The organism is Exiguobacterium sp. s160, from assembly GCF_018617575.1.
In the GTDB taxonomy this organism is placed as follows: Bacteria; Bacillota; Bacilli; order Exiguobacteriales; family Exiguobacteriaceae; genus Exiguobacterium; species Exiguobacterium aestuarii_A.
In genome coordinates this window covers 57,672-115,342 of the sequence record NZ_JACSKK010000005.1, presented here as the reverse complement: position 1 = coordinate 115,342, position 57,671 = coordinate 57,672, and the positions used below count along the sequence as shown (strand labels likewise).

Sequence of the window (57,671 nt, the reverse complement as noted above, 5' to 3'; positions counted from 1 at the left end):
CGTCATGGCCGTCCTCGTCTGTACGTTATTGATGTATCTCTTTTACTACGTCTGGCAAGTGAGTCAATCGATGTCCGTTCCCCGTGCAATCGGCTTGTTGCTCATGCAAGGGGTCATGTGGGCGACATTGATCAGTGGATTAGGGTGGTCGATTCTGCGACTGTTTAACTCTGTCGGAGACATCATCTTATGAGAGAGAAATTTGAGCCGACGTTTGATGAAATAGAAGCGTGGTGTCAGACGTTTGTTCCAAAAGAAACGTTGTACTGGATCGATTCTACTTTCTTTGATGATTTGCCGAGTAGTGCCCTCATTTTACCGAGAGAAGAGTTTTCTCGTCACCCAGCTTATAAAAATCCGCATCTTTCGAATGCCTATCTGACATGGATGATGGGGGAAGGCGTCACACATGTTGTCAATGCCCCTTCAAACGCGGTTGATGGTTTACGTCAGGACGTCAAGTCGCGTCTTCTTGAATATCAGGTGACGACGAATCGTGGGCTTGTGTTATCTCTTACGGTTGAGCAGCGGAATGAGGTATCCGATGACGCGATTGTGGAGAAGGACGGGGAAACTTTCATCGTCTTAGACGAGTCGAACTGGAAAAAGCTTTCGACAGAAACCCGTCATTCGCTTATCTATCGCTATGCGAAAGAATGGGATACGTGGGAAGGGGAACGATGTGATGAACGGACACCAGCACATCTCGTTACATATGCGAACACATTTCCGATATATGAAGGGAGTAACTGTCTGGCAGCGACGTTATTCGCAGCTACACAACATGAGTGGATGATTCACCAGTGGATTCATCCGGAGACGTTTCTACAAACGATTCAGCAGGGCGGTTTTGAAACGGTGACGGATGCTGTTCCGGAATCTGGTGACGTCCTTACTTTTTGGAACGAACAAGAGCAACTCGTTCACGCCAGCTACTGTGTTCGTGAAAACCTATATTTCAACAAGCACGGTCAAGTTCGGTTCAACCCATGGAAACTGATTGATTATGAGGAATTACTGAAGCATTGGCGAAGCTATCGCATGCGAATCGAACGCAGCGTGTAAGGCATCAAAAAAAGAGTCAGCTGATGAAAATCGGCTGACTCTTTTTGGTTAATGTGCCTTTGTCCAGATAATTGCCGGGTAAGCACGGTTAGCGAGTTCGGGGAACGGACGTGGCGTGTCGGCCCCGAGCCAAATCGCGGTGATCGTTTGATCTGTAAGTCCGACGTACCACATATCTTTATTGTCATTCGTTGTCCCTGTCTTTCCTCCGAGATATTCGTAATCACCTTTCACCTGATTGGCATAACGTCCCGTTCCGTAAGTCGTGACGGTCGTTAAAGCCTTCTTCATCACATTCATGGTATCGGGAGACCAGACTGCCTCTTCGGTCAGGATAGGCGTCAATGCGGGTTCATTCGTTTTAAATGTGATTTGTTTGATCGTATGACCGGATGTATAGACGCCTTTGTTTAAGAATGGTGTGTAGGCGGCCGCAAGTTCTTTCGGAGAGACCCCTTGTGTGAGACCACCGAGCGCGCTCGCTAAGTTCTCGTCCTGTTCATCCCATTGACTGAACATCATATCGGCCCTCTCATAGGCTCGTGGCTGATCAACGACAGAGAAAGCAGCCAAAGCTGGCGTGTTGTAGGAATAGGCGACTGCATCTTTCAATAACACATCTCCTAACACGCGGTCATGGCTATTACCCGGACAATAGGAACCGTAGCAAGCTGGTCGTCCATCGAGAACCGTATCAAGCGTCGCTCCCGTCTCTTCGATGAATGGGGCGAACACGAGAATCGGTTTGATTGCGGAACCCGGTTGACGGTAGGCTTGGGTTGCGCGGTTGAACTCACCGACTTGCGTCATTTCTGAATCGACCATCGCCACGATTCGTCCTTGTGGTGTCAGTTCCGTATATCCTCCGTTTAACCCGGATGGCAACTGACTCATCACTTGCTTCGCTTTCGTCTGTTTGGCCGTCGACAGATACGTCTCGATTGTCGCTTCGTGCGTCGATAAATAGTCTCTTGCTTCGGCATCATCCAAGTCATACCGTGAACGTACTAACTGAATCGCTTCGCGTACGACCGTATCCATATAGTCTGGATATTGAATCGTTTGACTTCGGTATGCGGCTTGAAGTTTCACACCATGATATTGATCATAGGCGCTTTTTGAGATGACGCCCGCTTCGAATAGTTGTGTCAAAATCCGATCTTTTCGCTCGAAATAAGCATCTGACGGATTGAGCGGATCATAGAGTGACGGGTTGTTCGGTACCGTCAACAAATAGGCGAGTTGGTTCCAGTTTAAATCGGCGAGCGGTCTCGAAAAGTATGTATCGGCCGCAGATTGAATGCCATATACATTATGTCCGAAGAAAATGACATTGCTATATGCAGTTAAAATTTCTTTCTTGCTATAATTTTCTTCTAATGCTCGTGCAATCAATAATTCTTTCACTTTTCGTTCATATGTCCGTTCGTGAGTTAAGTAAACATTTCGCGCGAGCTGTTGGGTGATCGTGCTTCCACCTTGCACAGATGTCTCGTTCGCGTTATTAATAAATGCCCGGGCAATCCCGCTTAAATCATAGCCGGGATGGGCGTTGAATTTTCGGTCTTCAATGATCATGATGGCTTCTTGAATGTGTTCAGGTAATGCTTTTGGGGAGACATCATTACGGCGACCTGCCAAGTAAATCTGCTGTTCGCCACCATTGTACGCGAGCGTGATCGCATGCTTCGACGAGAGTGGTTGTTCTGATACCAGCTCTTGTCCCCAAGATAAAATTTCATCTGTCTTTTCGATTTCTTCTTTCAATGCATTCGCGAGCGTCAAAGAAGTCGCTAATAGTCCTGCAAAAAACAAGATTCCAATCCAAGCTCTCATCGTTTCACCTCTTTCTACTCATTATATCGTCCAATTTACAAAAAAATAAAAATGTAAACGTTATCATATAATAATTCGAGAAGGAATACTTTAGGAAAGAGCGAAAAAGGGTAAAAGAGGTTGTATATTACGATTTTTGAGGAGGCTTATTATTTATGAAGCAAGAAATGGTTGCGATGCTCCTTGCGGGAGGAGAAGGAAAACGATTGGGGCCTCTCACGCGAAAAACGGCGAAGCCTGCCGTTCATTTTGGCGGAAAGTACCGAATCATCGATTTCCCATTATCAAACTGCACGAACTCGGGAATTACAACAGTCGGGGTGTTGACACAATACGAGCCACTTGAATTGAATCGTTACTTAGGAATTGGGACGGCATGGGATTTAGATCGTCGTAACGGGGGCTTAGCCATTCTCCCACCTTACCAAGCACAGTCGGGGAAAAATTGGTACGAAGGGACAGCGAACGCGATCTATCGTAACTTGAGCTACATCGATGATTACGATCCGGATTACGTTTTGATCCTATCAGGAGACCACATCTACAAGATGGACTACGAGAAGATGCTCGAAGCCCACAAAGAAAAACAAGCCGATGTGACGATTTCCGTCATGGAAGTGCCGTGGGACGAAGCGTCACGTTTCGGGATCTTGAACACGGCGGATGACCTTCGCATCAATGAGTTTGAAGAGAAACCTGAAGATCCAAAGAGTAACTTGGCGTCGATGGGGATTTATATCTTCAACTGGAGCATCTTGCGCGAGCATTTGATTAAAGATGCGGAAGACGAAACATCAAGCTTTGACTTCGGAAAGAACATCATTCCAAACACGCTTCTCCAAGGGCTAGATGTTTTTGCCTATAAGTTCAAAGGTTACTGGAAAGATGTTGGAACGATTCAATCGCTTTGGGAAGCGAATATGGATCTTCTTGAGGAAGAACCACCATTCGATTTGTACGATCCAAACTGGAAAATCTATTCGGTCAATCCGAATCAGACGCCGCAATATATCGGTAAAGATGCCTGCGTCGAACAGTCTGTGATCAATGAAGGGTGTCATATCGAAGGGGAAGTACAACATTCGGTTCTATTCTATGACGTTCGTGTCGGCGAAGGATCGCTCGTGAAAGACTCGGTCATCATGCCGGGGGCTAGAATCGGGAAGGATGTAACAATTCACAGAGCCATTGTCGCAAGCTGTGCAGTCATTGAAAACGGCGCGACAGTCGGTGAGCCGGGTGGTGAAATCGTTGTTATTGAACCACACGAAAACATTGAAAGCGGCACCGTCTTCAAACAACGAGTTTGATTCGAGTAAAGAGACACGCAAGGAGGCGTTACTGTTGACGAACGATTTATTAGGGGTCATTAACTTAGGCACGGAGCAAGGTCTATTTCCAGAATTTACAGGTCATCGTAATTTGGCATCAGTCCCATTCTCGGGACGTTATCGTCTAATTGATTTCACGTTGACGAATATGATTACACAAAACATCAGTCAAGTGGGGATCTTCACGTTAGACAAGTACCGCTCGTTGATGGACCATCTCGGATCAGGAAAAGAATGGGACTTGGACCGTTCACAGGGAGGGCTGCACATTTTCCCACCTGCCTTAAAACCTGACGGGGAAGCGTATCTCGGTGACTTAGCTAACTTCTCGATGCACCGTGAACATTTCATTCGCAGCAAACAGCCGTACGTCGTCATTACGGGATCGAATGTGTTGACGACAATCGATTACAACGACATGCTCGAACACCACAAGTCGATGGGAGCAGACATCACACTTGCCTATACAACGCATGAACAGAAGTGTGGCTACTGTCGCCCGATTCGCCTTGGTGAGAATGATCGCGTCGTCGGTGTTTCAGAACGTGGTTTTTCACCGGATGATGAATATGCGTTCACAGAAACAATCATCATGTCGAAAAATCTATTCATGCGCCTTGTCGACGAAGCGACGTCTAAAGGAGAATATGACTTGTTAGACGGTGTCATCCGTCCACAGCTCCATCGGTTGCATGTGCACGGATACCATTATGTCGGTAAAATGCAGGCTATTCATTCCGTACTTTCGTACTATAACGAGAGCATGCGACTGCTTCGTGGAGAAGGAATCATCTATGACTTCCCACACATCTATACGAAGATCAAGCATGAACCACCGACTCGCTATTTGAAAGGGTCGAAAGTGAACGAAGCGCTCGTTGCGAACGGGTGTAAGATTCATGGTGAAGTTCAAAACAGTATTCTCTTCCGTGGTGTTCAAGTGAGTAAGCACGCACGCGTGAAAAACTCAATCATTTCGTCGAAGTCGATTATTGAAGAAGGCGCTGTCGTCGAAAATGCGATTCTTGATAAAGAAGTCGTCGTAAAACGGGGGCAAGTCATCCGAGGTACAATCGACGAACCGATTGTCATCGCGAAACGAACAGTGGTGTGAGGAGGATTTTATGAAAATTTGGTATGTTGCTTCAGAAGCGGCACCGTTCATGAAAACGGGGGGGCTCGCCGACGTTGTCGGTTCGCTCCCTCAAGCGGTGGCGGATTTAGGAGAAGAAGTGAGTGTCGTCATGCCGAAATATGGCTCGATTGCTGCTGAATATGTGGAAGAGATGGAGTATTTATTCGACCTCATCGTTCCGGTCGGTTGGCGGAAGCAATTCGGCGCGGTCTTGAAATTAGAGCGAGATGGCATCACGTATTACTTCATCGATAACGAATACTACTTTAAACGTGACGGTGTCTTATACGGACACTTTGATGATGCGGAACGATTCGCATTCTTCTCACGGGCAGTCCTTGAGATGATTGGGAAAATGGAAGAAGTGCCTGATGTTCTTCATTGTCACGACTGGCAGACCGGCATTTTACCGGCCTTTCTACGAATTCACTATCAACATATTGAAGCGTATCAACACATTCGTACGGTTTATACCATCCATAACCTGCAGTACCAAGGGATTTTCCCGGAAGAGATTCTTGGAGAACTATTACAATTCGGTCATGAGCATTTTACGGCCGAAGGGATTCAACATAACGGTCTCGTCAACTATATGAAAGCTGGAATTGTGCATTCCGATCAAATCACGACCGTCAGCCCATCTTATCGGGACGAAATCATGGAACCGTATTATGGGGAAGGCTTAGACGGGGCATTACGTCATCGCGCGGTTGACGTTCGAGGGATTTTAAACGGAATCGATTTGGCGACGAACGATCCAAACACAGATGCGCGAATCGAACAGACGTATAACCTCGATACGTATAAAGAAGGAAAGCTTGCGAATAAACGAGCGTTACAAGAACGACTTGGTCTAGAAGTCCGAGATGATGTCATGCTCATCGGGTTCGTCAGCCGTCTCGTTGACCAAAAAGGGCTCGATTTAATTAATGGTGTATTTGAAGAACTCGGCCAACTGCCATGCCAATTTGCATTCCTTGGTTCAGGACAACCAGAATATGAAGGAATCGTTCACGAAATGACAGCAGCACATCCAGGAAAAGTGGGCTCTTATATCGGTTTTGACATCGAACTCGCTCACTTGATTTATGCTGGATCGGATGCTTTTTTAATGCCGTCACGTTTTGAGCCTTGTGGACTCAGTCAATTGATTTCCATGCGCTACGGAACATTGCCGATTGTCCGTGAGACAGGTGGACTTCGTGACACGGTGAAGCCGTATAACGAATTCACGCAAGAAGGGACCGGATTCGGGTTCATGAACTACAATGCCCATGAGATGCTGGCAACGATTGAAAAAGCGATTCGTGTCTTCTATGAGAAAGAAAATTGGCATGCCCTCGTCCATCAGGCGATGACCGCGGACTTTAGCTGGAAACAATCCGCCAAGCAATATCGTGAGTTATATCATTTATTCGCATGAGTGGAAGGAGCTAACTTGATTTATGTTCACAGATAAACAGAGCTTTGTCGACGCATTTAAAGAACGATTCATCGCATTAAATGGGAAGTCGATCGAGGATGGGACAGAGCAGGAAGTGTATCAAACCTTGGCAACGATGGTGCGCGAACAAGCCATGCCAAAATGGATTCACACGCGAGACCGTCAAGAAGAAAAACATAGTAAACAAGTCATCTATTTCTCGCTTGAATTTCTATTAGGTCGTTTCCTGTACAACAACTTGTTGAGTCTCGACGTGTTAGAGCTCGTCAAAGAAGGGCTCGAGGATCTTGGATACGACTTCACGGACATCACGGAGATCGAGCCAGAACCGGGACTTGGGAACGGGGGACTTGGCCGCTTAGCAGCCTGCTTCCTCGATTCATTGGCCGCGCTCAGTTTACCTGGACACGGAAACGGGATCCGTTACCGCTATGGTCTCTTCAAACAAAAAATTGTCGATGGGTACCAAGTCGAGTTACCGGACAACTGGCTCCGTGACGGCAATATGTGGGAGACGAGACGTCAGGATAAAGCGGTCGATATCAACTTCGGCGGCTGGATTGAGATGAAGCAAATCGGAGACCGGTTACGTGTCGTCCATCATCCGGATGAAGTCGTAAGAGCGGTACCTTACGATATGCCGATCATCGGCTATCAAAATGACGTCGTGAATACGTTACGTCTTTGGAACGCGGAGTCGCCGCTTGATGATGAGGCGTATTTAGAGAAAACGAAAGGGACGTACAAAGACTTGTTGCGATACAAACAGTCGATTGCGACCATTTCGGAATTTTTATATCCAGATGACACGACGTATGAAGGAAAAGTACTGCGTTTGAAACAACAGTATTTCTTTGTGTCGGCGGGGATTCAATCGATGCTTGCCTCCTATTTGAAGCGCAATAAGTCGCTCAAACAATTAGGCGATCATTATGCGATTCATATTAACGACACACACCCGGTTGTTGCGATTCCTGAATTGATGCGAATCTTGATGGATGAGCATGGGTACGGTTGGGACGAGGCGTGGCGCATCACGAAGAGCGTCATGTCGTTCACGAACCATACGTTACTCGCCGAAGCGCTTGAGAAATGGCCGGTCGAGATGTATCAACGGCTACTACCTCGCGTGTATCAAATTATCGAGGAAATCAATCGACGTTTCTGTCGGGACGTATTGGTCAACTATCCTCATCTGGAATCACATATGGGGGAAATCGCAATCGTATCGAATGAGCACATCAACATGGCCAACTTGGCTGTCGTCGGCTCTCATTCGACGAACGGGGTTGCCCAGATCCATACCGATATTTTAAAACAGCGCGAGATGCGTTACTTATATGAGATGTTCCCGCTACGCTTCAACAACAAAACGAACGGGATCACACATCGACGTTGGCTCTTGAAATCGAATCCGCGACTGTCTGACGCGATCACGGAAGCGATTGGACCGTCATGGATCGAGCATCCGAACGACTTGGAAAAGTTGATGGGCGTCTCGAAAGATAAGAGCTTCCAAGAAACCGTGATGGATGTGAAACAACAAAACAAACTGGATTTGGCTACTTATATTCAGGAGGAGACGGGAGAAACGATTGACCCGCATTCCATTTTTGACGTTCAAGTCAAGCGTCTCCACGCCTATAAGCGTCAGCTTCTAAACGCACTTCATATCCATGCGCTTTACTTGAAGATTCAAGCGGATCCGACGTTTACGATGGTCCCTCGTACGTTCATTTTCGGAGCCAAGGCGGCACCAGGGTACTATTACGCGAAAGAAATCATTCGCTACATCAATGCACTCGCCACATTAATCAATAAAGATAAGCGGGCGAGCCAATTCATTAAAGTCATCTTCCTTGAGAACTATCGTGTCTCGATGGCAGAACGTATTTTCCCAGGCTCTGACTTGAGCGAACAAATCTCGACAGCGAGCTATGAGGCATCGGGTACCGGAAACATGAAGTTCATGATGAACGGTGCGTTGACAATCGGTACGTTAGACGGTGCCAATATCGAGATTCGTGACGCGGTCGGAGACGATCATATCTTTATTTTTGGATTATCCCCACAAGAAGTCATGAACTATAAAAAGTTCGGAGGATACCACGCGGCGGAAATTTATCATGCCCACCAGGAAATTAAAGATGTGGTCGATGGTCTCGTCAACGGTACATTCGATAAGGTCGGCGAATATCAGTTCCAGTCGATTTTTGACTCACTCCTCGTCTATAACGATGATTTCCTCGTCTTGAAAGACTTCATCTCCTATATGCGAGCGCAGCGACGTGTCGACGAAGTCTTCAGCGACCGCTCGCGTTGGGCAGAGAGCTCAATCGTCAACACGGCAAAATCGGGGATCTTCTCGAGTGACCGTACGATTACGGAATATGCAAACGCAGTCTGGAACATTAAACCGACGAGCGTCAAATAAAGATTATTTTGGAATAGTATTAACTTCGGTGTAAAATAAAAACGATCCACCCGTTACGGGTGGACCTCGTGTTCTGGATAGCTGATCCAGTCAGAATAGGATCCGGGATAAAGTCGAACATCGTCTTTCCCAAGAGCGTGCAGCGCCAAAATGTTGACGCAGGCGGTCACGCCGCTACCACAATAAAAGATTGGATTTTCCACGGTAAGGACGTCTTTATAAAGTTCTTTTAAATCGTGAAAGTCTTCTAGTGTACCGAGCTCGGTGATGGCCTCGGCATAAGAACAGAGCAATGCGTTCGGGATATGGCCTGCCTTTTGGTCAATCGGTTCATGTGTCCCGTTAAAGCGATCTTCTGTTCGCGAATCATAGAGTGAACCGCTCGTAGCGGCTTTCACTTCTTCGAGTGTCGCGATCATATCATCTTGAAAATCTGGGGCATAGTCACTCGCTGGGTAGTTCGGCACGTCGGTCGTGGTCTCACCGCAATAAGTGATGCCGGATTGGATACCGCCTTCTAGGACGACGACCCGTTCGTGACCGGCCCACTTGAAGAGCCACCACGCACGAGCTGCGAATGGGAAGCCGTCATCATAAATGACGACCAAATCTTCTTTGTTCAAGCCGATGCGACGGAGTGTTGCCGTCCACGCCTCTTTTGAAGGAAGTGGGTGACGTCCGCCATGTTCGCCGAGCGGACCGGACAAGTCTTCCATCAAATCGAGAAAGACAGCGTTCGGAAGATGTCCCTTTCGGTAGACATATTTACCATAGGACGCGTCGTTTAGCGAATATCGGCAATCGATGAAACGAATCGAGTTCGTATGCACGATTTGTTTTAATTCTTGGGCACGCATTGTTGGAAACATTAATATCACCTCGAGGTTTCGTTACTCTCATCGTATACAAGATGGAAGCAATTGGCGAGTACTTCGATTGAATTTTTTGAGGGTGAAAGGGGAATGAATCATGACATGGCAACAAACGTATGACCGTTGGAATCAATTTGAAGGACTTGAGCCGCATTTACGAGCGGAACTTGAGGAACTCGCAAAAGATGAGACAACGTTAGAAGACGCATTCTATAAGACGCTTGAGTTCGGGACAGGCGGGATGCGCGGAGAAATCGGACCGGGTGCGAACCGAATGAACGTATACACGATTCGAAAAGCGTCACAAGGCTTTGCTGACTTTATCGCAGCTTCGGGAGAAGAAGCAAAACGTCACGGCGTCGTGATCGCCCATGATTCGCGTCATTTTTCACCAGAGTTTGCATTAGAGGCGGCACGGACGCTTGCGTCAAACGGGATCAAGACTTACTTGTTCCCAAGTTTGCGCGCCACACCGGAACTCTCGTTTGCCGTACGTCATTTGAATGCGTTCGGTGGCATTGTCATCACGGCGAGTCACAACCCGCCTGAATACAACGGGTTCAAAGTGTATGGGGCAGATGGTGGACAACTTCCGCCAGCAGAAGCGGATGAACTCGTCAGTTACGTCAATGCGATTGAAGATGAGTTGAAGATTGATATCGAAGATGAGGCGGCGCTTCGTCAAACAGGACTACTCGTTACAGTGGACCCGTCCGTCGATGAGGCTTATATGGAAGCACTCCAGTCGATTCGGATTCATCGTGACGTACAGGACAGCCCCCTTCAAATCGTGTATTCGCCGCTTCACGGGACCGGACGCCGTCCGGTCATGGAAGGGTTGAAAGCGTATGGGTTTGACCATGTGACGATTGTAGAAGAGCAAGCAGAACCAGATGGTGCTTTCCCGACCGTCAGTTATCCGAACCCAGAAGAAAAAGCTGCGTTTAAACTGGCGATGGAATACGGGGATCGCGTCGGGGCTGATTTGCTCATGGCGACGGACCCGGATGCGGACCGTGTCGGCTTGACAGTACGCGGACGTGACGGGGAATGGTTCGTCTTGACCGGTAACCAGACAGGTGCGCTCCTGATGGAATATATTTTGTCACAAAAGAGTGAGACGGGAACACTTCCATCGAATGGTTTCGTCGCCAAGACAATCGTCACGTCAGAACTCGGGGCTGCGATTGCGAAAGCATACGGCGTGCATCTTGAGAACACGTTGACAGGATTCAAGTTCATCGGGGAGAAAATCAAACAATACGAGGAATCAGGTGAATATGAATTCCTCTTTGGCTATGAAGAAAGCTACGGCTATTTGATTGGTGACTTCTGCCGTGACAAAGATGCGGTTCAGGCTTGTCTACTCGCAGCGGAAATGGCGGCATACCATAAACAGCACGGTCGGACGCTTTATGATGCGTTGCAGTCGATTTATGAGAAGTACGGATTCTACGAAGAGTCATTACAGTCGATGACGCTAAAAGGGAAAGCTGGCCTCGAGCAAATTGGTCGTATGATGGAAGCATTCCGTGCCAATCCGCCGAAAGAAGTTGGGGGATACGAAGTCGTTCGTTTCGAAGATTATAAGAAACAAGTGGCGACTGACTTACGGACGAACACGTCTGAAGCGATTGAATTGCCATCATCGAACGTCTTGAAATTTGTCTTTGCGGACGGGTCTTGGTTCTGCCTTCGCCCATCTGGCACAGAGCCGAAAATCAAGTTTTACTTTAGTGTACATGCGGATCGCGCCGAGAAGACGACAGCGAAACGTGAAGCAATTGAAGCGGACGTCATGAAGCAGGCGAAAGCCATCGATTGATGGGGGACATCACTCTAGCGATAGGGTGATGTTTTTTGTTTGACATGAAGACATCACGCCAGTATGATGAGGTTATTGTTTAAAACCGTGTAATCATATAAGGATTATAGGAAAGGCGGAATCATCATGAAAAAGACATTAACAAGCGTACTCGCGATCGGAGCTTCAGTAGGGCTTCTCGCAGCTTGCGGTAACGAAACAGACAGTGGAGCGGACGAAGCAGTCATCACTGTCGGTACAGAGGCGACATATCCACCGTTCACATACAAAGATAAAGGTGAATTGATGGGATATGATATCGACGTCTTGAACGAAGCGGCAGAACGTGCCGGTTATAAAGTAGAGTATGAGGCAATGGACTTCAAAGGACTCGTTCCAGCACTTGATGCAGAACGCATCGACATGATTGCCAACCAAATGAGCATCACACCTGAGCGTGAAGAGAAATATGCGTTCTCTGACCCGTATGCGGTATCAGGAGCTCAAGTCATCGTTGGTTCGGATAACAACGATATCCAAGGCGTAGACGACCTTGACGGCAAATTAGTCGGATCGACGCAAGGTTCAGTCTATGCGCAAATGGCGGAAGAAGCTGGCGCAGAAGTGAAATATTACAAAGGGGCGAACCAAGTCCTTCAAGACCTCGAAGTCGGTCGTCTTGATGCGGCATTGAACGACCGTCTCTTCATCTTGACAGAGCTTGAAAAAACAGGCTATGACGTCAAAGCAGTCGGTGACATCTTCAACACAAGTGAAGCTGGATTCATGACACGTCAAGATAGCGACGTTCTTGAGAAATTGAACGATGCACTTGCGGAAATGAAAGAAGACGGTACGATGCAGGAAATCGGTGAGAAGTACTTCGGTGAGGATATCAGTCAATGAATGAACTGATCACGACCGTCATAGATAACCGTTCGGTCTATCTTGAAGCCGTCCAGCTCACGTTGATCGCCAGTGTCCTGTCGATTCTTCTCGCCTTGGCGCTCGGTCTGATCATCGCTTTACTTCATAGTAGCCCGATTAAAATCGTACGGTTGTTCACGCGGACGTACATTTCGTTCTTCCGTGGGACACCGCTCTTGCTTCAATTATTGATTTTGTATGTCGGTCTCACTGGGTTCGTGCAACTCAGTGGGATGCAGGCGCTGATTTTCGGACTCGGATTCCACTTTGCGGCCTATATCTCGGAAGCGTTCCGGGCAGCCATCAACTCTGTCGACAAAGGACAGGTTGAGGCGAGTGTCGCGCTAGGTATCCCGAAAGTGAAGCGTTTCAAAGACATCATTTTCCCACAGGCGCTCTCTCGCGCCATCCCACCTGTCTCGAACTCGGTCATCGACATCATCAAGTCGACGTCACTCGGTTCGGTCATCGCGGTCCAGGAGTTGACGTACGTGTCGGACCAAATTGCCGCAACGACATATTTGGTCATGCCGTTACTCTTGTTCTCGGCTTCGATTTATTGGATCTTATCGACCTTGATTCAAGCCGGTCAACACAAACTCGAACAGCGTTACGCGATTCGATAAGAAAAAGCCTCGATTCAGACGAATCGAGGCTTTTTGTATGGCTTAACGGATCACTTGTTCAGTTTCACCGTCGAAGAAGTGAGCTTTTGTCATATCGAGTGCGAGTTCGACATCGTCACCCATGTGGATGTTCGAGCGGCCGTCAACGCGTGCTGTGAACTGGTGTCCACCAAGTTCAGCGTAGAGGTAAGACTCAGAACCCATGAGCTCAGCGACGTCGATGTGCGCTTTGAACGTGTGTGTCGTTGGTGAGTCGATGTAGATTGGCTCATCATGGATTGATTCTGGACGAATCCCGAGGACGAGTTCTTTTCCGACATAGCCACGGTCACGGAGCGTTTTCATTTTTCCTTCTGGAACGTTGACTTCTTCACCGTTTGTGATGAATTTACCTTCAGCGAGTGTACCGCGGAAGAAGTTCATCGAAGGTGAACCGATGAAACCAGCGACGAAGATGTTGTCTGGGTTGTCGTATACTTCTTTCGGCGAACCGACTTGTTGGATGAGACCATCTTTTAGGATGACGATGCGCGTTGCGAGTGTCATCGCTTCTGTTTGGTCGTGGGTAACGTAGATTGTCGTTGTGTCCAAACGGTTGTGGAGTTGGATAATCTCTTTACGCATTTGTACACGAAGTTTTGCATCCAAGTTCGAGAGAGGCTCATCCATCAAGAAGACTTTTGCGTCACGGACGATAGCACGACCGATAGCGACACGCTGACGTTGTCCACCTGAGAGCGCTTTTGGTTTACGCTCAAGGTACTCTTCCAAACCGAGAATACGAGCAGCGTCTTTTACGCGACGGTCAATCTCGTCTTTCGGGAACTTACGAAGCTTCAAGCCGAACGCCATGTTGTCATAGACACTCATGTGCGGATAGAGCGCGTAGTTTTGGAAGACCATAGCGATATCACGGTCTTTAGGAGCGACGTCGTTCATTCGTTTCCCGTCAATGATAAAGTCACCGTTTGAAATCTCTTCAAGACCTGCGATCATACGAAGTGTCGTTGATTTACCGCAACCAGACGGTCCGACGAAGACGATGAACTCACGGTCTTTAATGTGTAAGTTGAAATCGCTGACGGCTTTGACGCCACCATCGTAAATTTTATCAATATGTTCTAAACGAATTTCTGCCATGTCGTTAGCCTCCTAAAGAATCTGTGTGTTTATAATAGCGCTTACAAGAACGATTATATGATGAAACCGCTTGCATTGAATATAGACAAGTTGCACAAAAACCGTCAATCGGATTTGTGCAACGTGACCATTAGTTGAAGAAGGCTCGCGTCATAGAACTTCCGTGCATCATAACCCGTCGTCTCGAACAGGCGATCGAGTCGGTAATTCAGCGTGTTTCGGTGCATGAAGAGCGCTTTGGCCGTGTGGGAGACGTTCAATGAATGACTGAACAACGCTTCGAGCAGTTCAATCGTCGATAAATCAAGCATCTCCATGAGTGAGGCCGTGATATGGTTCCGCTCTTTTAAGTCCTGCTCTTGTAGTAAATAATGGTATAATAATTGACTAGCAGGGTAAGTTTTAGTAGATAGACGAGCGTATGGCATGAGCAGTTGATGTTGACGATATACACGGGCAAGAGGACCTTGAGAACGTTCGCTATAGACAGCGTGTGCTTCGATGAAGCAATCGCTCGCGATGGCACGCAAGACGTCCTCGAACTCCTGAAGGTCGACAAACGTGTCTCGTTCGATGAGTTCGATATGTTTGGTTGTGATCAACACGATTTCAGCATGTGGCATGAAGTCGTGGATGATGCTGATGAATGATTCGAACGCTTCCTCTTCTGCTTCTTGGAGGGAAAGAGAGATGAGCCGGAATGATTGTTCAAGACGGTACGTCTCATCTTGAAGGCGTTCTTGCCATTTTCGCTGATGTGGGTCGGACTGAAGGAACGGGGTCGCCCACATGCGGAGCAATTGCTGTTCACGTTCGGTCAATTCGAACGTCGGGAGCCCAAATATGGTACCATCTTGCGTCTCGAACCAGTCAAGGTCCCCAGATGCATCTTCCGACCGATGGACAGCAGTCGGAAAAATCGATTTAATACGATCAAACGTATTCAATACTATCACCTCATCAACAATGTATCATATTTCAGATCGGAGGCTTGCAGTTTGGACGGGTTATTAAAGATTTTACTCATGATTGTGATTGGAGCGACGATTGGTGGCGTGACCAACTTTCTCGCCATCAAGATGTTGTTCCGGCCACATGAACCGAAATATATCGGTTCATTCCGGATTCCTTTTACACCAGGTCTCATTCCGAAACGTCGGGATGAATTGGCATCTAGCTTAGGAAAAACGGTCGTCAAACATTTATTGACGCCGGAAGGCATGCGAAAACGTTTACTAGATGACCAAGTGACGACGCATATTACGCACTTTGCGCAACAAGAAGTTCAGGCGATGCTACGCTCGGATAAAACCGTTCGAGAACTCGTAGAACCCCTCTACCCGAACGCAGAGGCACGCATCCTTACGTCGGCGGATGAAAAGTTACGTGACGAGCTAACGAGCGTCATGTCCGATGTGAAAGAACGGAAGTTGTTTGAATTGCTTGGAGAAGAAGGAATGGACCGCGTACGGGCAGTCATTCCTGAAATTGTTGAGGCACTTCTCGTCAAATCGGAAGAGTATTTTTATTCTCCTGAAGGTGAGGCGCAACTTCGCCATATGGTCGATTCGTTCGTTCAACGTCGACTTGGGTTTATCGCAGGATTTATTCAAAATATGAATTTTGTCGAGATGGTTCGACCAGAAATCGTCAATATTTTACGAGGTCAGTCGACTCGTGACGGCATGACGACGATGATTACGCGTGAGTTCGAACGATTCAGTGAGAAGATGGTCGATACATTGATAGATGAACGTTTAGAAGCCCGACTCATCGACGGGATCACCGAGCAAGTCGTCACACGTTTGCCAATCGGGCAATTGTTGGATCGACCAGTCTCATCGTATACCGAGTCCATCGAATCCCGTGTCGTCGATGAACTCGTGCCTCAAGGGGTCACCCTTGTCATTGAGCGCTTCACGAATCAAATGGAGACGATCATGGACCGCTTAAAAATCGATCAAATCGTACAGCAACAAGTCCAGTCGCTCGACACCTCGTACCTCGAAGAGATCGTGTTATCAATCTCGAAACGAGAGTTCCGGGCAATAACATGGCTTGGAGCGCTGTTAGGTGGTATGATTGGGTTGATTCAAGGGTTGATTGCCATCTTATGATGAGCTTGACCCTAATAGCATTTAGGAGGACGTTACATGTCACAAACAAACTTGTACGACCAAGCTTACCAATTGGAGAAAGCACTTCGCGATTCTGAAGAGTTCACAACACTCTCTTCTTTATACGATCGTGTCAATGCGGATGCGGAAGCGAACCAGTTGTTCGCTGACTTCCGTAACATCCAAATGACGCTTCAACAAAAGCAAATGCAAGGAGAAGAAATCTCTGAGCAGGAAATGATGGATGCGCAAACGAAAATGATGAGCGTTCAACAGAACGAATTGATCATGGAGCTCATGCAAGAAGAGCAACGCATGCACCAGCTCGTTACAGAAGTAACGAAAATCATCATGAAACCACTTGAAGAGCTTTACGCGCCGATGGTGAATGAAAACGAAGTTCAATAAGATGTGAGAAGCGGATGGCGATTGAGCCATCCGTTTTTTTGTTGATGAGATTGTCACAAGATTGAAGTAAGCGTTTTCATAGAGGGTTTATAATGAAAGTAGAATGATGGGGAAAGGGTGAACTGGCATGTGGACCGTGCTCATTCTATTCGGAATGATTCTCTTTTTCATAACAGGTTGGCTCCGAGCAGACTTGGTCGCATTGATCGGTCTTTTAAGTCTCGTTCTAACCAATCAATTGACGCCGGGTGAGGCGATGGCGGGATTCTCAAATTCAGTCGTCTTGATGATTGCTGGACTATTCATCGTCGGAGCAGGGTTGTTTCATTCCGGTTTAGCGGAACGATTGGCATCTGCACTCATTCCGTACGCGAACGGAAGTGAGACACGACTCTTTTATTTGTTCATGTTGACCGTCGCCTTGCTTTCAAGCGTCATGTCGAACACAGGGACGGTCGCATTGCTCATTCCTGTCGTCATGGCGATGTCCCGACAAATCAAACGATCCGCAAAGACGTATCTGATGCCGCTTGCTTTCTTCTCGAGCATCGGAGGGACGATGACATTGATTGGGACACCGCCGAACCTTGTCGCAGCTGAATCGCTACGAGGTCTGATTGATGTGCCGATCGGCTTCTTTTCTTTGTTCCCAATCGGCGCGGTCGTGATGATTGTCGGCTTGTTCTATTTTCGCCTCGTCGGAAATCGCTTGCTCGAAGATAATCGTTCAAGGGAATGGGATGGAGGCGGTGCAACCGAGACGATCAACCCGAACGTGTATGTCCTGTCGATTGACGAGGTACATCCGTTGATTGGCAAACGACTAAGTGAATTGAAATGGTCGCGTGACGGGATCATCGTATTAAAGGAACGAGTGAAAGGAATAGGGCGGCATTACGAAACTGCTCGCGCTGACACCGTATTGCGTGCCGGGTCGATCCTCGTCAGTGGGGATGAGCAGCGAGTCCGTTCTCTCTCGGAACAACAACACATTCCGTTTCAGCAGGTTGAGGCAACAAACGTCTATGACAAGACCGGTGGCATCGTCATGTTCACGATTCCAGGGTCGAGTCAACTTGTAGGGAGATGTCTTCATGAGAGCCAGTTACGGAATGAGTTTCATGTGAACGTTTTGCGTGTCATCCGCCCACAAGAAGAAATTGCACAAGTACACCTGAAAGATACGCCGCTAAAACAAGGGGACTTGTTGATGGTACAAGGGAAGTGGGACGATTTAGAGCGAGTTGAACAAGAGGCACGACTGCTCCTCTCGAACGAGCGGGTGACGGATGTAGCGAATCGGACGGTGTCGAGTCATCATCAACTTGCGGCAGGTGTGATCATGGTTATGATGATGACGTTGTTCGTGTTTGAATGGGTTGATCCGACCGTTGCGGTTTGGCTGGCGGCACTTGCGATGGTGATGAGCGGAGCCGTGCGCCACCTAGATATTGCGTATCAATCGATTCAATGGTCTTCACTCGTCTTGATTGCCGCGATGATCCCGATAGGAACGGCGCTTGAGAAGGCGGAGATCATGGCGTGGCTTGTCGACTGGATTGGGCGGTCGTTCGCGGGCTTTGGGCCAGCCTGGGTCCTCGTCGTTTTATTTCTTGCGACGATGGTCCTCAGTCAAATCATCTCGAACACCGCGACCGCTATCTTGTTCATTCCGCTAGCCATCGCTCTATCGGAATCCATGGCGGTCAGTCCAGTTCCGTTCGTCATCGCTGTCGCCATTTCAGCATCCCTTGCTTTCATGACACCGTTCGGTTCTCCGACAAACGCGATGGTGTTTAGTGTAGGAGGCTATCGATTCATAGATTTCGTCAAAGTCGGTGTGCCGTTGCAACTACTCACCGGCATCGTCGGAATCCTGATGATTCTGTTTCTCTTTCCATTTTAAGCAGGATTTAGGGGGAGGATAACGAAAGTAAAGTGATCAGGAAATGAAAGGATGGACGACGATGAAAAAATGGATGTTGGTTTTCCTCTGCTTGTTTCTAGTAGCCTGTGGGAAAGAAGAGAAGGCCGAACCAAAACCTGAGATGACGGAGAACGGGCGGGTGGCTGAACAGTATCTTGAGAAACAACAGTACCCAATCGTCTCATATGAAGGCGAGTATATGAGTACGTTAACCTTAGATGAGTTGAAGGAAGATCGTGCACAGAACACTTGGGGAGTACAATCCGTGTCACCGGATGAATACGTTGGAAAGACCATATACTATGAAAACTTTACGGTAAAAGATCATCCGATTGGTGAACAATCTCCCGCCGGTCAGACTGCTGTCTCGGTAATGGTCGTGGATGGAGAGGTAATCGGGGGAACGTCATTCCCTGTGACAGACGGATCGGGTTTAGGGAGCGGATATAGTTTGAGCGGGGAATCGTTCGAGGACATTCACCCTGATATTCAGGAATGGCAGAAAGCATGGAATGAGAAATATGGAAATTAAAAAGTAGACCGAGAACAAGAATCTCGGTCTACTTTCATTATGATGCCGTTCCTTTTAATTTCCCCGGTAATTTGCAACGTTCGAAATAGATGAGTTGTCCCCGGCGAACGATGCGTGCTCCTTTATGTTCATGCCCTGCTGCTCGAAGCATGTCGAGCCCTTGCTGTTTGGCTGACTGATCATCGCTTGCTTCGAACATTTCATTCAACACGAGTGTGCCATCATTTTCAAATCCTGTCACCGTATATGTCTCCATTCACACGACCCCCTTTTTCTCTATTTTAATGAATGGTCATTCATTCTTCAAGAGAAGGTTTTGTCAGTTCGTCAAATGTCAGTTGACGTGTGGATTCAGTTCGAGGAATCAAGTCGGATACGGTCAGCCCAATCAAGCGAACGGGCTCGGTGACATTCATCTCATCGAAGAGGCGTCTCGCCAGTCGTCGAATTTCGTTATGGTCATGCGTCGGATGATTCAATTTGATTTGATGACTTCTAGCCTGAAACTCGCTCGTCTTTAATTTGATCGTGACGGTTTGGCAACTCAGTTCACGGCGGTCGAGCTGACGCAACACGTCTTCCATTTCGGGAATGACCCGTTCGAATACTTCCTCGGGGTCGTCGATGTCAAACGCAAACGTCGTTTCCGACCCGATTGACTTACGCTCACGCGTGGCGACGACAGGACGCGTATCTCGTCCATGTGCCAATTCATACAGTTGTTGTCCGCGATCATGTCCAAAGATGGCCTTCAGTTGTTCGGGACGAGCTTGTTGAAGGTCACCGATTGTATGATAGCCACTTTTGTAAAGCGTTTGGGCGGTCACTTTTCCGACACCGTGCATCGCTTCGATGGAAAGGGGAGAGAGAAAATCAGCGACTTTCTCAGACGAGACGACGGTAAGGCCGCTGGGCTTATCAAAGCCGGACGCAATTTTTGCGACAAACTTTGAAGGCGCGACGCCAGCGGATGCCGTAAGACCGGTACGGCGTTTAATCTCTCCTAGAATATAACGGGCAATATACGGACTCGATGTGCTCAACAGCGTATTTTCGGTCACGTCCAAATAGGCTTCGTCAAGGGATAACGGTTCGACGAGAGGAGTGACCGACTTAAAGATGTCCATGACCTGCGCGCTGACTTGTCGATAGGCTTGGAATCGTGGTTTGACAAACGTGGCGTGTGGACACAAGGCAAAAGCGCGACGTGATGACATCGCGCTGTGTACACCGTACTTCCTCGCTTCATATGAACAAGTGGCAACGACTCCACGACTGTGAGGTGGTCCACCGACGATGACCGGTTTCCCACGTAAATTTGGACGATCCCGTTGTTCGACGGAGGCATAAAAGGCATCCATGTCCACATGAATGATGAGTCGTTCCATAACATCACCTTTCCTGTGCAAATCTCTTTTCTTTATTATAACGAACTTTTGTTCGTTTTTTTAGGATTTTGTTTTACTTTATTCTTAGATGAAGTGGTTTGATTCGGGAATTGTAACAACGATCCAATCCAATTCTTCCGTTTCAACCATACTTGAATGATAAGAGTGAAGAATAGAATCATCAACCAGGCGAACGCGTAACCGAACGGCCAATCCAGTTCAGGCATCTCTTTAAAGTTCATTCCCCATACGGCACCGAACGCGACGACAGGGGTGGTGAGTGCCGTGAAGACGGTGAGTGCCTTCATGATTTCATTTCCCCGAAAGTTAGAAAGTGTCGAGGCGAGGTCTGTCATCGCGATAACGTCCCCTTGATAGTGGTTGATTAACGTCAATAGTCGACTGACTCGATAATCCGCGAGTTGATAAGGTCTCAACGTTTGTAGGTCGATATCGAGAAAGGCCTCACGTCCTGCCATGACGAGTTCTTTATAAGGAGTGACCGTATCGGACCACCGTTCGATTTCACTCCGAAGACCAAAGATTTCATTCATGAACGTGGCAGGGACTTGTCCTGCCATTTCTCGCTGTGCCACGAGAAGTCGTTCTTCGAATTCATCGATTCCGTGAAAGTAATTGTTCATTCGTTCGGCGAGCAACTCATAGAACGCTTCAATCGGTGAGTTGCAGTCTTTCGCAAGGACCGACTCGTGATGCAAATCGTCAAATCCAATCGTCCATAAAAAATCAGGGCCGATAAAATAGTGTCCGATTTTCTGAGGCTCGCGTTCTAACTGCTCGTAGTCGAGTGTGAGTGACCCGTACATATAACCATCCTCGACCACGATTTTTGTGACGCTTGCGGTCGTCAACTGCTCGAGCCAATACGTATAGGCCAGTGCATATCGAGAATCTACTTTCACATAATCCTCGGGGCGCGTGTACCAATCCCATTCCATCGTCTATTCCTCCAATTCGCTATAGTAGTAGTATTCCCAAATTGTCAGGAATGTTGGCATCTGTCGCAAAGTTTCGATAAGATGAAGGTACTGAACAAGAGAGAGGTGCTTTCATTGACGACAAAAATCGGTCAGCTCAAAGTGGGCGACACGCTAGACCAATATGTCATGATCAAACAATCGTATAAGGGACTTGCCGGGAACGGAAAGCCTTATTTAACATTAATCCTGTGCGACGAGAGTGGAGAAATTGAAACAAAGTTATGGGATAGTTCGGATACCGAAAAGTATGCGACGAAAAAAATCGTCCATGCGGCAGGTGAAGTGATGGACTATCGTGGACGGACGCAATTGAAGTTAAAGCAAATTTCAATCATCGAGCAAGAAGTCGATATCGCCCCGTACGTTCGGTCGGCGCCGATTCCGAAGTCGGAACTTGAAACGACCATCCGTGAGTTCATCACGTCACTGCAACACGATGACATTCGTCGTCTCGTTGAAGAAATCGTCAATCGTCACGAAGAGGCATACTTCACGTATCCAGCTGCTGTGCGACATCATCACGCGGTCTATTCAGGACTCGCATTCCACGTCATGTCGATGCTGAAGCTTGCGGACACGATGTGTGACCTGTATCCATCGTTGAACCGAGACCTGTTGATTGCCGGCGTGATCTTGCATGATTTGGCGAAAGTCATCGAGTTATCGGATGCGATCACACCAGAATACACGCTTGAAGGCAAGTTGCTCGGTCATCTCTCACTCATGGCATCTGAAATTGAAGTCGTGTCACGTGAGCTCGGGACGGACCGAGAAGTGACGACGTTGTTGCAACATCTCGTCTTAAGCCATCATGGGAAACCGGAGTGGGGATCGGCGAATACGCCACAACTCCCTGAAGCGGAGATGCTGTTCTTCATCGACAACATCGACGCGCGGATGAACATGTTCGAAAAAGCGTATGAAGGCGTCGAGCCGGGTACGTTTACGGAGCGTGTCATGGCACTCGATAACCGTGCCTTCTATCGTCCAAAGTTATAATATGTCCATAAAAAAATGGCGCTCCATTGCGGAGTGCCATTTTTGTCTTATTGTTCAGTCGATTCTTCAGAAGACTCGTCTGCGTTTTTGATTGCTTCTTTGACAGCGTCAAATTGTTGCTCTGCTTTTGCATCTTTTACGTCAACGTTGTATTTTTCAATCAACTCCGCGTAAATTTTGTTTGCATCGACAGAAGCTGATTTTTCTGTTGCCAACTCTTCACGAATACGGTCTTTCTCGTCTTCGAGTTTCAAGTCTTTCTCTTTACGGTCTGTTACTTTAATGACGTGGAAACCGAATTGCGATTGGATTGGCTCAGAGACTTTTCCGACGACGTCCTCTTTGAATGCATATTCTTCGAATTCAGGTACCATCGTGCCTGTAGAGAAGTAACCGAGTTCTCCACCTTGCTCACCAGAACCTGTATCTGTTGATTTTTCTTTCGCGAGTTCAGCGAAGTCTGCACCGTCATTCAACTGTTTGATGATGTCCTGTGCTTCTTCTTCTGATTCGACGAGGATGTGGCTAGCTTCCACTTCCACGTTTTCTTTAGCGAACTGTGCTTCGACTTCTTCATCTGTCACGTCGACAAGTTCAGATTTAGCTGCGTCGACAAGCATTTGTCCGCGAAGCGCTTCTTTGAATTCTTCGGTTCCGCTCATGCCGGCTTGTTGAATCGCTTGTTCGAATTCTTCTTTTGAGTTGAATTGTTCTTCTGTCTTGCTGAACTCTTCATCTACTTTTTCTTGCTCGACTTGGTCACCGTACTCTTTTTCAAGAAGTGCATTCATCGTCTCTTGGAATGCGAGTTGTGGCACCATGCGGTCGTAACTCATGTCCGCGATTTCACCGCGTGTGATTTCGCCGCCTTTATATGTGACGACTGCTGAATTATCTGATTCTCCGCCGCCTGCGCTTGTTGCTGCGTATGTGCCGCCAGCACCGATGATCAGTGCAAGTGCAGATGCACCGATGAGAGCGCCGGTTGAGAATTTTTTATCTTGCTTTTTTGGTTCGTTAGTCATTCCGTTTGACATGTATTCCACCCCTAATAATTCTTTAAAGTTTCTAAGTCCGACTATATCACATTTTCCTAATCATGACAGCTGTTCTCTTGTCTGTACAGTATCATAGCACACAATCCTGTCGTATAATGATGTAATAGAATGTGAAATGATGGGGTGATGGTAGTGTCACTAGAAGAGAAGGTCGAGCATTTATCATATCAGATGAAGATCTTACTCGAGATTGTCGATTGGACGGACCGTCCGTTTGAATATGAAGTGATTCGAGCGAACTTGACAAAGCAGGACGTAGAGGCGTTTTATCAGTTGCTTGATGATATTCGGGCACGACAAAACGAGCAAATGCGCTATGGGTTTACGTCCATAGAGCCGTTGCTCGTCCACTTTGTGGGTATGTTGGATTCAAGGCTCGACGTAAAAACGATTCTTGGGGCATGCGTCCGTCAAGGAATCGAGTTAGACGTCACAGAGCCACTCTATCGGCAGGTTAGGCTTCTTGACTGAGTTCATCCTCATCAGGACGTCTGCCTGCCTCTTCTGTGATCATTTTTGATGTTTCAGCAAAGATATCCATGAAGTTGTCGCCATATAAACGACGCACGATGGCCGTCATGTCTGTTAAGTCAGGGAACTTGCCATAAAGTTCTTGGAGCGGAAGTGAAGCGCGGAATACGCCGTTTCCTTCTGGATCAAACGCGTGAATCGTTTCAAGCAACAACGATTCTCCTTCAGGTGTCAATTGGACATACGTGTTTCGCTTGTCCGTCTCTTTTTTCGAAAACGTAAGTAATCCACGATCTTCTAACTTCTTCGAGAAGTTGAAAGCGGTCGAGACGTGCATGACGCCATATTTTGCAATTTCAGAGATCGATGCGCCGCCTAACGCGTGGGCAATCCATAAGATGTGGTGCTCATTGATGTTTAAATCAAATGGTTTAATCCAGTTTTGCCAATCTTTTTCGACGGTTTTCCACAAAGCCTTACTCAATTGAATGATTTTGTGGCTATAGAGCATGGCCTCAGGGCCAGTGAATTCTTTTTCGTGTTCCATTTCGATCCATCCTTTCCGGATAAAAAATCAAAAGTAATCGACGGACGATGACCTCAAACACTCATTGTGTTTGATTGGCAGTGTTGTCAGTCATAGCAGACTGTACGTTCGAGAGTTCCTGAAGGTTCCCTTGAATTCGCTCGACTGAAGGCTGAATGTCTTGTTGATAGCGTTCGACTTCGGCTTTCACTTGATCAGTCAATTCTTTTCCTTGCAGTTTCCCTGCGGCGGCAACTTGCGATGCATGTTTCGCCACATTCCCAAATTGTTCTTTTAGCGTAGTGATTGTGGATGCTCGATGTTGTTGAGCAGCAGCATCGTTTGCGGTACCTCTCGCCAGTTTTTTAAACGTGGCAACTCCTAAAAATGCTAAAACAAAGCCGAAAGCAATCCAATCTCGACGTTGGCGACTCGACAAAACATTCCCCTCCTCAAGCTCGGATAATCCGAATTACATTCTTTTCATATTATTTTACCAAAAAAGAGTGATTAAAAACCTATATCGCAAATAAAATTTTTCAGAACATTCAATTTTGACCGAAAAATCATTTTATTTTAAAATATAGGTAAAGGAAGGTGATCCTCAGTGGAGAAAGCGAAGCGTTGGGTAGATGACATGCTTGACCTGTATCTCGCTGCGAAACGACTGGGAGATGACACTTGGGCCGACTCCATTATGAACACACTAGAGGCGGGGTATGAAGCGTCGAAACAAACAGAGCAGGCACGCGAAGAATCGATACGAGAAAAACGTATGCTTGAAATAGATACCCGTCTAACCGAATTACGAAAAGAATTTGAACAAGCGACATCTGTTAAGACGCGTCAACAGTTATACGAAGTGGCAATCAAACTTCAGGTCGAGCGAGCGCAATTAGAAGAAGAACGGAAACGTCACCTTGATTCAATCAATCAATCATAAAAAACGAGACCCGTCATCGATTGACGGGTCTCGGTCTGTCTTAAACGTGTGATTGAATATTCGATGCGAGGGTTGTGAGTTCTTCAGATGTGAACGCATCATTTTGTGTAATCCATTTTGCTCCGAATCCATCTTCGTGTCCGAAACGTGGAATTAAATGAATGTGGAAGTGATAGACCGTTTGTCCGGCAACTTCCTCAGCATTCGACAAGACGTTCATGCCGATTGCCCCTGTTTCGCGTTGAATGGCCTTCGCGATGGTCGGGACGCGTTTGAAGACGTCCGCTGCGACCTCTTCAGGTAGCTCGTAAACGTTTTTCGCATGATGTTTCGGAATGACGAGCGTGTGACCTTTTGTCACTTGCGAGAGGTCGAGGAAAGCGACGACCGCCTCATCTTCATATACCCGATACGACGGGATTTCTTGTTGAGCGATTTTGCAAAAGATACAGGTTGGATCGGTATGCATCTATATTCCTCCGTTCTAAAAGTCATTTCTGTTTCATCATACCACGGAAATTCAGGCGCAAGAACGATTGGAAGAGAGATTGATTCCTTTTATACTTGAAGTAAGCACTGAAGAAAGGAGGCGAAAAGATGTCGTATACAAGAAGTCGAAAGAAAGAACGTCATTCCAAAATGATTCTTCTATTATCTATTTTCACCATTTTAGTCGGAGCCATTGTCTTCTATATATATGGATACAAACCGGCGGCGGAGCAAGATAAGATTCACGTCGCATTTAAAGAGGCCTTATTAGAGGAAGACCGTGCTTTCTTTGAGGAAAAGGTAGAATATCAAGGCGAAACGTTAACGCGTGCCGAAGCGCTGCGGTTTATGGGCTGGCTGAACGATGAAAAATCCATTCGTGGCGATGCCATCGCCGAAGTCGCACAAGATCGTGCGAATCGGACGAAAGGCATGGAAGCGGAAGGGCTGTTTCGATTGATTGATACAGGTGAAGGGCGCTTTGGCTTTTCAGATTATCGGATTGAGTTATTGCCACAACGAATCGATGTCACTTCAGACGTACCGTTGACGAATATTTGGGTCGATGGGCAGCGCGTCGGTCGGATTGATGAAGCGAACGGACGATTCACGTTCGAGAAGATGCCAGGAAGTTATGATGTGAAGGCGGTCGCCGTGGCGAATGGTGAGACGGTGTCCGAAACAGAGACGATTCAATTGATCACGTCCGAATCGATTGATTATGCACTCATGCCGGAATCGAGCGAAGCGATTGCGGGGCAATTCGATTTGAAGCGAGCAGAGCTCATTGAGATTGAGGTTGAGGCGCAAACCGGTCATCCGTTAGAAACGATTGATTCATTAATCGGGCAATCGGAAGGAAAGGTTCAAGAAACGTTAGGAGAGCCAGATGGGAAACGTGATGGGAAATGGGATTATGAACGTTTGACCATCGTGTTTGAAGAGGGGGACGTGCAATCGGTTATGGTTGATCTTGATAAACGACCAGACGACTTGATTGCATTACTCGGCGAACCGAAAGAAAAGACGGAACACAAACTCGGCACAGAGTGGGATTACGGTCAATCCTTCTTCGAATCGTTCTTCACGTTCTTTGGTCTTGAGACGGAGAAGCAGTTTATTGAAAAAAATGACGCGATGTATTTATTGATTCAATGAAAAAAAGAGGGACATTCCATTACGGAAGCCCCTCCTGTACATAAATAATTATTTCTTACGCATTGATTTCATGACGAACGACACGATCAAGATAAGAACAATCGCACCGATAAGAGCTGGGATAATCGCGATATCCGCTACGATTGGTCCGAAATCACCGAAGATGAGTCCACCCAACCAAGCACCGATGATCCCTGCGATGATGTTACCGATGATTCCACCTGGTACGTCCTTACCTAAAATTAATCCTGCTAACCAACCGATGATACCTCCGATAATCAAATAAAGAATAAACCCCATAATTCATTTCTCCTTCCTCTGTTTGCCCATTGTTCTTTTCAACGATTTTGTGGAACAATGGGAGTACTGATGTTTTATTTTAAAATGCCTTACAGTTCAGATTATTCCCATGTGACAACATTTAAAACATATACCACGAAAAAAAGTTGAAAATGAAAGGTGTGGTTTTCATGCTGCACGTCGATCGATTGAACGGCGGATATATCGGTAAACAAGTTTTGCATGACGTTTCGTTTGAAGTGAACAAAGGAGAACTCGTTGGGTTAATAGGGCTAAATGGAGCTGGTAAATCGACGACGATCAAACACATTTTGGGTCTGTTGTCACCACTGTCCGGAAAAATCGAAATTGATGGAGAAACATTAGAGTCTTCAGAGAAAAGGTATCGTAAGAAAGTAAGTTACATACCGGAGACACCGATTTTATACGAGACGTTAACCTTACAAGAACACATTGAGTTGATGGGGAAAGCATATGACGTAAGTCCTGAAGAATTGACCGAACGGACAAATCGCTTAGCGAAAGAAATGCGAATGGAAAAACAGCTCACATGGTTCCCGTCCGTCTTCTCGAAAGGGATGCGTCAAAAGGCGATGATCTTATGTGCGCTCGTGACGAAGACACCGCTCCTCATCGTCGATGAGCCGTTCGTTGGTCTCGATCCATTAGCGATTCGTCAGTTGCTGCAACTCTTTGATGAGTACAAACAAGACTGTGCGATTTTGATGTCGACCCATATTCTTGAGACTGCGGAGCGGCATTGCGACCGTTTCGTCTTCCTTCATCAAGGTGTCGTCATTGCGAACGGAACGGCCGCACAGTTGCGAGACAAGTATCAATTGTCACCTGATGCGACACTCGATGACATTTATGTAGAGGCGATTGCGTCGGAGGAACGGTCGTCATGAATCGATTTACTTCAAGACTCGGCAACTGGATGGAAGAAGTCGTCAAATATAGTCGCTACGTCGCAAACGGCGGACTCTTGTTCACGCTCTACTTCACTTTGATTTACGGGGCATTCGTCTATAACAACTTTTTAGAACGTATTGATGGGACGTTCCCGGGGGTGTGGATTGCCGCAACGGTTCTCATTCTCATCCCGCTCGGCCATCGACCGAGAACGTTTATCCAAGAGGCGGATCAAGTGTTCCTCCTCCCTGAATTAGGGACGATTCGCTCCTATATGATTGGTGTGCGCTTGTTCAATATCGGATTCGCGACAATCCGTGCACTCCTTCTCTTACTCATTTTATTGCCGCTTCTCGTGCGGACGGAGAGCTATACGGGAATTGAGGTATTATCGTTCGTTGTCACGATGACGTTACTGTCGGCTGCGGGTCGATTGGCAAAAGTGGAAGGGGTACGCGAATGGCTCATCGTCCCGTTCGCGCTCGTGAGCGGCGCATGTCTTCTAATGGATTGGACAGAGTGGGCGTGGGTGCCCGCGTTCATGCCGTTCATTTTCTTACATGTAAAACGAAACGAACGAATCCCACTCTTACACTGGTTGGCGCTTGAGGAGAAGAGTCGGGCTCAGTTTGAACGAGTCATCAGCTGGTTCGTCGACTTGCCGACCTTGAAAGAAGAAGTGCGGGAACGACGACTTCTGACAAAGCTGCTCGAAAAACGAGTGCTCCAACGCGTCGATGCGTCCCGTTACGTGTACGGTCTTCGGATTATTCGTTCGAACGACTCCCTCGACCTGATCCTTCGATTGACGGCGGTGGCGCTCATCGTCATGTGGATGTCAGGCGGTTGGTATGTAGGATTCGTCACACCACTATTCGTAGGGTTGACAGCGTTACAGCTCGTTCCATTGTTTAAACGGTTAGAGGCGATTTCCATTGTGTCCTGGCTACCAATCACTCGTCAAGAGCGGATCGAAGGCTATTCGTGGTGGGCGATGCGGTTACTCATCGTGCAATCCATCGTGCTCGTACTCGCCTCGGTTGGATTTGGTGCGACATGGGACGCGGCAGTCGGGCTGGTTTTATCCATCGTGGTCATTCGTTACTATTTAAGACGGTTGACATGAAAAGAAGGACATCCGATTCTGGATGTCCTTCTCGCGTGATTGATGTTATTTCTTAGGAGACATGACCGATACGCTTGAACCGAGAATCTTCGGAAGGCGTCCTGGTTTCTCTGTTGTTTCTTCGACTTCACCATATGCTGATACACCATGCTCTGCGATATCGAGACCGACATCTTCTTGTTCTTCCGTGACACGAAGTCCGATTGTGACGTCAAGGAGTTTCAAGAAAGCATAGCTTCCGCCACCGGCGATGACCATGGCGATCAATACACCGAGTGTCTGAACGCCGAGCTGTGTCAAACCGCCGCCGTAGAAGAGTCCTGCAGAACCGATTCCTGTAATCTCGACGAGTCGAGGAGAAGCGAAGAAGCCGAGTGCGAGTGTTCCGATGATCCCAGCCACCCCGTGTACGGAGAAGGCACAGAGTGGGTCATCTACATATTTCGCCATCAAGATGCTTGTTCCGTATGTTGCGATTGATGCGAGTGCACCGATGACGACGGCTGCCCAAGGTTCCACAAACGCACAAGCTGCTGTGATGGCAACGAGTGCTCCGAGAACACCGTTGACGATCGTTGGAATGTCCGCCGTTTTACGGTGGAGCATGACGATGGCAAGGGCACCGAGCGCACCAGCTGCTGTTGCGAGCATTGTTGTCAACGCCACGTAACCGAAGAATCCGTCAGCGACCGACATCGTCGAACCAGCATTGAATCCGAACCAGCAAAGCCAGAGTACGAGACCGCCAACGACCGTCAAGACGTGGTTGTGACCAGCGAGTGATTCCGTCTTGCGACGTGGTTTCAGGATGATGGTCGCCATGAGAGCTGCCATCCCACCTTGAAGGTGAACGACCGCCGAACCTGCGAAGTCTTGCATCCCCATCGATCCAAGCATTCCGCCAGCCCATACTGAGCGTGCAACGATTGGGTAGAGGATGGCAACGAAGAAGATACCGAAGAGAACGTAGGCAGAAAGCTTAGCCCGTTCCGCAAATCCACCCCAAGCGATGGCGAGGGATACCGCAACGAATGATAACTGGAATAAGAATTTGATGTCGATTGATACGTTCGCCCAATCGAGGCTTGTGAACGATCCGCTTAAGAAGAATCCTTCTGTTCCAAACCAAGTCGTTCCGTCACCGAATGAGAGGCCGAATCCGACCGCCCAAAAAGCGAGTGCCGCCACAGAGAGGCTGATAATTTGTTTGACCGCGACGTGACCGGCGTTCTTCGCCCGAAGCGTCCCTGTCTCGAGTAATCCGAAACCTAATTGCATCGTCAATACGAGCAATGCAGCGATGAGTACATACAGCGTGTCCATATAATAGAGAATGTCTTCCATGTTCATGCCCTCCTTTTTCTTAGGTGCTTTCCAAAAGTTGACTTCAGTGTAAAACGAAAATTTGATGTTGGATTGCATTTTGTCAGATTATCTGACATAGTTTTTTTATTAAGGAGGGCGAGGGTGAATGGACTATAAATCGAAGAAAGTAATCGGGATGGGCGTCGTGACTGAGTTGACGGGACTTTCTGAGCGTCAGGTCCGTTATTATGAAGAAAAAGGTCTCGTCTTTCCTGAACGTACGAAAGGCGGTTCACGTAAATATTCTTTCCATGACGTGGAGCGTTTGGTCGAAGTGGCGACCAAACTAGAGGATGGGTGGCGAATTCAAGATATTAAAGAGCGCGAGCGTCGATTATCGGCGAAGCAGCGTGATGATTTGATTCGCGGTCAGTTGAATTCGGCTTTCCGAACATTTCCGACAAAAAAATGACACAAAGAAAACACAATGAAAATGCTTCACATTAGCATAATTCTAATTAATTTCTGTATAATGTTTTTGAGTTCACAAACACGAGAATAAAGAGTGTAGGAGAAATTTAGAGGGGAATGACGCGACGTATGAACGATACTATTTTAAAAGCGTTTAAAGGAGAGGCGACGGACTATGTACCTGTATGGTATATGCGCCAAGCCGGACGCTATCAACCGGAATATCGAGAGATTAAAAAGACGAGGTCACTATTCGAGATCACGCATGATCCTGAACTTTGTGCATATGTCACGGAACTTCCGGTGAAACAACTCGGAGTCGACGCGGCCATTCTATATAAAGACATCATGACGCCACTTCCATCGATGGGAGTGGATGTCGAGATTAAGAGCGGAATCGGACCGGTCATCGACAACCCATATCGAACGATGGAAGATGTGGAACGCTTAAAGCCGTTAAACCCAGATGATATCTCATACGTCTTCGACACAATCCGTTTACTTCGGGAACGATTAGAAGTACCGCTCATCGGCTTTTCAGGGGCGCCGTTCACATTGGCGAGCTACATGATCGAAGGTGGTCCATCACGGAACTACCATCGCACGAAAGCGCTCATGTATGCAGAACCGGATGTCTGGAATGCATTGATGGAAAAACTCGGTGATATGGTTATCACGTATGCGAAGGCGCAAGCGGATGCTGGCATTCAGGCGTTCCAATTGTTTGATTCGTGGGTCGGGACGCTCAGCCGTAAAGACTACGCGCGTTACATCAAGCCGACGACGGAACGTATTTTCAAAGAATTACGTTCTCTTGACATCCCGCTCATCATGCATGGAGTCGGAGCGAGTCATCAAATCGAAGAATGGCACGACCTTCCACTTGATGTGGTCGGACTCGATTGGCGTCTATCCGTACAAGAAGCGCGCGACCGCGGGATCACAAAGGCTGTCCAAGGAAACTTGGACCCGTCGTTCTTACTGGCACCGTGGCCGGTCATCGAAGAGAAGGTAAAAGAAATTTTAGATGAAGGAATGAAGCAGCCAGGATACGTCTTCAACTTGGGACATGGGGTGTTCCCAGAAGTCGATCCAGCCGTACTCGTCAAATTGACGGCATTCATTCACGATTACTCACGCGAAAAAATGGGAGGCAATGAATCATGAAAACAGTCGGACTACTTGTCATGGCGTACGGGACACCGTACAAGCCGGAAGATATCGAACGCTACTACACGCACATTCGGTACGGACGTAAACCATCGCCGGAAGCGCTCCAAGATTTAACGGAACGCTATGAAGCGATTGGCGGCGTATCTCCACTCGCAAAAATCACGATCGATCAAGCGGAGACGCTTCGTGATATCTTGAATGAGCGCCATGTAGGTGAAATCGAGTTCAAACTGTATATCGGATTGAAGCATATCGAACCGTTCGTAGAAGATGCGGTCGCGCAAATGGCGAACGACGGCATTAAAGAAGCGGTATCGGTCGTCTTGGCACCTCATTACTCGTCATATAGCGTCAAGTCATATAACGGTCGTGCTCATGAAGAAGCAGCGAAGTATGGCATCGACATCCGTTCAGTCGACTCATGGTATGATGAGCCGAAATTTATTAACTGGTGGGCAGAGGCGATCAAAGAGACGTTCGCGAACTTGCCTGTACCGGCTGAAAAAGCATGTCTCATCGTATCAGCACATAGTCTTCCTGAAAAGATCTTGGCTGGGGGCGACCCGTATCCAGATCAATTGAAAGAGACGGCAGATAAGATTGCTCAGGCGACAGGTGTACCAAACGTTGAAGTTGGTTGGCAGTCAGAAGGAAACACACCGGATCCATGGATTGGACCGGACGTGCAAGATTTGACGGCTGAACTTTATGAAAAACATGGCTACGAAGCGTTCGTTTACACGCCGGTCGGCTTTGTCGCAGACCATCTCGAAGTATTATTCGACAACGATGTCGAATGTAAAGTCGTCTGTGACCGCCTCGGTGTCCACTACGCACGTCCAGCTATGCCAAATGCAGAGCGAAGCTTCATCGAAGCCATCGCGGATCGAATGGAAAGCGTGATCGTGCATCATGCGTAATTTTACGATTGTCGGTGGTGGGATCACAGGTCTCACCGCCGCTTTTTATGCGGAGCGTTATTTGCCGGAAGACGTATCAATCACATTGCTCGAGGCGACAGACCGTCTCGGTGGAAAGATTGACACGTATGAGACGGGCGAGTTTGCGGTTGAACGCGGACCAGATTCGTACGTTTTTCGAAAGACAGCCATGACAGAATTGATTGAAGACGTCGGTTTGGGTGACGAACTCGTTCGAAACGGCGTCGGACAGGCTTATGTTCTCCATCGTGACGGACTCCATCCAATTCCAAAGCAGACAGTGATGGGAATCCCGCTCGACGTCAACGCGTTTCGTGAGACGACGTTGCTCTCGGAAGAAGAACACGAAGACTTGAAAAAAATGTTACTGACACCACCTGATGTAGAAGCACCAGATTCGGACGTCTCGCTTGGTCTTTACCTTCGTGAACGTGTCGGGGACCCAATCGTCGACCGCTTGATCGAACCGTTGCTCTCTGGTATCTACGCCGGGGACATCGATCAAATGAGTGCGATGTCGACATTCCCACAGTTCATCGAGGGAGAAAAGAAATACGGGAACTTGTATGAAGGGATGCGTCATCTACGTCCCGAACAACGGGTCGCTGAGGTCGGGGCGAAAAAAGTAGGGCAGTTTGCCTCATTAAAACGAGGACTCAAATCGCTCACGGATCGTCTGGCCGAACGATTGGAACGGACGGAGATTGTATTGAACTGTGCCGTCGAACAAGTGTCCGAGCGCGAGGACGGGTATCGGTTATTTACGAATCGTGGAGATATCGACACGGATCATCTCGTATTGACGGTCCCACCACGCCTCATTCGTCAGTTCCTCCCGAAAGTCGATAGTGACTTTTTGGCGGATATGAAACCACATGCGACGGCGACTTGCTCGCTTGTCTTTAAAGAAGAAGATATCGAGCTCCCATTCGTCGGGACGGGATTTGTGACGAGTCAGGAAGCAGATGTGACGATTACGGCTTGTACGTTCATCGACCAAAAGTGGCCACATGCCGTGCCGAAAGGGTATCACGTCCTCCGTGTCTTTTTAGGTCGTCCGGGGGCAGATGACATCGTGGAAGCGTCCGATGAAGAAATCATCGAGACAGCGTTACATGATCTTCGAGGTCTCATGCAAATTCACCGTGATCCGATTCAGACAGTCGTCAGTAGACTTCGTGACGGACTGCCACCGTATGCCGTCTTTCATGCGGACCGCGTCAAAGCGCTTCGTGCCGAGATGAGCCGGGTATATCCTGGAGTCATTCTGGCTGGAATCGCCTATGACGGAATCGGGATGCCGGACTGTGTGAAGAGTGTGCGGGAACAAGTGAAAGCATTGCGTGAAAAAAATTGAGATTTGATGAAGGGAGGGTTCGGATTGTTCCGAATCCCTCTCTTTTTGTTATAGTTAGAAGCGAAAGAGAAAAAGGAGTGATGGAAGATGGTAACGTATAAACTTTTTGTATCAGACATGGACGGTACGATTTTGCACAACCACACCAAGATTGCGAACGAGACGGCAGAAATCATTCGTGAAGCAGAGGCAGCAGGCATTCGATTCGCAATTGCGACGGGGCGCAACTATGTGAATGCGAAACAAATCCTGGATGAGGTCGGACTTTCTTGCCCAATCGTATCGTCGAATGGGGGACGTGTGCTCGACACATCAGGAGAAGTCCTTCATGAGATCGACTTGACGATTGAAGAGGCTCTTCAGGTCATTGAAGTCCTTCATCAAGATCACAAGTATGCGGACGTCTTTTACGAGATGTACACGGAAGCTGGACTCGTGGCGAGCCGTGGTGACTTGATTGAAGCATCGATGAAAAACTTGAAAGCGAATGGTGACGACCGCTCGCTCGAGATGTATGAATTCTTCAAGAATCGCTATTACGTCAATGAAGACGTCAAGATTGTCGACGACATCGAGGGCTTCATTCGTGAGGAAGCAGGACGTGTCTATAAGTTCATCGCGTTCTCAAGTCATCTCGAGAAAATGACAGCGCTTTGGAAAGAAATCGAAGCACAAGTCGAAGGCGTATACGTCACATCTTCAGGTAATGACAACATTGAAGTGATGGCACACGGTGCAGATAAAGGGAACGGTGTGACAAAACTCGCTGAACATTATGGCATCGATTTATCGGAAGTCGTCGTCATCGGGGATAACTTGAATGACGTACCGATGTTCAAAGTGGCCGGTAAAGGGATTGCGATGGGGAACAGCCATGAGGACTTGATCGCCATCAGCGACCACGTCACTGAGCGTCACGACGAGTACGGGGTGGCGAATGCCTTGAAGCGAGTGATGACGGGTGAGTGGAAGTAAAAGATTTGTCGAGTCATCGTCTCGTCTCGTATAATACGAGTAACGAACATCCTACTAGGAGGAAATAGACTGTGAAATTTATTTTTAATCCAGATATCCGCGACCCGAAGCTTAACTTGGCGGTCGAAGAGTATATCTTAAAACATTTGAACGTAGACCATGAAGACTACTTCTTGTTCTATATCAACGGTCCGTCCATCATCATCGGGAAAAACCAAAACACGTCTGAAGAGGTCAACTTGAAGTACATCGAAGAGAACGGCATCGATGTCGTTCGACGCCTCTCTGGTGGCGGTGCCGTTTATCACGATGAAGGAAACTTGAACTTCAGTTTCATCACAAAAGATGATGGCAACTCGTTCAATAACTATAAGAAATTTACGCAACCAATCGTGGATGCGTTACGTAACCTCGGTGTCGAGGCGGAGCTAACAGGCCGTAACGATATTCAGGTCGGTGAACGTAAAATCAGCGGGAACGCACAATTCACGACGCGCGGACGCATGTTCAGTCACGGGACGCTCATGTTCAACTCGAACATTGAAGAAGTCGTCAACTCGCTCAACGTCTCGGAAGAGAAAATGCGCTCAAAAGGAATCAAGTCGGTCCGTAGCCGTGTGGCGAACATCACTGAATTTTTAGAGCGTGAGATGGAAATGGAACATTTCGTCGAGGCGTTGCTCCATTCGATTTACGATGGAGAGCAGCCGGAGCGTTACGTGCTTCGTGACGAGGATTGGGAAATTGTCCACGATATCTCGAAAGAGCGTTATGCGAACTGGGACTGGAACTTCGGGAAATCGCCGAAGTTTGATGTCGAGTCGAAACGTCGCTTCCCGATTGGGACGATCGATGTCCGCTTGAACGTCAACAAAGGAACGATCACTGAAGCGAAGATTTACGGTGATTTCTTCGGTGTCGGTGACATCCAAGATGTCGAGCAGGCGCTCGTCGGGACTCGTTTCGAACGTGCGGCCATTCGCGAGCAATTGTTACAACTCGATCTGAAGCACTATTTCGGAAATGTTGAGCTCGAGGAATTGGTTGATTTGATTAGTTAAAAGTAAAAAGGTGTTTCGGGATGAATTTCCGAAACACCTTTTTGATGTGATTCAAGAAAGGTTAACTTATTTCTGCTTTAAGGATGTCTAGGTTTCTCTCATAAAAATCTATATTTTGTTCAAGTCCTCTACGGTTACACCACCCAATACTGTTAAAAGCATCAGTAAATCGATAAAACGGAAGAACGCGTTCGAGATTGATCAATGGTCGAATACTTGTGTAACCTTCTTGATAGGCTTCGTATAACTGTAAGTCATGACTCAGATAGTCCCGATAAATCTTAGTGAAATCGACTTCTGTTGAACCAAAACGAACGGTTTCAAAGTCAATCAAACTTGAGACTTCAGATGATGTGACGAGGATATTACCTGGTCTAAAATCCATATGTATAAAACTAGGTCCATCAGGTTCCGGGAGCTGCAGTTTCATTTTTTCAAAAGTATGAATGGCTTTGTTATATAATGATTCCTCCAACAAAGGCTTTGCATCTGTCGCAAAACTATAAAATTGACGATCTAGAAATTGCGGCCACTCTTGAAAAACATTTTCGATATATGTGATTTTTTGATTAGTTGGTGGTGGAATAGAATGCATCTTAGCGTGCACTTCTCCCACCTGAAAAGCGATTGTGGCCGATGAATCTACGGAAAGTTGTACACCGGTTGATTCTTTCAAGAGCAGGGCACCGCTTGAATGTTCATCACCGGTCCAAAAGTCTAGCAATGTCGGAATTGGAATGTGAGCTTTTAAAAGTCGGTAAGCTTCAAGTTCACGAAATAATTTCACTTTCGAGAATGGGATTTTGATATAGACAGTCTCACCATTAGCTTGCACACACCGATAAACAGTTGAACTAAATGAATTTTCAACAGGAGCGGAATGTTGAATGTCCAAATCAAAAATATGGATAAGTTTTTCGAGCAATGTTCTCCCCCCTCAACACAAAAATCTATACATCTGACTAAAATACTTCACTCCAAAGTATAGCACCGGATTATAGATGTTTGGCAGTTTCGTGAACGATGATGCTACGGATTGCACCTAGAAAAAATAAGGCGTATCATAATTTATGCAAACGCTTTCGTTGAGGCTGATCAAAATAGGAGGAGTAACGATGTATCGAAAGCTCAATGAATGGATGGATCCAAGTCGGATGTGGGTGACGGAACAAGCGACGTTTGAACGGGCTGTCATGGCGATAGGGCTAGAGTTGGAACGTAAAGAAATTGTCGATTCTTCATTTACACGAGTGATCCTGGATCAAGAAGCGATTATTCCGTCCGGAGTGAGTGACGTGGCCGAGCCGGTAGCTGTCATCGACGTACCGCTCTCTATTTCAAAACGAGACGGCATCTCACTCCTTCATCTGTTGAATCCATGCGAGATGAAGACGATCACCGGTGAAACGATTCACGCGAAAGCCATCTTATTGATTACAGCTACGACGGAACCGAAAAAGCAGGCGTATCACAAATTGATTGATGATTTACTCATGGATGATGAGTCACTCCAAGCGCTCGTTCACGTGCAAAGCCGAACGGGATTATATCACTTACAAACGAACTTTTTGGAAGCGTTTTCTTATTGAAACATTTCATGTACAATAGAAGTAATTGAAAAGAGCGCGGACAACGTGCTCTTTTTTATGGCTCAAAAGTGAATCATCATTCATTTAAAGGGGGATTACCATGGCAAACTTAGTCAAGTCACTACAAGAAGTGGTGGCCGCTCACCCGCAAAAAGCAGCGTATGTGTTTGGGGAAGACACAGTGAGTTACGGACAGTTTTATGGGCAAGTCAAGGCGATGGCATCGACGCTTGAACAAAAAGGGATTGGACAAGGCGATCACGTCGCCCTTGTTCTCGGCAACAGCCCAGCGTTCTTGATCGCGTACTTCGCCGTGTTGTCACGTGGAGGGGTCGTCATTCCGATCAACCCTACATACACGCCTGATGAAATGGCCTACATTCTGCTTGATGGGGACGTCAAAGGGATTGTCGGATTGTCACCGCTCGTCGCGCAGGCAGAGGCGGCACTCTCGAAGTTGCCTCAGTTGAAACTTGTCATCTCTGTCCCATATGCGGATGTACCGGCATTGAAGCGTGAAGGTGAAATTGAGTTTATCCCGTTCGCGGAAGCGTTCGCACAAGCGGAAGGGACGTTCATTGAAGTCGATGAAGAAGAGGTTGCCGTCATTCTCTATACGAGTGGAACGACTGGAAAACCAAAAGGTGCGTTATTGACCCACCGGAACCTGTTCTCGAATGCTCATTCGATTGGAGAGTATTTGGATATCACACCGGAAGACAAGGCGTTGGCGGCATTACCGATGTTCCACGTATTCTGTTTGACGGTCATCGTCAACGCGCCACTTCTTCGTGGGGCGACGATTGTCATCTTACCAAAATTCTCACCGCAAGATGTATTCGACTTGGTGCCAAAGCATCGTGTGACATTGTTTGCGGGAGTACCGACGATGTACAACTTCTTGCTGCAGACGGCGATGAAAGTACCGGCCTATACGTCCGCGTTGAAACATGTCCGCGTGTTCGTCTCGGGAGGGGCGAGCTTACCGGTCCAACTGCTCGAGTCGTTTGAGCAGATGTTCGAATGTAAGATTCTCGAAGGCTATGGTCTGTCTGAGGCGTCACCGGTCACTTGCTTCAACCCGCTTCACGGCGAGCGAAAAGCGGGATCCATCGGACCTTCAATCGTTCATGTCGAAAACAAAGTCGTCGACGAACTTGGGGAAGAAGTCGGCGTCGGTGAAGTCGGGGAATTGATTGTACGTGGACCGAACGTCATGAAAGGGTATTACAAGTTGCCGGAAGAGACGATGATGACGCTTCGCGACGGCTGGCTCTATACAGGGGATTTGGCTCGACGTGACGAGGACGGTTATTTCTATATCGTCGACCGGAAAAAGGATATGGTCATCGTCGGAGGTTATAACGTATACCCTCGTGAGGTAGAAGAAGTTCTATATCAACATCCTGATATCGTGGAAGCAGCGGTGATTGGTGTGCCGGATGCAGAGCAAGGAGAAGCGGTGAAGGCGTTCGTCGTCACGAAACATGAAGACGTGACAAAAGAGGATATTCGTGCGTACACACAAACAAAGTTGGCGAAATATAAGCAACCGACTTATATTGAAATCATCGAAGAGCTTCCGCGAAATACGACAGGTAAGATTTTACGTACAGTTTTAAAGAGCGAAACGTTTCAAAATAGTTGAGTAGAGAGGGGCGACTACGAGTCGTTCCTTTTTTATCGTTTCGTTTGACACTGTTACGGGGTAGGGGTATATTAATGGTGAGGTGATCAACATGGATGAATTTTTACATGAACAACCACTCGTTCCGCGTGATGATGCTGAGCGGGAGGCACTCGGAAAGCGTCTAAAACGAATCGAGGGACAAGTCCGGGGGATTCAAAAGATGGTCGAGAACGACCGCTATTGTGTCGATATTTTGACACAGACGTCAGCCATTCAGGCCGCACTGAAGCAAGTCGAGATGCAACTGTTAGAACGTCATATGCGCAAGTGTTTGGTTCACGCAAGTGAGACGGAAAACATGGAACCTTACATTGATGAATTGATGACGATTGTCAGTCGCATCAAAAAATAAGGAGGGATTTCATGAAAACCGTTGAGTTATCCATACAAGGAATGACCTGTGCGGCTTGTTCGGCACGAATTGAAAAAGTGTTGAACAAGATGGACGGTGTCGAAGCGACGGTTAACCTGCCGCTCGAGACGGCAACCATTCGTGTCGATGAAGGCATTACAGAAGAAGAACTGATCGCCCGAATCGAAAAAATCGGATACGGAGCTGAACCGAAAGTGGAGATGGCGCCACCGCATGACTTACGTCCATTACAGCGGAAAGTCATCATCTCTGCCTTGTTGTCGGCACCTTTACTCCTCGTCATGTTGACGCATATACCAGGACTCGGATTTCATGCACCATGGCTGATGAACCCATGGTGGCAACTCGCCCTTGCAACGCCCGTCCAGTTTTGGATTGGCGCACAGTTTTATCAAGGGGCGTATAAGAGCTTAAAGAGCGGTTCGGCGAACATGGATGTGCTCGTCGCAACGGGAACGTCGGCCGCATACTTTTACTCTGTTTTTGAAATGATTGTGCACCCGATGAATCCACATCGTTACTTCGAAACGAGTGCCGTCCTCATCACGCTCGTCTTGCTCGGGAAATGGTTAGAGGGACGAGCGAAAGAGAAAACGACCGATGCGTTGAAATCACTCTTATCGCTTCAGGCGAAAGAGGCGATCCTTTTTGTCGACGGAGAAGAACGGTCTGTCGCCGTTGAACTCGTCAAGGCAGGAGATGTTCTCGTTGTTCGTCCGGGAGAAAAGATTCCAGTAGACGGACGAATTATCGAAGGGGAGACGGTCATCGATGAATCGATGTTGACCGGTGAATCGATTCCTGCCGAGAAAACGGTCGATGCTGAAGTCGTCGGCGGTACGATCAACCAGTCCCACCGAATCCTTATGCGAGCAGAACGAGTCGGGAAAGAGACAATGCTCGCTCAAATCGTACGTGTCGTCGAGCAGGCACAAACAGATAAGGCGCCGATTCAACGGCAGGCCGACCGTATCTCTGGCGTGTTCGTGCCGATTGTCGTAGCCATCAGTGCCGTCACGTTTGCTGTCTGGGCGTTTCTCTTGAATGATATCGATACAGCCATTCGTGCATCGATCGCAGTACTTGTCATCGCCTGTCCGTGTGCCCTCGGATTGGCAACACCGACATCAATCATGGTCGGAACGGGACGAGCGGCAGAACAAGGTGTGTTGTTCAAAGGTGGCGGGCAACTCGAGTCACTTAATGAAGCAAACATCGTCGTTTTTGACAAAACAGGAACATTGACGAACGGGACACCGGAAGTGGTAGAAACATTCGGAGATGAAGCGGCGCTCCGCCGTGCTGTCATGGCAGAACGCCAATCGACGCATCCTTTGGCGGCGGCGATTGGTCGAGAACATGGTGATGGTGTCGTGACGAAAGTGGAAGAGTTGGCGGGTCGTGGCGTCAAAGCGGTCGTTGACGGGAAAGAACTCATCATCGGGTCTGTTCGAATGATGGAAGAGCTCGGATACAACTTGCCAGATTGGTCGATGCGAGCGATGACCCCGGTCTATGTCGCAGATGAGAGCGGGATTGTCGCGGCGTTCGGACTACAAGATCAATTGAAACCGAAAAGCCGCGATGTCGTGCAGGCACTTAGCCAAACACGTGACGTGTATGTCTTGACGGGTGACCGAAAAGAAGTCGCTTATGCGATTGCCGACGAACTTGGCCTTCCGCATCATCAAGTCATTGCCGAAGTCCTTCCGGTCGAAAAGGCAGATCAGATCGAACGCTTGAAGCAATCAGGCCGTGTTGCCATGGTAGGGGATGGTATGAACGACGCTCCTGCCCTTGCGGTCGCGGACGTCGGGATTGCATTCGGGAGCGGTACAGATGTCGCACTAGAGGCGGCAGATGTTACAATTGTAGGGCATGATATTGAAGGTGTGAGCCGGGCGATGAATATGAGCCGTTTGACGATGAAAAACATTCGTCAAAACTTGTTCTGGGCGCTCGCTTATAACAGTCTTGGCATACCGGTCGCTGCAGCGGGGTTACTTGCCCCATGGATTGCCGGTGCGGCGATGGCGTTCAGTTCGTTGTCTGTCGTCTTGAACGCATTACGATTAAAAACACAAGGAGGATCATCATCATGAAAGAAACAACATTGACAGTAGAAGGCATGACATGCAATCATTGCAAGGCTGCCGTTGAGGGAGCATTGAATGAATTGAACGGTGTCGAATCAGCAACCGTATCGCTTCAAGAGCATCGTGTCGACGTGATTCACGAAGATTCTGTCTCACGCGAGGCGATGGTCGAAGCAGTCGAAGAGCAAGGATACGACGTAAAGGCATAAGAAGGGTCCCGAGTGAAATCGGGACTTTTTTTGTGGTATTCAACAAATAGGATGTGTGCTATATTTAAGTTGATAATGAGAATCGGTATCAACGGGAGGCGGACATCATGGAAATCATCATGATCAGTGGAGTGTTGGCGTTGATTAGTGGGGGCACAGCGTTTTTGGCGCAACAGCTACGAACAAATTCAGTACGTTGAAGAAGGTGCGATTTCGTTGCCTTCTTTTTTTTTGACTCTAAACCTTTCCCATCATTTCACGACAATTGTTTGATATGATGAGAAAAAACGTGTTGAGGTGACTTGAATGTATACAATCTACTTAGTCGACGATGAAGCAAATTTGAATAAAATGCTCGTCACGTATCTAGAACAGGAAGGATACAACGTTCGCTCATTCGCGGACGGGACATCCGCGCAAGAAGCGATCCCGGATCAGCCAGACTTATGGGTGCTTGACATCATGCTGCCGGACTTGGATGGTTTTCAATTGCTGAAACAAATCAAGGCCGTCAATGCCAATACACCGACCATCTTCATTTCAGCCCGAGACGAGGACATCGACAAAATCATTGGTCTTGAGATGGGATCGGATGATTACATTGCGAAGCCATTTCTCCCGAGAGAACTTGTCATTCGCGTCAAAAAACTGATTGATCGTGTTTACGGATCGAAGTCGAATGAACATATCGAGTACGGAGAGTATACAATCTATCCGGACAAACGACTCATCAAACACGGGGATGAAGAGATTGATTTGACTTCGAAAGAATTCGACTTACTCCTTCTCTTCCTCGAACATCCGGGTTCGGCTTTATCGCGTGAACAGATTCTTGAAGGAGTTTGGGGGAACGATTATTTCGGTTCGGACCGAGTCGTCGATGATTTGGTGCGCCGCGTTCGTAAGAAACTGCACCGTCTCGAGCTCGAAACGCTTTACGGTATCGGCTACCGTCTCGTCAGACCATGATGAACGCCATCAAACCGAAGCGTCTCATGTGGAAGATTTGGGTGCTCATCCTTCTCATCATCGTGACCCTCGCGCTCATGATTTTGATCACGGTCCGCTCTTCCATCACCCAGTTCATCGATGAACAAGTATATGAGACGTTACGAGATGTAGACTATTATTTGGGCAATACGAACGAGTTGGAGAATTATCCGCAAAATCCGATCGAGTATGACCGGCGTCAGCAAGAGTCGCGTTCGGTCAATCAATTGATTTTTCTTCCGAACGGACGAATCATCTACGGATCGGCCCCGCTCGAATTGACGAATCGAATGTATCAGGAGGCGTTGAACCAAAGTGGGCAAGTCGAGCGCTATCAGACGACGATTGACGGGGAAGACGTCTATTACATCATTCGTCAAAATGAATACGATGGTACGATCGTCTATCAAGCATCCTACGCTTGGGATGCGTACCGTCGTGAATTAGTCTCGACGTTGTATTTGCGCATTTCAATTTTGATTGGTGTCATCAGTCTCTTGTCGCTCATCCCGGCACTGCTCATGTCTCGACAGTTGACGAAACCGATCGTCGAGATGGAACGTGCGGTCGAGAAAATTTCGAATCGCCAATGGGAGACGGCTCTTCCGCTAGATCGACAAGATGAACTTGGACAATTGGCTCATTCAATCGATGCGATGCGCAAAGAATTGAAGGAACAGGATCTCGCTCAACAAGCGTTACTCCAAAACATCTCACATGATTTGAAAACGCCAATTATGGTCATCCGTGGATATGCCCAGTCGATCGGGGACGGGATCTATCCGACGGGAGACTTGAAGGGGTCTTCTGAAGTCATTGACGAAGAGGCATCTCGACTTGAAAAGAAAGTTGTCGACTTGCTGTATGTGACGAAGCTCGAATATTTCAAAGGACAAGAGATGAAACTTGAACCGATCAATCTGGATAAATTGATGGAACTCCTTGTCGCGCGCTTTAAACTGAGAGGACAGCTTGATTGGGAAATCAATGGAGAAGGCGGAGAGATGCTCGGGGACAGGGAACAGATTCGGGTCGCATTCGAGAACGTTCTCGACAATGCGCTTCGTTATGCGGAGACATGCATCCGAATTGACTTGAACCGAGATGAGTCTGGCGTGGAAATCATCATCTTTAATGATGGGCCACCCGTTGACGAGAGCCTTGATTTATTCCATCAGTTCTCCCGTGGGAAACAAGGAAAGTTCGGACTCGGGTTATTTATCGTCCAACGGATTGTGACACTTCACACAGGGGAAGTCTCCCTTCGAAATACAGGAGACGGAACTGCGGTGAGATTTTATTTTCCACGACTCAAACCGAACAATGCTTTAAAATCTAACGCTTGATTTTGAAAACCAGCCAGGAAACGGCTGGTTTTTTTATGGGAAATGTCAAAAAGTCGATTTGCGGTGTTTGTTGAATCTTGGTATGAATGACATGTAAGTCATTACATACGTTATGGGGGATGAAAAGATGAGTAGATTGACCAATGAAACGAGAGCTTTAATTCCTGTATTTAACGAGTTTGGCGAAGCGGAGACGCTCGTGTATCAACCGGAAGGCGTGACGCGAGTGAAAGGATCACCCATCAATCTGTTAGAGCATGCATGTTTATACTATGGATCGAGCATCCAAGGCAGAATCGAAGCCGCGCGTCACGTCCTCGGTCCACACCGGAAGACACCTGTCGTGATGGATTGGCACGCTGACGCGGTCTTCTTTCCGACGATTGCAAAGGAGAGCCCAGACTGTGCGTGGATCAATTTTCAGCACGTGACAGCCATCAAAAAAGACGGAAATCAGACACTCATTCAGTTTTTGACAGGTGAATCGGTCAAGGTTCACGTATCCGACCATACGGTGGCAAGGCAAAAACAACGGTCAATCGAATTATCATACGCATTTCAAAAACGTTTCCATGACAGCACATTGCAACACGCTTAAGGATTGAATTCAATACGAAACCCCTCTATGATGAAGAAGAGATATCATATGTGTATTTGCACATCTTCCGAAAGTGAGGGGTTTTTATGTTTTTTGAGAAAATGATTGAGCGAGGGAAACTGGTCATCGTGTTTCTTCTCGTTGCAATCATCGTAGGTGTGCTGACGTTTTTCCAGCTCCCTAAACGTGAGATTCCGGAAACGGGAATCAATATCGTACTCGTTCAAACACCATATCCTGGTGCGACTGCCGAAACGGTCGAACGAAGTGTGACTGGCGTGTTAGAAGAAGAACTACGTAGTCTAGAAGGAGTGGAGAACGTGACGTCGATTTCGGCTTCAGAGTTCTCAAATATTACGGTCGAGTATGCAGATGGGACTGACCAGGCAGAGTTTCAGGCGAATGTACGCCAAGCTTTGTCTGACGCAACACCAAAGCTGCCAGAAAACGCACTCGCACCGACAGTCAATGATTCCCTCGGTCAATTACCGGTCGCCTCTTACTTGTTGACAGCGGATGATCGTGAATCATTCGAGAATGTTCGTGCAGACATCGAAGAATTAGAATCGAACCTTCTGCGAACAGATGGTGTGACAGGAGTCACCGTCAAAGGTCTACCGGAGCAAGAGTATGTCATCTCACTCGACTCCGAAGAACTCAGTGCACGACAGCTCGCCTTCCCTGACGTGTTGACAGCAATCAACGAAGAGTATAAAACGACACCACTCGGTCGCCAATCGACCGATGAAGGCATCTATCAACTAGCAATCGACAACTTGACGAATGTGAACGATATGGAGCAAGTGATTGTCGGTTCATTCAATGGAGAGCCTGTCTTGTTAGAAGATGTCGGAACGGTTGAAGAGACGGCGAAAAGTGAGACGGACCTCGTTTCATTAGACGGAAAACCAGCCGTTTCCATCACTGTACCGATTGAGTCAGGTTTGGATATCCCAACGATGCAAGACCGTGTCAACGAGGTAGTGGAAGACGGTCTTGGAGATTTGGACGGTTTTGAGCTTGTTCCATATTATGAACAGGCGAAGGCTGTCGATGCAATCTTCTCGTCGCTGACGCGTGAATTCATTATCGCGATCATCGCCGTCATTGCCGTGACAACGATTGGTCTCACGTTCTCTGGGTCAATCATCGTCAGTTTGGCAATTCCATTGTCATTCTTGATTGCGTTGATCCCGTTACAATTCACCGGGGTCGACTTGAACCAAATCTCGATTATTGGAGCAATCATCGCCTTGGGGATTTTGGTTGATGACGCGATCGTCGTCAACGACAACATTTTACGACGGTACCGTAGTGGTGATTCCGCGATGCTCGGAGCAGTGCGGGGAACGAAAGAAGTATGGGGCTCGATTGTCACGTCGACACTCGCCGTCGTCTTCGCCTTCCTTCCGCTCACGTTGCTATCTGGAGCGAACGGAAACTTCATCCGTGCCTTGCCGACGGTGCTCGCGCTCTCTGTTTTGGCCTCGATGGTCATCAGTTTGACGCTCGTCCCGATCGCGCAGTATCGCTTGAACCGAAAAGAAGTGAAAGTATCGAAGCGTGAACCGGGTTGGCTCGGCGGACCGCTCAATCGTCTCAGTAACTTCTATGCCGACCGTCTGTTACCGAGTGTCGCGAAACGTCCTTGGACGTTCGGGATTGTCGGTTTCGTCATTACGACAGCGTTATATGGCTTGATTCTTCTCACGCCGTTTGAGTTCTTCCCGGCGGCGAACCGTCCGGAAGTCGTGACAAGTGTGACGTTACCAGTACAGACGGATTTAGAAGAGACAGAAGCACGTCTTGAAGAAATCGAAGCAAGATTCCAGGAAGAAGAAGGTGTCGTTGAAACATCGATCTTTGCAGGTGGTGGACTTCCTGGTCTATTCACTGGTGGACTCGATCAGTCCGGTGAGAACACAGGGCAAGTCGTCGTCCGTGTCGATAATGAATCAATCGATGCCATCGAGTTGATTGATAAATACACGAATGAGTTGCGTGAAGCATATCCTGATGCAGAAATCTTCTTAGATACGCAACAACAAGGACCACCGGCGTCGGCTCCTGTCGAGTTCACGATGCGTAGTGAAACGATTGATCAGCTCGTCGCTGCACGGGACCAAGTGAAGACTGACTTGGAAGAAATCGATGGCGCCATCGTCCTCGATAACATCAAAGAGCCGTTCCAAACGCTCACATACGAGCTAAATCGTGAGGAGATGGCCCAAGCAGGTGTCACTGCGAAAGCCATCAGTGATCAAATCCGACTCGTCACAGACGGGATTCCAATCGGCACGTTCGATGACGGTGTGGAACAGCGTGACGTGAAGATTGTCATCGATGCGGAAGCGAACCGTGAGGCACTTGCGCTTGATGACATTTTAATCCCGGTCGAAACGGAAGCCGGTCCACCGGTTGCACCGCTTAGTACGTTCGTGACAGAAACGACGACTGAGCAAATTCAACAAATTCCTCGCGAGAACGGGGAACGTTCGGTCACACTCCAAATTTATGCGAGTGAAGGCATGGATGAAGATGCGTTCAAGCAAGATGTCGAGCAAGTGTTGGATGACGCGAAGTCTGGATTAGAAGATGAAGGAATCACGTTTGACCAGTCCGGAGCGAGTGATACGCAGAACGAGTTCTTCTTAGAGCTTGCGACATTGTTCGTCGTCGTCTTGTTCCTGATTTACTTGATCATCGCGTTCCAGTTCAACTCATTGTCATTACCACTTCTCGTGTTGTTCACAATCTATCTCGCGATTGCTGGAGCGGTCGTCGGGTTGTTCGTGACACAGACGCCGTTCAGTTTCATGGCATCGATGGGGATGGTATCGCTTGCGGGAATCGTCGTCCGGAACGCAGTCGTCCTGTTCGAGTTTATCGAACAGCGCATTCGTGAAGGCTTACCGGTCACGACCGCCGTGTACGAAGCTGGACGTGCTCGGATTCGTCCGATTCTCTTGACAGCACTTACTGCAGTCGTTGCCCTCCTACCGGTCGCACTTGGAGAAGACCCGCTCTTCAAACCGCTTGCGATTGGCATCGTATCGGGTATTCTATTCTCGACTGTGTTGACTCTCGTGCTTGTTCCGGCATACTACCTGATTTTGGCGAAACGCCGTCACAAGGACAAACCGTTTACAGAATGATTCAGCTTGAAGATGTGATGCCGTATGGTGTCACATCTTTTTTTGAACCATTTGTCACATGTTTTGGGTGATGTTGTATGGGTATAATTAGAAGAGAGGTTTTGAACAGTATGGGAGGGAATTGAAAATGAACGATTCATATACTTGGCTTAATCGCCGTAAAGTACGACCCGCATACAGTGTGACGGGGAGCCGTTCTTGGTCGAGTGAGCGTGTCGTTCGACCGGACCGCGCACGTGGGAAGATGGTACGCGACGTGAAACGTGTACGTCGTCCATATGTGGACGAGCATGGGAACCGTCGCTGGACGACAGGGCGTGTCGTCGTCACGGATGCGTCACGTAAGGCACGGGCGCATGGACACGGTGATACAGCCGTACAGTTAGAGTTCTCGACACCAACACCGTATGAGCGTGTGAAAGAGATGATTCCGACGAAACGTGTGCTCGTTCCGGTTGTCGCCGGACTTGCCGTTGTCGGTGGGATTGCTGGTGTCGCATATGCACTCCGTAAAAAGAAACGAAATAAAAAGAACTAATAAAAAAATCGCCGAAAAAATCGGCGATTTTTTTATTTGAAGCGTTCAGCGAGGATGCGCTCGAGTTCACGTTGCCCGAGTTCACGCATTTCTGCCTCATTTTCTTCGTCGTATGCATCGTCCGTGAAGCGTCCGACAAATTCGACTTTGCCGTTTCCAAGTTCACGGAACACTAAGTTTTTGCGATCGTTGTAAAAGACGACACGGTACTCACGACCATTTTCATGATCGTAGTTGAAGACGCCTTTGATGTGATCCATGTTCTTCTCTTCCGGTTGATCCTCATCTTCGTCCTCATCTTCTTCTGCTTCAGCAGCTTCGTTAGCTTCATCAAGCGCGTCGGCGAGGACTACCGTTTCTTCTTTTTCTTCTGTCTCTTCTTCTTCAGATGAGACGACTTCTTTTTTTTCTTCTTCTGTCATGTGAAACGACCTCCTTTACTTACTTTCCTATCATACCCACTTTTTATAGTTGTGACTACTCAAAATGATGCGAGCAAACGCGGACGACATTCGAAGAGGACATGATCAGGCGCTGGAAGAGCTGACGTTTGATCGATTCTGGCGCATCGACTGTCTTGAGCGCTTGCTCCATGCATCCGAGCCAATGTCCGGCATGTGTCTCAGAAATCGGATGTTCATGATGAATCATAGCTAAATTTCCACCACCGCGACGTTCCGAATACAACTTCGGACCACCGAGCAATTGGGTCAAAAATTCGAATTGGTGTTGCTTCACCCGCTCTTTGTCTTCCGGAAACAGCGGAAGTAGAATCGGGTCGGCATAGACGAGGTCATAAAACGCGTCAACGAGTTGTTGAACGCCGCTTTCGCCTCCAAATTGTTCATAGGCACTCACATTCATTCCCCCTCATACGTTCAGTCTAATCGATTTCGAACCAAAATGGGAATGATGCAAGCTGTGACTTTTTTGACTAGGGTAAAGAGGAGGTTTCCCTCTACAAATAAGAGCAGATGGTTCATAATGAAAGAAAAAAGGGAAGGAGTGTTCGCTAAAATGACAGTAACCTTTCACGTTGGTCGATCGGGGACGGGGAAAAGTGAACGGATGATTGAACAGGTCATTCAAGAACTGAAACAAAACCCGAGCGGACCAACGATTTATATGATCGTGCCGGACCAAATGTCGTTTGAAATGGAGAAAAAGATGGCGACAGTGGACGACCTACGCGGCTCGACAAGAATCCAAGTGCTGTCGATGCGTCGTCTTGCATTTTTGATGATGCGGGATGCAGGAGTGGCGACCGACCAATTTTTAGATCAGACGGGGACACATCTGTTGTTGCGGAGAGTCGTCGAGATGAGCGAGGAACGCTTGACCTTGTTCCGTCGAACGATGAACCAGTTCGGATTTTATGAAGAGTTGAACCAACTGATTTCGATGTTGAAGCGAGGGCTTGTCGAACCTGAACATCTGTTGCGGTTGAGTGAACAAGCGCAACACCGTGCCTTGAAGTTACAGGACCTCTCCATCATCTATGAAGGATTTTTAAAGGTGACAGAAGGGAAGTCGCTGCATGCGGAAGATTACTTCAACGTCCTGTTGCAACTGTTGCCCGAGACGGATTTGACGGGAGTCCGTGTTTACGTGGACGGATTTAATGAGTTCTCGGAGCAGGAATTAGCCGTCCTCGTCGGTCTTGCGGAAAAAGTCGACGTCGATTTGTTGCTGACGCTTGACCCTTCATCGATGTATCGTCCTGACCCATTGTTTGGACCGACGCAACGGACGCTCATGCGCTTCAAGGAACTCTTGTCGGAACGACAACTTCCATCGGTCGACAAACCGTATGACACCATCTATCGCTATACGCATCCAAGCCTTCGCTATTTAGAGGCGACATTTGACCAGATGACGGCAGAGCCGTATACAGGGGCAGAGAACCACGTTGATTTACATGCTGCCGTCGACCGAACTGTCGAGGTGGAGGCGGCTGTTCGAGAAGTCATTCGACTCACCCGTGAAGAAGGATATCGTTACCGAGATATCGCGCTCATTTCACGTTCACTCGAAGAGTATGGCGATTTGGCATCGCAGGCGTTACAAAAGATGGGACTTCCTTACTTCCTAGATGAACGGCAACCGATGCTTGACCATCCGCTCGTCGAATTGTTGAAAGCAACCATCGACATCGCCTTGCGTAGCTATCGGGAGGAGGCGGTCTTCCGGGCATTGAAGACGGAACTCGTCGTCCTCGACCCGACACATCGACGCACGTCAGTTGACCGTCTCGAAGCATTCGTCATTGAGCGCGGGATCAAACACTACCACTGGCACGATGCATGGCAATTGCGTCGTCGTACAGGTGAAGAAGCGCGACTGACGAGTGAAGAGCTAGACGTCGAAGCGGAGTTGAATCGATACCGGGAACGCGTCATCGAAACGTTCGATCCGTTGTTAGCGGATTTGAAGCAGGCGAAGACGATGCAAGCCTATACGCATGCCATGTATGCCTTTTTGGAGCGGATTGGTGTATCGGACTGTCTGACGCATTGGCGTGACGAGGCGATTGAAGAAGCGCAGTTGCTCGAAGCGCGTGAGCATACCCAAGTGTGGGACGCGGTCTTACATCTACTCGAACAATTGGAAGCGGCAGCTCCGGAAGAGACGTTGTCGACGGAACTGTTTCTCCAGATGATGGACACTGGGCTAGATAGTCTACGTTATGCGCTCATCCCACCCTCACTCGATCAGTTGACGGTGACGGACTATGTCCGTGGTCGATTGATTGATAAAAAAGTGGTGTTCTTGCTCGGGGCAAATGAAGATCAAATCCCACTCGTCACGACACAGTCTAAACTGTTGACCGATCACGACTTGGACTTCATGCATGAGAACGGACTGCGTGCCGGGAAAGCGACCGAGCACTTATTCGATGATGAAACGTATTACTTATATAAAGCAGTGACGGCACCGAGTGAGCGTCTCTATATTAGCTACGCCCTCGTCGACAGAACCGGTAAGGCGGTTCAACCGGCACGTTTCATCGCTGATTTGAAGGCGCGTCTCCATAAAAACATCATCAAGACACACTTTGCTGAAGCAGGAGAGCACCGACCACGTGACCAGTTCGCCTTTTTGACGAACGTGAACCAGACGGCAGCGGTCACGGCTCTTGAACTTCAACGATTGAGTCGTCATTATCCGATTCAAGATATGTGGTTCGCCGTTTATAACGAACTGTTAAAACATCCGGACGGCCGTGAACGTTTGCAGTTGTTGACGAGCGCCCTGTTCTATCAAAATATCCCGAAATCACTAGACGACGATGTGGCTAAATCTCTTTATACACCGTCAATTCGGGCGAGTGTCTCGCGACTTGAGACGTTCCAAGCATGTCCGTTCAAACATTTTGCGAGTTATGGCTTGCGTCTGAAAGAGCGCCGACTGTATCGACTTGAGGCACCGGATATCGGAAACTTGTATCACCGAACGATTGAACATATGTCACAAACGGTGAAGATGGACGGAAAAGAATGGCGGGATGTGGCACCTGATGAATGTGTGAACTTAGCGGAACAGGCAGTAGAACTCGTGACGCCTGAAATCCAACACGCCATTCTGATGAGCTCAAATCGTTACGCCTATTTAAAGAAAAAATTGACAGACGTCGTCAGCAAGACGGCAGAAGTATTGATTGAACAGTCGAAACGGGACGGATTTGACCCGAAAGCGTTTGAACTCGCATTCGGGAGTGGGCAGTTCCCACCTGTCTCATTCACGTTATCAAATGGGGCCACGTGTGAGCTCATCGGCCGAATCGACCGTGTCGACACGGCGATGGTCCACGATCAGCTGTACGTTCGTATCGTCGATTATAAGTCGAGCAAGCGTGAAGTCGACTTCGCGGAAATTTACTATGGTCTTGCCATGCAGATGCTCATCTACTTGAAAGTACTGATTGAACAGGCAGAGGTATGGACGAAAGAGAACGTGGCGCCGGCTGCGGCACTGTATTTCCACGTTCATCGCCCACTCGTCCCACCTGCTGGATCTGAGGAAGAGACGCGACAGAAAGTATTGGAGTCGTATCAGATGCAGGGGTTGTTGGTAGACGATCCGGAAATTTTGGAGATGATGGACCGCTCTGCGAAAGGATCCTCGAAAAAATCGATTGTCATCCCGGTCAAATATAAAAAAGATGGCACACCTGATTCGAATACACTGAAAAAGATTGTCACACCACCTCAACTTGAACAATTGATGGACCATGCGTTTGACGTCGTCAAATCGAGTGCCGAAGAGATGTATGAAGGAAAGATTGACGTCGAGCCGTACGAATATAAAGAGCGCCGCCCGTGTCAGACGTGTCCGTACCAGAGTGTCTGCCATTTTGACGAGGCGCTCGCGAATGAACCACGCAAATTGAAAAAGTTAGAGAAAGAAGATGTATTTCAGGAGTTAGGAGGGGATGACCGTGAAATGGACGAATGATCAATTCGCCGCAATTGAAGCGAGGGGAAGTCACGTACTCGTCTCGGCTGCGGCCGGGTCGGGGAAGACGGCAGTTCTCGTTGAGCGGTTGTCTAGCCGATTGCTTGACGAGGCGGATGCGTTGACGGCGGACCGTATGCTCGTCGTCACGTTTACGAACGCGGCAGCTGCAGAAATGAAGCGACGCATCGCAAAAGCGCTTGAAGAGGCGTTGCGCGACGACCCGACGAATGAGTACGTCCGAAAACAGCGACAAATGTTGAACCGGGCTCTCATTACGACCATCCACTCGTTCTGTTTAGAAGTGATTCGCGAGAATTACTATTTGTTAGACTTAGACCCGGCATTCAAGATTGCGGAAGAACGCGACCTCGTATTGCTACAAGATGATGTGTTAGAAGAGGTGCTTGAAGAGGAGTACGGGAAGCAGGATACGGACTTCTTCGCCCTCGTCGATGCCTATACGTCAGACCGTGGCGATAGTGAAATCGAAGACCTCATTCTCGGTCTGTATCATTATGCTCGTACACTCCCAGACCCCGACGCCTACTTAGATAAACTCATTTCGATGTATTCGTTCGATGATGACCCGGATCAAGAAGCCATCCTCATCGAGTTCGGTCACATGCTGTGGCAGGATATTGAAAAGGCGGTACATGATCTTCGGAAGCTCGAGGCGGAACTTCGGGTTGCAGGCTATGAACCGCAGTCGGAAAACATTCGTCAGGCGATTTTCCCGTTTGAACAGTTAGAAGGGGAAGAGATTGTCTGGAGTGAACTTGAAACGGCCGCACGTGCGATGAAGTTTGGGACGATGAAAGCCGTCCCTAAAAAAGAAGAGCATCAAATTTATCATGAGGTGCTCAAACCGGCGTACGATCAAGCGAAGAAGAAGTTGACGGCAGCTGCCGAACGGGCACGTGTCAGTGGGGCGGATCTATTAGAGAGCGTCGCGATGCAGCAACCTCTCGTCAAGACGCTCGTCCGAACGGTTCGCGCGTTCGGAACAGCGTATGAGCAAGCGAAACGTGATCGAGCCTTCGTCGACTTTAGCGACTTAGAACATTATGCGCTTGCCATCTTGAGGCAGGAGGATGGACCGTCTGATGTCGCGGCTCTATACAAGGAACGCTTCGTCGAGGTACTGGTCGATGAATATCAAGATACGAACGAAATTCAAGAGACAATCATCAACCTTGTCGCAAATGAACGAGAAGAGATCGGGAACTTGTTCATGGTTGGAGACATCAAGCAGTCGATTTATCGGTTCCGTCATGCGGAGCCGGGTCTCTTCATCGATAAGGCGACGCGTTTCAAACAGGCGGACACGGGAAAACGAATTGATCTCTCTCAAAACTTCCGAAGTCGGGCAGAGGTGCTTCATGGCATCAATGACTTGTTCGTCCAGCTCATGGATGAAGAGGTCGGAGAAATCGCTTATGATGAGGCCGCTCAACTCGTGCCGGGTCGTGAATATGAACCGATTCCAGCGAATCCTGAATTCATGATCGTCGACGGCACAAGTCGTGAATTATCGAAACAGGAAGTCGAGGGACGAGCGATCGCAACCCGAATCCTAGAATTAGTATCTGGGGAAGAACCGTTCAAAGTGACGGATGAAGTGACGGGCCAACTAAGAAACTGTGAGTACCGGGACATCGTGATTCTCGTCCGTTCGAAAAAAGGGCGGGTTGAACAGTTGATGGACATTTTGACACAGTATAACATTCCGGCTTATACGGATTCAGATGGCGGCTATTTTCAAGCGACAGAGATTCGAATGATTCTTGCTCTCTTGAAAGTGATTGATAATCCCCTACAGGACATCCAGCTTGCCGGTGCCCTCCGTTCCCCGATGTTCCGATTCGATGATGGGGAATTGGCACGAATCCGACTCGAGTCCGAAGATTCTTTCTTTGAAGCCTTGAAAGCAAAAGCGGATGACGATGACGAGCTCGGCGTGAAGTGTGGGGAGTTTCTCGATCGTCTTTCCCACTGGCGTACGTATGCACGCAACCATAGCTTATCCGAATTGATTCAACAGCTGTTTAACGACACCGGGTTTTATGACTTCTCGGGTGGATTGCCTGGTGGGAAAGGGCGCCAGGAAAATTTAAAAGCACTTTATGACCGTGCCCTCTCTTATGAGCGAAGCGGCTATCGTGGACTGTATCGCTTTTTACGTGTCATGGACCGTTTACAAGATACAGGGGAAGATTTATCCGAGGCGCGTTCTCTCGGCGATGAGGAGAACGTTGTTCGCATCATGACCGTTCATAAATCGAAAGGCCTCGAGTTCCCGGTGACGATTGTCGCCCAGCTCGGGAAACAGTTCAATACACTCGACCAGAAACAGCGCGTCATTTTCCATAAGCAATATGGGATTTCGCTCGATGCGATTGATGTCGTGACACGCACGAAATCAGAAACGTTCGTGAAAGAGATGATCCGACGAGATTTGGATGCGACGATGAAAGCCGAAGAGATGCGTGTCCTCTATGTCGCATTGACACGGGCAAAAGAGAAACTCATTCTCGTTGGTACGGTTGGAGATTCAGCCAAGCAGCTCCAGCAATGGCTACAGGTCGGGCAATCTGGGGAACTGTTAGCGAGTGAGGCGAGACGAGAGGCGAAAACGTACTTGGATTGGATTGCGCCAGCTCTCTTACGTTTGCCAAGTGCCACAACATTTATCGAGTCGTTCGGCTTCACGGTACCCGCTTCATTTTATGAATCGACTTCGTGGACGTACCGTTTGATTGGAGAAGACGATCTTGCAGAGATTGCGACACTTCAAGAAATGATGGCACAACTCCACCATGTGCAACGGTTTGAAGCGATTGATTTCCCTATTCAAAATGAGGATGAGACGATTCGTGCCGTCCACAAAGCGTTAACTTATACCTATCCAGCTCAGGATGCTGTACGTACAGCGGCGAAACAGACGGTGACGGAATTAAAACGGGCGATGCAACTGGAACAAGCTGCCTTCGAAGACCCGGTTCGCCCGATCGATACACCTTATCGGGAACCGAAATGGCGTCAAGTGAAACAGACCGGTGCCGAACGAGGGACCACGTTACATTTGATTTTCCAAATGGCTGACCCGAATCAACCGATTGTCGACCAAATCGATCAATGGGAGCAGCAAGGAATGCTCAGTCCGGTCGAGGCTGAGACGGCGCGTCTTGCCATTCCTGACGTCGAAGCATTTTTCCAGACCGACGTCGGGCAGGCGCTCGCCGACGCGCTTGAGCGCGGCACAGCGTGGCGAGAGCTTCCGTTCACCTATACCTTACCGGCTGAACGAGTCAACCCGGATGGACAGTTTACGGATGAGGACGTCTTGATTCAAGGGATTATCGACTGTCTGTATTTCG

Annotated in this window: 53 protein-coding genes (2 of these 53 cut by a window edge); 37 read left to right on the top strand and 16 right to left on the bottom strand. The window is 48.1% G+C overall.

Going from position 1 to position 57,671, the window contains the following annotated elements:
- A protein-coding gene (locus tag KNO86_RS11215; RefSeq protein WP_074032604.1) for a DUF5366 family protein crosses the window boundary here: on the top strand, nt 1-193 show its 3' end. 365 nt of this gene lie to the left of the window's left edge; the window shows 193 of its 558 coding nt (coding positions 366-558); its start codon lies beyond the left edge, outside the window; its stop codon occupies nt 191-193.
- On the top strand, nt 190-1,065 hold the full coding sequence (locus tag KNO86_RS11210; protein WP_214696248.1) for a hypothetical protein: 876 nt from the start codon (nt 190-192) through the stop codon (nt 1,063-1,065). Before KNO86_RS11215 ends, KNO86_RS11210 begins: the two co-directional genes overlap by 4 nt.
- Before the next feature lie 48 nt (nt 1,066-1,113).
- On the opposite strand, the gene KNO86_RS11205 is transcribed toward KNO86_RS11210, so the two are convergent.
- Complete coding sequence (locus KNO86_RS11205; protein WP_214696246.1) at nt 1,114-2,901, bottom strand: transglycosylase domain-containing protein; 1,788 nt, start codon at nt 2,899-2,901, stop codon at nt 1,114-1,116.
- Between the two features lie 155 nt (nt 2,902-3,056).
- Between KNO86_RS11205 and KNO86_RS11200 the strand changes: the two genes are divergently transcribed.
- The 4 genes from KNO86_RS11200 to KNO86_RS11185 are packed head-to-tail and all read left to right on the top strand — an operon-like array spanning nt 3,057 to nt 9,245.
- Complete coding sequence (locus KNO86_RS11200) at nt 3,057-4,211, top strand: glucose-1-phosphate adenylyltransferase (protein WP_214696243.1); 1,155 nt, start codon at nt 3,057-3,059, stop codon at nt 4,209-4,211.
- On the top strand, nt 4,153-5,346 hold the full coding sequence (gene glgD, locus KNO86_RS11195) for a glucose-1-phosphate adenylyltransferase subunit GlgD (protein WP_251126995.1): 1,194 nt from the start codon (nt 4,153-4,155) through the stop codon (nt 5,344-5,346). The genes KNO86_RS11200 and glgD overlap by 59 nt, the downstream gene beginning before the upstream one ends.
- A 10-nt stretch (nt 5,347-5,356) precedes the next feature.
- Nucleotides 5,357-6,790, top strand: coding sequence for a glycogen synthase GlgA (gene glgA / locus KNO86_RS11190; RefSeq protein WP_214696241.1), 1,434 nt, complete (start codon nt 5,357-5,359; stop codon nt 6,788-6,790).
- A 22-nt stretch (nt 6,791-6,812) separates the two neighbouring features.
- On the top strand, nt 6,813-9,245 hold the full coding sequence (locus KNO86_RS11185; protein WP_214696240.1) for a glycogen/starch/alpha-glucan phosphorylase: 2,433 nt from the start codon (nt 6,813-6,815) through the stop codon (nt 9,243-9,245).
- Nucleotides 9,246-9,298: 53 nt separating this feature from the next.
- Here the strand turns inward: KNO86_RS11185 and KNO86_RS11180 are convergent, their stop codons facing one another.
- Entirely contained in the window at nt 9,299-10,114 is an 816-nt protein-coding gene (locus KNO86_RS11180; protein WP_214696238.1) for a sulfurtransferase, read from the bottom strand.
- Nucleotides 10,115-10,214: 100 nt separating this feature from the next.
- On the opposite strand from KNO86_RS11180, the gene KNO86_RS11175 reads away from it, so the two are divergent.
- The 3 genes from KNO86_RS11175 (at nt 10,215) to KNO86_RS11165 (ending at nt 13,474) form a co-directional block, all read left to right on the top strand.
- The gene (locus KNO86_RS11175) at nt 10,215-11,942 is read left to right on the top strand and encodes a phospho-sugar mutase (protein ID WP_214696236.1); all 1,728 of its coding nucleotides are present in this window, start codon (nt 10,215-10,217) and stop codon (nt 11,940-11,942) included.
- 126 nt (nt 11,943-12,068) lie between these two features.
- Nucleotides 12,069-12,827, top strand: a complete 759-nt coding sequence (locus tag KNO86_RS11170) for a transporter substrate-binding domain-containing protein (RefSeq protein WP_214696234.1) — start codon at nt 12,069-12,071, stop codon at nt 12,825-12,827.
- A complete protein-coding gene (locus KNO86_RS11165; protein WP_214696232.1) occupies nt 12,824-13,474 on the top strand; it encodes an amino acid ABC transporter permease in 651 nt (216 codons plus the stop codon). Before KNO86_RS11170 ends, KNO86_RS11165 begins: the two co-directional genes overlap by 4 nt.
- A 42-nt stretch (nt 13,475-13,516) precedes the next feature.
- On the opposite strand, the gene KNO86_RS11160 is transcribed toward KNO86_RS11165, so the two are convergent.
- Both KNO86_RS11160 and KNO86_RS11155 read right to left on the bottom strand, forming a co-directional pair.
- Nucleotides 13,517-14,614, bottom strand: a complete 1,098-nt coding sequence (locus tag KNO86_RS11160; protein WP_214696230.1) for an ABC transporter ATP-binding protein — start codon at nt 14,612-14,614, stop codon at nt 13,517-13,519.
- 104 nt (nt 14,615-14,718) lie between these two features.
- Nucleotides 14,719-15,570, bottom strand: a complete 852-nt coding sequence (locus KNO86_RS11155; protein ID WP_337874637.1) for a PucR family transcriptional regulator — start codon at nt 15,568-15,570, stop codon at nt 14,719-14,721.
- A gap of 69 nt (nt 15,571-15,639) precedes the next feature.
- On the opposite strand from KNO86_RS11155, the gene KNO86_RS11150 reads away from it, so the two are divergent.
- The 4 genes from KNO86_RS11150 (at nt 15,640) to KNO86_RS11135 (ending at nt 19,598) form a co-directional block, all read left to right on the top strand.
- The gene (locus KNO86_RS11150; RefSeq protein ID WP_214696279.1) at nt 15,640-16,731 is read left to right on the top strand and encodes a DUF445 family protein; all 1,092 of its coding nucleotides are present in this window, start codon (nt 15,640-15,642) and stop codon (nt 16,729-16,731) included.
- A gap of 36 nt (nt 16,732-16,767) precedes the next feature.
- Nucleotides 16,768-17,139, top strand: coding sequence for a YlbF family regulator (locus tag KNO86_RS11145; RefSeq protein ID WP_074032614.1), 372 nt, complete (start codon nt 16,768-16,770; stop codon nt 17,137-17,139).
- A gap of 127 nt (nt 17,140-17,266) precedes the next feature.
- Nucleotides 17,267-19,045, top strand: a complete 1,779-nt coding sequence (locus KNO86_RS11140; protein WP_214696226.1) for an SLC13 family permease — start codon at nt 17,267-17,269, stop codon at nt 19,043-19,045.
- A gap of 61 nt (nt 19,046-19,106) precedes the next feature.
- Nucleotides 19,107-19,598 carry a hypothetical protein gene (locus KNO86_RS11135; RefSeq protein ID WP_214696224.1) on the top strand — a complete coding sequence of 164 codons (492 nt, stop codon included), beginning with the start codon at nt 19,107-19,109 and terminating at the stop codon, nt 19,596-19,598.
- A gap of 37 nt (nt 19,599-19,635) precedes the next feature.
- Here KNO86_RS11135 and KNO86_RS11130 read toward each other — a convergent pair whose 3' ends face one another.
- The 3 genes from KNO86_RS11130 to KNO86_RS11120 are packed head-to-tail and all read right to left on the bottom strand — an operon-like array spanning nt 19,636 to nt 21,945.
- Nucleotides 19,636-19,854 (bottom strand): YhzD family protein, encoded by a 219-nt coding sequence (locus KNO86_RS11130; protein WP_074032616.1) that lies wholly within the window; start codon nt 19,852-19,854, stop codon nt 19,636-19,638.
- A 40-nt stretch (nt 19,855-19,894) separates the two neighbouring features.
- Nucleotides 19,895-20,986 carry a DNA polymerase IV gene (gene dinB, locus KNO86_RS11125; protein ID WP_214696222.1) on the bottom strand — a complete coding sequence of 364 codons (1,092 nt, stop codon included), beginning with the start codon at nt 20,984-20,986 and terminating at the stop codon, nt 19,895-19,897.
- Nucleotides 20,987-21,021: 35 nt separating this feature from the next.
- Complete coding sequence (locus KNO86_RS11120; protein ID WP_214696215.1) at nt 21,022-21,945, bottom strand: magnesium transporter CorA family protein; 924 nt, start codon at nt 21,943-21,945, stop codon at nt 21,022-21,024.
- Between the two features lie 81 nt (nt 21,946-22,026).
- Between KNO86_RS11120 and KNO86_RS11115 the strand changes: the two genes are divergently transcribed.
- Nucleotides 22,027-22,986 carry an HD domain-containing protein gene (locus tag KNO86_RS11115; RefSeq protein WP_214696214.1) on the top strand — a complete coding sequence of 320 codons (960 nt, stop codon included), beginning with the start codon at nt 22,027-22,029 and terminating at the stop codon, nt 22,984-22,986.
- A 47-nt stretch (nt 22,987-23,033) separates the two neighbouring features.
- On the opposite strand, the gene KNO86_RS11110 is transcribed toward KNO86_RS11115, so the two are convergent.
- A complete protein-coding gene (locus KNO86_RS11110; RefSeq protein WP_214696212.1) occupies nt 23,034-24,023 on the bottom strand; it encodes a peptidylprolyl isomerase in 990 nt (329 codons plus the stop codon).
- A gap of 147 nt (nt 24,024-24,170) precedes the next feature.
- Between KNO86_RS11110 and KNO86_RS11105 the strand changes: the two genes are divergently transcribed.
- On the top strand, nt 24,171-24,515 hold the full coding sequence (locus tag KNO86_RS11105; RefSeq protein WP_251126993.1) for a DUF1878 family protein: 345 nt from the start codon (nt 24,171-24,173) through the stop codon (nt 24,513-24,515).
- On the opposite strand, the gene KNO86_RS11100 is transcribed toward KNO86_RS11105, so the two are convergent.
- A complete protein-coding gene (locus KNO86_RS11100) occupies nt 24,499-25,062 on the bottom strand; it encodes an HTH-type transcriptional regulator Hpr (protein WP_015880933.1) in 564 nt (187 codons plus the stop codon). The two genes, KNO86_RS11105 and KNO86_RS11100, sit on opposite strands and share 17 nt — an antisense overlap.
- A 61-nt stretch (nt 25,063-25,123) precedes the next feature.
- Complete coding sequence (locus KNO86_RS11095) at nt 25,124-25,480, bottom strand: hypothetical protein (protein WP_214696209.1); 357 nt, start codon at nt 25,478-25,480, stop codon at nt 25,124-25,126.
- Between the two features lie 168 nt (nt 25,481-25,648).
- Between KNO86_RS11095 and KNO86_RS11090 the strand changes: the two genes are divergently transcribed.
- The gene (locus KNO86_RS11090) at nt 25,649-25,984 is read left to right on the top strand and encodes a hypothetical protein (RefSeq protein WP_214696207.1); all 336 of its coding nucleotides are present in this window, start codon (nt 25,649-25,651) and stop codon (nt 25,982-25,984) included.
- 40 nt (nt 25,985-26,024) lie between these two features.
- Here KNO86_RS11090 and KNO86_RS11085 read toward each other — a convergent pair whose 3' ends face one another.
- Entirely contained in the window at nt 26,025-26,453 is a 429-nt protein-coding gene (locus KNO86_RS11085) for an HIT family protein (protein WP_214696201.1), read from the bottom strand.
- Between the two features lie 128 nt (nt 26,454-26,581).
- Between KNO86_RS11085 and KNO86_RS11080 the strand changes: the two genes are divergently transcribed.
- A complete protein-coding gene (locus KNO86_RS11080) occupies nt 26,582-27,631 on the top strand; it encodes a hypothetical protein (protein WP_214696199.1) in 1,050 nt (349 codons plus the stop codon).
- A 48-nt stretch (nt 27,632-27,679) separates the two neighbouring features.
- Here KNO86_RS11080 and KNO86_RS11075 read toward each other — a convergent pair whose 3' ends face one another.
- The gene (locus KNO86_RS11075; protein WP_214696198.1) at nt 27,680-27,931 is read right to left on the bottom strand and encodes a GlsB/YeaQ/YmgE family stress response membrane protein; all 252 of its coding nucleotides are present in this window, start codon (nt 27,929-27,931) and stop codon (nt 27,680-27,682) included.
- A 170-nt stretch (nt 27,932-28,101) separates the two neighbouring features.
- On the opposite strand from KNO86_RS11075, the gene KNO86_RS11070 reads away from it, so the two are divergent.
- Nucleotides 28,102-28,839, top strand: coding sequence for an ABC transporter ATP-binding protein (locus KNO86_RS11070; protein WP_251126992.1), 738 nt, complete (start codon nt 28,102-28,104; stop codon nt 28,837-28,839).
- Nucleotides 28,836-29,969, top strand: coding sequence for an ABC transporter permease (locus tag KNO86_RS11065; protein ID WP_214696196.1), 1,134 nt, complete (start codon nt 28,836-28,838; stop codon nt 29,967-29,969). Before KNO86_RS11070 ends, KNO86_RS11065 begins: the two co-directional genes overlap by 4 nt.
- Before the next feature lie 45 nt (nt 29,970-30,014).
- Here KNO86_RS11065 and KNO86_RS11060 read toward each other — a convergent pair whose 3' ends face one another.
- Nucleotides 30,015-31,319: an ammonium transporter gene (locus tag KNO86_RS11060; protein WP_224860203.1), complete on the bottom strand. Its 1,305-nt coding sequence runs from the start codon at nt 31,317-31,319 to the stop codon at nt 30,015-30,017.
- A gap of 121 nt (nt 31,320-31,440) precedes the next feature.
- Here KNO86_RS11060 and KNO86_RS11055 point away from each other — a divergent pair, with 121 nt between their 5' ends.
- The 6 genes from KNO86_RS11055 (at nt 31,441) to lplA (ending at nt 37,252) form a co-directional block, all read left to right on the top strand.
- Nucleotides 31,441-31,746 carry a MerR family transcriptional regulator gene (locus KNO86_RS11055; protein ID WP_074032630.1) on the top strand — a complete coding sequence of 102 codons (306 nt, stop codon included), beginning with the start codon at nt 31,441-31,443 and terminating at the stop codon, nt 31,744-31,746.
- Between the two features lie 116 nt (nt 31,747-31,862).
- A complete protein-coding gene (gene hemE / locus KNO86_RS11050; protein ID WP_074032631.1) occupies nt 31,863-32,912 on the top strand; it encodes a uroporphyrinogen decarboxylase in 1,050 nt (349 codons plus the stop codon).
- A complete protein-coding gene (gene hemH / locus KNO86_RS11045) occupies nt 32,909-33,838 on the top strand; it encodes a ferrochelatase (protein WP_214696193.1) in 930 nt (309 codons plus the stop codon). The genes hemE and hemH overlap by 4 nt, the downstream gene beginning before the upstream one ends.
- Complete coding sequence (gene hemG / locus KNO86_RS11040) at nt 33,831-35,216, top strand: protoporphyrinogen oxidase (RefSeq protein ID WP_214696191.1); 1,386 nt, start codon at nt 33,831-33,833, stop codon at nt 35,214-35,216. The genes hemH and hemG overlap by 8 nt, the downstream gene beginning before the upstream one ends.
- 87 nt (nt 35,217-35,303) lie before the next feature.
- Nucleotides 35,304-36,191 (top strand): Cof-type HAD-IIB family hydrolase, encoded by an 888-nt coding sequence (locus KNO86_RS11035; RefSeq protein WP_214696189.1) that lies wholly within the window; start codon nt 35,304-35,306, stop codon nt 36,189-36,191.
- Between the two features lie 71 nt (nt 36,192-36,262).
- Nucleotides 36,263-37,252 carry a lipoate--protein ligase gene (gene lplA / locus KNO86_RS11030; protein WP_214696188.1) on the top strand — a complete coding sequence of 330 codons (990 nt, stop codon included), beginning with the start codon at nt 36,263-36,265 and terminating at the stop codon, nt 37,250-37,252.
- Between the two features lie 61 nt (nt 37,253-37,313).
- Here the strand turns inward: lplA and KNO86_RS11025 are convergent, their stop codons facing one another.
- Complete coding sequence (locus KNO86_RS11025; RefSeq protein ID WP_214696186.1) at nt 37,314-38,177, bottom strand: aminoglycoside phosphotransferase family protein; 864 nt, start codon at nt 38,175-38,177, stop codon at nt 37,314-37,316.
- A 190-nt stretch (nt 38,178-38,367) separates the two neighbouring features.
- Between KNO86_RS11025 and KNO86_RS11020 the strand changes: the two genes are divergently transcribed.
- The 10 genes from KNO86_RS11020 to KNO86_RS10975 all read left to right on the top strand — a co-directional run bounded on the left by KNO86_RS11020 (nt 38,368) and on the right by KNO86_RS10975 (nt 49,836).
- Nucleotides 38,368-38,841, top strand: a complete 474-nt coding sequence (locus KNO86_RS11020; RefSeq protein ID WP_214696184.1) for a PTS sugar transporter subunit IIA — start codon at nt 38,368-38,370, stop codon at nt 38,839-38,841.
- Between the two features lie 100 nt (nt 38,842-38,941).
- Complete coding sequence (locus tag KNO86_RS11015; RefSeq protein ID WP_214696182.1) at nt 38,942-40,489, top strand: long-chain-fatty-acid--CoA ligase; 1,548 nt, start codon at nt 38,942-38,944, stop codon at nt 40,487-40,489.
- Between the two features lie 91 nt (nt 40,490-40,580).
- Nucleotides 40,581-40,883, top strand: a complete 303-nt coding sequence (locus tag KNO86_RS11010) for a metal-sensitive transcriptional regulator (RefSeq protein WP_214696181.1) — start codon at nt 40,581-40,583, stop codon at nt 40,881-40,883.
- An 11-nt stretch (nt 40,884-40,894) separates the two neighbouring features.
- Nucleotides 40,895-43,006 carry a heavy metal translocating P-type ATPase gene (locus KNO86_RS11005; protein ID WP_214696179.1) on the top strand — a complete coding sequence of 704 codons (2,112 nt, stop codon included), beginning with the start codon at nt 40,895-40,897 and terminating at the stop codon, nt 43,004-43,006.
- On the top strand, nt 43,003-43,209 hold the full coding sequence (gene copZ, locus KNO86_RS11000; protein WP_074032640.1) for a copper chaperone CopZ: 207 nt from the start codon (nt 43,003-43,005) through the stop codon (nt 43,207-43,209). The genes KNO86_RS11005 and copZ overlap by 4 nt, the downstream gene beginning before the upstream one ends.
- Before the next feature lie 306 nt (nt 43,210-43,515).
- Nucleotides 43,516-44,178 carry a response regulator transcription factor gene (locus tag KNO86_RS10995; RefSeq protein ID WP_015880954.1) on the top strand — a complete coding sequence of 221 codons (663 nt, stop codon included), beginning with the start codon at nt 43,516-43,518 and terminating at the stop codon, nt 44,176-44,178.
- Nucleotides 44,178-45,545 carry a sensor histidine kinase gene (locus KNO86_RS10990; protein WP_251126991.1) on the top strand — a complete coding sequence of 456 codons (1,368 nt, stop codon included), beginning with the start codon at nt 44,178-44,180 and terminating at the stop codon, nt 45,543-45,545. The genes KNO86_RS10995 and KNO86_RS10990 overlap by 1 nt, the downstream gene beginning before the upstream one ends.
- 127 nt (nt 45,546-45,672) lie before the next feature.
- On the top strand, nt 45,673-46,143 hold the full coding sequence (locus tag KNO86_RS10985) for a competence protein ComK (protein WP_214696175.1): 471 nt from the start codon (nt 45,673-45,675) through the stop codon (nt 46,141-46,143).
- 86 nt (nt 46,144-46,229) lie between these two features.
- A complete protein-coding gene (locus tag KNO86_RS10980; protein WP_214696173.1) occupies nt 46,230-49,298 on the top strand; it encodes an efflux RND transporter permease subunit in 3,069 nt (1,022 codons plus the stop codon).
- Nucleotides 49,299-49,425: 127 nt separating this feature from the next.
- Nucleotides 49,426-49,836 (top strand): hypothetical protein, encoded by a 411-nt coding sequence (locus tag KNO86_RS10975; RefSeq protein WP_214696166.1) that lies wholly within the window; start codon nt 49,426-49,428, stop codon nt 49,834-49,836.
- A 32-nt stretch (nt 49,837-49,868) separates the two neighbouring features.
- Here KNO86_RS10975 and KNO86_RS10970 read toward each other — a convergent pair whose 3' ends face one another.
- Together KNO86_RS10970 and KNO86_RS10965 are read right to left on the bottom strand one after the other, a co-directional pair.
- Nucleotides 49,869-50,258, bottom strand: coding sequence for a hypothetical protein (locus tag KNO86_RS10970; protein WP_214696164.1), 390 nt, complete (start codon nt 50,256-50,258; stop codon nt 49,869-49,871).
- Between the two features lie 55 nt (nt 50,259-50,313).
- Nucleotides 50,314-50,700 carry a truncated hemoglobin gene (locus KNO86_RS10965; protein WP_251125659.1) on the bottom strand — a complete coding sequence of 129 codons (387 nt, stop codon included), beginning with the start codon at nt 50,698-50,700 and terminating at the stop codon, nt 50,314-50,316.
- A gap of 153 nt (nt 50,701-50,853) precedes the next feature.
- Between KNO86_RS10965 and addB the strand changes: the two genes are divergently transcribed.
- Both addB and addA read left to right on the top strand, forming a co-directional pair.
- Nucleotides 50,854-54,291, top strand: a complete 3,438-nt coding sequence (addB, locus tag KNO86_RS10960) for a helicase-exonuclease AddAB subunit AddB (protein ID WP_214696157.1) — start codon at nt 50,854-50,856, stop codon at nt 54,289-54,291.
- Nucleotides 54,269-57,671, top strand: partial view of a helicase-exonuclease AddAB subunit AddA gene (addA, locus tag KNO86_RS10955; protein WP_214696155.1) — the 5' portion only. 215 nt of this gene lie beyond the right edge of the window; the window shows 3,403 of its 3,618 coding nt (coding positions 1-3,403); the start codon lies at nt 54,269-54,271; its stop codon lies beyond the right edge, outside the window. The genes addB and addA overlap by 23 nt, the downstream gene beginning before the upstream one ends.

Coding starts and splice junctions, on each gene's coding strand:
- KNO86_RS11165 (WP_214696232.1), top strand. CDS start 12,824: ATGAATGAACTGATCACGACCGTCATAGATAACCGTTCGGTCTATCTT.
- KNO86_RS10990 (WP_251126991.1), top strand. CDS start 44,178: ATGAACGCCATCAAACCGAAGCGTCTCATGTGGAAGATTTGGGTGCTC.
- KNO86_RS11105 (WP_251126993.1), top strand. CDS start 24,171: ATGGTAGTGTCACTAGAAGAGAAGGTCGAGCATTTATCATATCAGATG.
- KNO86_RS11185 (WP_214696240.1), top strand. CDS start 6,813: ATGTTCACAGATAAACAGAGCTTTGTCGACGCATTTAAAGAACGATTC.
- KNO86_RS11015 (WP_214696182.1), top strand. CDS start 38,942: ATGGCAAACTTAGTCAAGTCACTACAAGAAGTGGTGGCCGCTCACCCG.
- KNO86_RS10995 (WP_015880954.1), top strand. CDS start 43,516: ATGTATACAATCTACTTAGTCGACGATGAAGCAAATTTGAATAAAATG.
- KNO86_RS11085 (WP_214696201.1), bottom strand. CDS start 26,453: ATGCATACCGATCCAACCTGTATCTTTTGCAAAATCGCTCAACAAGAA.
- KNO86_RS11115 (WP_214696214.1), top strand. CDS start 22,027: ATGAAGGTACTGAACAAGAGAGAGGTGCTTTCATTGACGACAAAAATC.
- KNO86_RS11080 (WP_214696199.1), top strand. CDS start 26,582: ATGTCGTATACAAGAAGTCGAAAGAAAGAACGTCATTCCAAAATGATT.
- KNO86_RS11200 (WP_214696243.1), top strand. CDS start 3,057: ATGAAGCAAGAAATGGTTGCGATGCTCCTTGCGGGAGGAGAAGGAAAA.
- KNO86_RS11110 (WP_214696212.1), bottom strand. CDS start 24,023: ATGTCAAACGGAATGACTAACGAACCAAAAAAGCAAGATAAAAAATTC.
- KNO86_RS11075 (WP_214696198.1), bottom strand. CDS start 27,931: ATGGGGTTTATTCTTTATTTGATTATCGGAGGTATCATCGGTTGGTTA.
- KNO86_RS11145 (WP_074032614.1), top strand. CDS start 16,768: ATGTCACAAACAAACTTGTACGACCAAGCTTACCAATTGGAGAAAGCA.
- KNO86_RS11120 (WP_214696215.1), bottom strand. CDS start 21,945: ATGGAATGGGATTGGTACACGCGCCCCGAGGATTATGTGAAAGTAGAT.
- KNO86_RS11140 (WP_214696226.1), top strand. CDS start 17,267: ATGTGGACCGTGCTCATTCTATTCGGAATGATTCTCTTTTTCATAACA.
- KNO86_RS11070 (WP_251126992.1), top strand. CDS start 28,102: ATGCTGCACGTCGATCGATTGAACGGCGGATATATCGGTAAACAAGTT.
- glgA (WP_214696241.1), top strand. CDS start 5,357: ATGAAAATTTGGTATGTTGCTTCAGAAGCGGCACCGTTCATGAAAACG.
- KNO86_RS11135 (WP_214696224.1), top strand. CDS start 19,107: ATGAAAAAATGGATGTTGGTTTTCCTCTGCTTGTTTCTAGTAGCCTGT.
- KNO86_RS11010 (WP_214696181.1), top strand. CDS start 40,581: ATGGATGAATTTTTACATGAACAACCACTCGTTCCGCGTGATGATGCT.
- KNO86_RS11020 (WP_214696184.1), top strand. CDS start 38,368: ATGTATCGAAAGCTCAATGAATGGATGGATCCAAGTCGGATGTGGGTG.
- KNO86_RS11205 (WP_214696246.1), bottom strand. CDS start 2,901: ATGAGAGCTTGGATTGGAATCTTGTTTTTTGCAGGACTATTAGCGACT.
- hemG (WP_214696191.1), top strand. CDS start 33,831: ATGCGTAATTTTACGATTGTCGGTGGTGGGATCACAGGTCTCACCGCC.
- KNO86_RS10970 (WP_214696164.1), bottom strand. CDS start 50,258: ATGACAGAAGAAGAAAAAAAAGAAGTCGTCTCATCTGAAGAAGAAGAG.
- KNO86_RS11065 (WP_214696196.1), top strand. CDS start 28,836: ATGAATCGATTTACTTCAAGACTCGGCAACTGGATGGAAGAAGTCGTC.
- KNO86_RS11175 (WP_214696236.1), top strand. CDS start 10,215: ATGACATGGCAACAAACGTATGACCGTTGGAATCAATTTGAAGGACTT.
- KNO86_RS11060 (WP_224860203.1), bottom strand. CDS start 31,319: ATGAACATGGAAGACATTCTCTATTATATGGACACGCTGTATGTACTC.
- KNO86_RS10985 (WP_214696175.1), top strand. CDS start 45,673: ATGAGTAGATTGACCAATGAAACGAGAGCTTTAATTCCTGTATTTAAC.
- KNO86_RS11170 (WP_214696234.1), top strand. CDS start 12,069: ATGAAAAAGACATTAACAAGCGTACTCGCGATCGGAGCTTCAGTAGGG.
- KNO86_RS11210 (WP_214696248.1), top strand. CDS start 190: ATGAGAGAGAAATTTGAGCCGACGTTTGATGAAATAGAAGCGTGGTGT.
- hemE (WP_074032631.1), top strand. CDS start 31,863: ATGACGCGACGTATGAACGATACTATTTTAAAAGCGTTTAAAGGAGAG.
- KNO86_RS10975 (WP_214696166.1), top strand. CDS start 49,426: ATGAACGATTCATATACTTGGCTTAATCGCCGTAAAGTACGACCCGCA.
- KNO86_RS11160 (WP_214696230.1), bottom strand. CDS start 14,614: ATGGCAGAAATTCGTTTAGAACATATTGATAAAATTTACGATGGTGGC.
- dinB (WP_214696222.1), bottom strand. CDS start 20,986: ATGGAACGACTCATCATTCATGTGGACATGGATGCCTTTTATGCCTCC.
- KNO86_RS11100 (WP_015880933.1), bottom strand. CDS start 25,062: ATGGAACACGAAAAAGAATTCACTGGCCCTGAGGCCATGCTCTATAGC.
- KNO86_RS11005 (WP_214696179.1), top strand. CDS start 40,895: ATGAAAACCGTTGAGTTATCCATACAAGGAATGACCTGTGCGGCTTGT.
- copZ (WP_074032640.1), top strand. CDS start 43,003: ATGAAAGAAACAACATTGACAGTAGAAGGCATGACATGCAATCATTGC.
- hemH (WP_214696193.1), top strand. CDS start 32,909: ATGAAAACAGTCGGACTACTTGTCATGGCGTACGGGACACCGTACAAG.
- KNO86_RS10965 (WP_251125659.1), bottom strand. CDS start 50,700: ATGAATGTGAGTGCCTATGAACAATTTGGAGGCGAAAGCGGCGTTCAA.
- KNO86_RS11180 (WP_214696238.1), bottom strand. CDS start 10,114: ATGTTTCCAACAATGCGTGCCCAAGAATTAAAACAAATCGTGCATACG.
- addB (WP_214696157.1), top strand. CDS start 50,854: ATGACAGTAACCTTTCACGTTGGTCGATCGGGGACGGGGAAAAGTGAA.
- KNO86_RS11055 (WP_074032630.1), top strand. CDS start 31,441: ATGGACTATAAATCGAAGAAAGTAATCGGGATGGGCGTCGTGACTGAG.
- KNO86_RS11035 (WP_214696189.1), top strand. CDS start 35,304: ATGGTAACGTATAAACTTTTTGTATCAGACATGGACGGTACGATTTTG.
- KNO86_RS10980 (WP_214696173.1), top strand. CDS start 46,230: ATGTTTTTTGAGAAAATGATTGAGCGAGGGAAACTGGTCATCGTGTTT.
- KNO86_RS11130 (WP_074032616.1), bottom strand. CDS start 19,854: ATGGAGACATATACGGTGACAGGATTTGAAAATGATGGCACACTCGTG.
- KNO86_RS11150 (WP_214696279.1), top strand. CDS start 15,640: ATGATTGTGATTGGAGCGACGATTGGTGGCGTGACCAACTTTCTCGCC.